We start from the raw sequence: 55,419 nt of genomic DNA on the forward strand, positions 1-55,419 counted from the left end.
CCAGTCCTTCGTCGGGCGGACCTATCCGCCCACCCCGCCGTACGAAGTCGGCCGGGAGAAGATCCGCGAGTTCGCCGAGGCGGTGGGCGACCCGAATCCGGTGTACGTCGACCCGGAGGCAGCCAAGGCGTTCGGCCACAGCGATGTGATCGCGCCGCCGACTTTCGTCTTCTCGATCACCTTCAAGGCCGCCGGGCAGGTGGTGCAGGATCCGCAGCTGGGACTGGACTACAGCCGGGTGGTGCACGGCGACCAGAAGTTCGCCTATGCGCGCCCCGTCCGGGCGGGGGACCGGCTGACGGTCACCTCGACGATCGAGGGCATCAAGTCCTTGGCGGGCAACGACATCCTGGACATCCGCGGCGAGGTCCATGACGAGTCCGGTGAACATGTCGTGACCGCGTGGACGAAGCTGGTGGCGCGCGCCGCCGAGGAGGCGTGATGACGGCGAAGGTCGCATACGAGTCGGTCGAGGTCGGTACGGAGCTGCCGGCACAGTCCTTCAAGGTGACCCGGGCGACGCTGGTGCAGTACGCGGGCGCCTCCGGTGACTTCAACCCGATCCACTGGAACGAGAAGTTCGCCCGAGAGGTCGGGCTGCCGGACGTGATCGCGCACGGCATGTTCACCATGGCCGAGGCGATCCGGGTGGTCACGGACTGGGTCGGTGACCCGGGTGCGGTCGTCGAGTACGGGGTGCGGTTCACCAAGCCGGTCGTCGTGCCGAACGACGACGAGGGCGCCCTGATCGAGGTCGGAGCCAAGGTCGCCGCCCTGCTGGACGACAAGCAGGTGCGGGTGGACCTGACGGCCATGAGCGAGGGCAAGAAGGTGCTGGGCATGTCCCGCGCCGTGGTGCGGCTCGGCTGAGGCCGTACCGCGCGACAGGGGGCGAGGGGCACGGTCCACGGGGCCGTGCCCCTCATCCGCGCCCGCGGACCGGTTGCCCGCGGTGGCCGAGGAGCTTGCCCCGTCGCCGCCCGAGCCGCGGTTCCACGTGTACGGTCCGTGCCCCACCCGAGCCGTGGGGGCGCGGACCGTACCCTTGTCCCCGTGCAGGAACTCCATGACGCCCCCCTCGCCCCCCTGACCACCTTCCGGCTGGGCGGCCCCGCCTCCCGCCTCCTCACGGCGACCACCGACGCCGAAGTGATCGAAGCCGTGCGCGAGGCCGACGGGAGCGGCACCCCGCTCCTCGTCATCGGCGGCGGCAGCAACCTGGTCATCGGCGACAAGGGCTTCGACGGCACCGCCCTGCGTATCGCGACCAAGGGCTTCGCGCTGAACGGTACGACGCTGGAGCTCGCCGCCGGTGAGATCTGGACGGACGCCGTGGCCCGCACCGTCGAAGCCGGCCTCGCGGGCATCGAGTGCCTGGCCGGAATCCCGGGCTCCGCGGGTGCGACACCGATCCAGAACGTCGGCGCGTACGGCCAGGAGGTCTCCGCCACCATCACGGAGGTCGTCGCCTACGACCGGCGCACCGAGGAAACGGTCACCATCCCGAACGCCGACTGCGCGTTCGCGTACCGGCACAGTCGTTTCAAGGCCGAACCCGACCGTTTTGTGGTGCTGCGTGTCCGCTTCGAGTTGGAGGATGCGGGCGGTCTCTCCGCGCCGCTGCGGTACGCCGAGACGGCCCGCGCCATGGGCGTCGAACAGGGCGAGCGGGTGCCCGCGGCGGCCGCCCGCGAAACGGTGCTCGCGCTCCGCGCCGGCAAGGGCATGGTGCTGGACCCGGAGGACCACGACTCCTGGTCGGCGGGCTCCTTCTTCACCAACCCGATCCTGGAGGAGGTGGAGTACGAGGCGTTCCTCGCCCGAGCCGAGGACCGGCTCGGCCCCGGGACGACGCCCCCCGCCTTCCCCGCGGACGGGGGACGCGTCAAGACCTCGGCGGCCTGGCTCATCGACAAGGCCGGTTTCACCAAGGGATACGGCGCCGGACCGGCCCGTATCTCCACCAAGCACACCCTCGCCCTCACCAACCGCGGCGATGCGACCACCGAGGACCTCCTCGCGCTCGCCCGCGAGGTCGTCGCCGGGGTCCGCGAGGCCTTCGGCATCACGCTCGTCAACGAACCGGTGACGGTCGGCGTGAGTCTCTAGTGCCGAGGCAGGCAACGTTTGCCCGTCAACGGCGTCCGGTGCGGCGAGAGTGCGTGCCGGGCGTCGCGACGGGGCGAACGTTGCCTGCCGCGACCCCGGCCCTGATCCGCCGGACAGGCCCTAGCCCGCGGGCTTCGCCAGCCAGTCGTCCACGCCCGCCAGCAGCTCCGCCCGGACCGGGTCGGGTGCGGCGGAGCCTCGTACCGACTGCCGGGCCAGCTCCGCGAGCTCCTCGTCCGTGAACGCGTGATGGCGCCGCACGAGGTCGTACTGCGCGGCCAGCCGGGAACCGAAGAGCAGCGGATCGTCCGCGCCCAGCGCCATCGGCACCCCGGCCTCGAACAGCTTGCGCAGGGGTACGTCGGCGGGCTTCTCGTAGACGCCCAGCGCCACGTTCGACGACGGGCAGACCTCGCAGGTCACCCGGCGCTCCGCCAGCCTGCGCAGCAGCCGCGGGTCCTCGGCGGCCCGTACGCCGTGCCCGATCCTGGCCGCGTCGAGATCGTCCAGGCAGTCCCGCACGCTGGCGGGGCCGGACAGCTCGCCGCCGTGCGGCGCCGCCAGCAGCCCGCCCTCGCGGGCGATGGCGAAGGCCCGGTCGAAGTCCCGGGCCATTCCGCGCCGCTCGTCGTTGGAAAGGCCGAATCCGACCACTCCCCGGTCCATGTACCGCACCGCGAGCCGGGCGAGCGTCCTGGCGTCCAGCGGATGCTTCATCCGGTTCGCCGCGATCACCACCCGGATCGGCAGCCCCGTCTCGCGCGAGGCGCTGTCCACCGCGTCCAGGATGATCTCGATCGCCGGGATCAGCCCGCCGAGCAGCGGGGCGTACGAAGTGGGGTCGACCTGGATCTCCAGCCAGCCGGAGCCGTCCGCGACGTCCTCCTGGGCCGTCTCACGCACCAGCCGCTGAATGTCCTCGGGGGCCCTGAGACAGGACCGGGCGATGTCGTAGAGCCGCTGGAAGCGGAACCATCCGCGCTCGTCCGTGGCCCGCAGCTTGGGCGGTTCGCCGCCGGTCAGGGCGTCCGGCAGGTGCACGCCGTACTTGTCGGCGAGTTCGAGCAGGGTCGTCGGCCGCATCGACCCGGTGAAATGCAGGTGCAGGTGGGCCTTGGGCAACAGCCGTACATCACGCTCCATCCCAGGATCCTGCCCCACACGTGGGGTCGAGCGGTAGCCGCTTTCCCCATCGGGTTGACGCCCGAACGCGGAAGCGACCCCCGGCCGGAGCCGGGGGTCGCTTCCGAAGGTGCGGGATGCGCTACGCCTTGGCCTCGCCCAGCAGCTTCTGGATCCGTGAGACGCCCTCGACGAGGTCCTCGTCGCCCAGCGCGTACGAGAGGCGGAGGTAGCCCGGCGTACCGAAGGCCTCGCCCGGCACGACCGCGACCTCGGCCTCGTCCAGGATCAGCGCCGCCAGCTCGACGGAGGTGGCCGGGCGCTTGCCGCGGATCTCCTTGCCGAGCAGCTCCTTCACCGAGGGGTACGCGTAGAACGCGCCCTCGGGCTCCGGGCACAGCACCCCGTCGATCTCGTTGAGCATCCGCACGATGGTCCGCCGGCGCCGGTCGAAGGCGGTACGCATCTCGGCGACCGCGTCCAGGCTTCCGGAGACGGCGGCCAGCGCGGCGACCTGGGCCACGTTGGAGACGTTGGACGTGGCGTGCGACTGGAGGTTGGTCGCGGCCTTGACGACGTCCTTCGGGCCGACGATCCAGCCCACCCGCCAGCCGGTCATCGCGTACGTCTTGGCGACACCGTTGACCACGATGCACTTGTCGCGCAGCTCGGGCACGATCGCGGGCAGCGAGGTGAACTTCGCGTCGCCGTAGACCAGGTGTTCGTAGATCTCGTCGGTCAGCACCCACAGGCCGTGCTCGACGGCCCAGCGGCCGATCGCCTCGGCGTCGGCCTCGCTGTACACGGCGCCGGTGGGGTTCGACGGCGAGACGAACAGGACGACCTTCGTGCGCTCGGTGCGCGCCGCCTCCAGCTGTTCCACGGAGACCCGGTAGCCGGTGGTCTCGTCGGCCACGACCTCCACCGGGACACCGCCGGCCAGCCGGATCGACTCGGGGTAGGTGGTCCAGTACGGGGCGGGGACGATGACCTCGTCGCCCGGGTCGAGAATCGCGGCGAAGGCCTCGTAGATGGCCTGCTTGCCGCCGTTGGTCACCAGAACCTGCGAGGCGTCGACCTCGTAGCCGGAGTCGCGCAGCGTCTTCTCCGCAATGGCGGCCTTGAGCTCCGGGAGGCCTCCTGCCGGGGTGTAGCGGTGGTACTTCGGGTTGCGGCAGGCCTCGATCGCGGCCTCGACGATGTAGCCGGGGGTCGGGAAGTCGGGCTCACCGGCACCGAAGCCGATCACCGGACGGCCGGCGGCCTTGAGAGCCTTGGCCTTGGCGTCGACGGCGAGAGTGGCGGATTCGGAGATCGCACCGATGCGGGCGGAGACCCGGCGCTCGGAGGGGGAAGTTGCAGCGCTCATGGCCCCATGGTCCCAGACCGCGATCCCCGTCGGCGCAGGGGTTTCAGGGACCGGACACGACTCGGACAGCATGCGGACAACAAGCGACCAGGAGCGGTCTGGAGCTATCTGTTCGACGTCGGGCCGCTGAGCACGTACACTCACCTGTCGTTGGCCTTCACCAGCCGCACCGTTCCTGCACCGGAAGCATCCGGGGAGATGCGGTAGGTTGGTGGAAACCACAAAGGGTCGTAGCTCAATTGGTAGAGCACTGGTCTCCAAAACCAGCGGTTGGGGGTTCAAGTCCCTCCGGCCCTGCTACACACTCCTTCGCCAGGATGTGTGCGCATGTACGTACTTCAATGCACCGCCGTGCGGCTCCACCGGGCGCGGCACGGCCATGACCCGGAATCAGGTGAGAAGCGTGACGGACGCCGTGGGCTCCATCGACATGCCTGATGCCGAGGATGAAGTACCCGAGTCGAAGAAGAAGACCCGGAAGGGCGGCAAGCGCGGAAAGAAGGGCCCTCTGGGTCGCCTCGCGCTGTTCTACCGCCAGATCGTCGCCGAGTTGCGCAAGGTCGTCTGGCCGACCCGTAGTCAGCTGACGACGTACACCAGCGTGGTGATTGTCTTCGTCGTCGTCATGATCGGTCTGGTTACCGTGATTGACTTCGGATTCCAGCGGGCCATCAAGTACGTCTTCGGCTGATCCCGCGGAGGGCGCCTCATGGGCGCCCCTTTCGCATGTTCCACCCATTTGTAATCCAGGAAGAAGCAGCCACCGTGTCTGACCCGAACCTGAACGACGCCGACGAGCCGACGGCGGGCGCCTTCGAGTCCGCCGAGGACGAGCTCGACATCGTCGAGGCGGCGGACGCCGAGGAGCCGGACCAGGCCGAAGCTGCCGACGCCGCCGCTGGTGAGCCCGCCGAGCAGGCCGCCGTGCACGACGACGACGAGGAAGAGGCCGCGGAGGCCGACGCCGAGAGCGACGAGGAGGAGGCCGAGCAGGCCGCCCCCGTCGACGCCGTCGCCGCCCTGCGTGACGAGCTGCGCGGCCTGCCCGGCGAGTGGTACGTCATCCACACGTACGCCGGCTACGAGAAGCGCGTGAAGGCCAACCTGGAGCAGCGCGCCGTATCGCTCAACGTCGAGGACTTCATCTACCAGGCCGAAGTGCCCGAGGAAGAGATCGTCCAGATCAAGAACGGCGAGCGCAAGAACGTCCGCCAGAACAAGCTCCCGGGCTACGTCCTGGTGCGCATGGACCTGACGAACGAGTCCTGGGGCGTCGTCCGCAACACGCCCGGCGTCACCGGCTTCGTGGGCAATGCCTACGACCCGTACCCGCTGACCCTGGACGAGATCGTCAAGATGCTCGCCCCGGAGGCCGAGGAGAAGGCCGCCCGCGAAGCCGCTGAGGCCGAGGGCAAGCCGGCTCCGGCCCGCAAGGTCGAGGTCCAGGTGCTCGACTTCGAGGTCGGCGACTCGGTCACCGTCACCGACGGCCCGTTCGCGACGCTGCAGGCGACGATCAACGAGATCAACGCCGACTCGAAGAAGGTCAAGGGCCTCGTCGAGATCTTCGGCCGCGAGACCCCGGTGGAGCTCAGCTTCGACCAGATCCAGAAGAACTAGCGGCTTCCGCCCGTTCCTGGACACATGCCTACCGAGCAGGTCAGACCGGCTGAGAAGCCCGTCTGACCTGCTCGGTTTTTGGTCGCGCAGCTATACCCGTTATCGTTGCGCGGTATGCCTCCATCCGGATGAACGGACGGCGGCGAAACACTCTCACTAGGACCCGGAGAGAGCAATGCCTCCCAAGAAGAAGAAGGTCACGGGGCTTATCAAGCTCCAGATCAACGCTGGTGCGGCCAACCCGGCCCCGCCGGTCGGCCCCGCGCTCGGTCAGCACGGCGTCAACATCATGGAGTTCTGCAAGGCCTACAACGCCGCGACCGAGTCGCAGCGTGGCATGGTCGTGCCGGTGGAGATCACGGTCTACGAGGACCGCTCCTTCACCTTCGTCACCAAGACGCCGCCGGCCGCCAAGCTGATCCTCAAGGCCGCGGGCGTGGAGAAGGGCTCCGGCGAGCCGCACAAGACCAAGGTCGCCAAGCTCACGGCGGCCCAGGTCCGCGAGATCGCCACGACGAAGCTCCCCGACCTGAACGCCAACGACCTCGACGCCGCGTCGAAGATCATCGCCGGCACCGCCCGTTCCATGGGCATCACGGTCGAAGGCTGATTCAGCCCCTCACGTCCTCAGTGGTAGGGCCAAGCGCTGGCCCGCACCACGACTCCACACTCTGAAACCACAGGAGTAGCAGTGAAGCGCAGCAAGAACCTCCGGGCTGCGGACGCCAAGGTCGACCGGGAGCGCCTCTACGCCCCGCTCGAGGCCGTCCGTCTCGCCAAGGAGATCGCGACCACGAAGTTCGACGGCACTGTCGAGGTCGCCTTCCGTCTGGGTGTCGACCCCCGCAAGGCCGACCAGATGGTCCGTGGCACCGTGAACCTCCCGCACGGCACCGGCAAGACCGCCCGGGTCCTGGTCTTCGCGACCGGTGACCGTGCTGCGGCCGCGGAAGCCGCGGGCGCCGACATCGTCGGCGCCGACGAGCTCATCGACGAGGTGGCGAAGGGCCGTCTGGACTTCGACGCCGTCGTCGCCACCCCGGACCTCATGGGCAAGGTCGGCCGCCTCGGCCGAGTGCTCGGTCCGCGTGGTCTGATGCCGAACCCGAAGACCGGCACCGTCACCCCCGATGTCGCCAAGGCTGTCAACGACATCAAGGGCGGCAAGATCGAGTTCCGCGTCGACAAGCACTCGAACCTGCACTTCATCATCGGCAAGGTCTCGTTCGACGACACCAAGCTGGTGGAGAACTACGCAGCGGCGCTGGAGGAAGTCCTCCGTCTGAAGCCGTCCGCAGCCAAGGGCCGCTACATCAAGAAGGCCGCCCTGACCACCACGATGGGCCCCGGCATCCCGCTGGACGCCAACCGCACCCGTAACCTCCTCGTCGAGGAGGACCCGGCCGCCGTCTGAGCCCTCGCGCTCGGCAGTACGCCGCGTCACGTGTGACATTGACGGGCCCCGCAACCTTTCGAGGTGCGGGGCCCGTCCTCGTATCCGTATCGCCGAAGGCTGTGTCGGAGCCGTGCGTTAGCGTGAGGCCCCGACAGAGCCGAACGAGGGGTGGAAGCTGATATGAGGACCAGTACCGTGCGACGCGTGTGTCTGTCGGTGGCAGTGGCGGCGACGCTGACGTCGGTCGCGGCCTGCAGCGGATCGGACAGCGGCAAGAGCGACAACAAGGGCAGCGGCGTCGTGAAGGCCGACCCGATCGCCGCGCTGCTCGACGTCCAGAAGAAGACCGGTGGGCAGAGCTCGGCGAAGGTCGAGGGCACCACCCAGATGGGCACCACCATGTCCATGAAGCAGACCGGCACCATCGACTGGACCGACGGTCTCACCGGCGCCATGGAGATCACGTACACCGGCGGCAGCATGGCGGACGCCATGAAGCAGACCGGCGGCAACGGCACGATGCAGGCCCGCTACTTCAAGGACGGCTACGTCGTCAACATGGGCGACGGCTTCGCGCAGCAGACCGGCGGCAAGCACTGGATCAGCTACGACTACGCCGACCTCGCCAAGATGGCGGGCGCCTCCGGCGAGGCCATGAAGCAGCAGATGCAGAACACCACCCCGGACCAGGGCGTGAAGTCGCTGCTCGCCTCCGGCGACGTGAAGAAGGTCGGCAAGGAGGACGTCCGGGGCGTCTCCACCACGCACTACTCCGGCACCGTCGATGTCGCCGCCCTGACCGCGAAGAACTCCGAGCTCGACGCCGACCAGCTGGAGCAGCTGAAGAAGCAGCTGAGCGACGCCGGCATCACCACGGAGACGGTCGACATCTGGGTCGACGACAACGACCTGCTGGTCAAGAAGACCGAGCGCGGCCAGATGAAGACGGGCGAGCTCAATTCCACGGTGTACTACAGCGACTACGGTACGAAGGTCTCGGCCGAGCAGCCCCCGGCCTCCGACACGGTCGACTTCACCGAGCTCCTGAAGCAGCAGCAGGGAACGGGTTCGGGCGCGTCCTGACCGTCCCGGGCCGCCCGGAGCGGGACGGATTTGCTCAGCGCGACCACGGTCGCGTACTCTCCTACAGAAGCCAAAGACCGCTGGTCGTTGCTGTGCTCTCGCAAGAGGGAACAGCGACCGAAGGATCCGTTGAGCACGGGCGACCTGCGCAGGTGACTGTGGAAAGCTCCCGGATATCGTTCGGTCGAGCTACGCCCTGGCGCCCGCGCCGGGGCGTTTCGTCTTTCCCGGCCCCTTCTGAGCGGTCCTCATCACCCGGAAGGAGGCCGACGCTCATGGCAAGGCCCGACAAGGCTGCCGCGGTAGCCGAGCTCGCGGACCAGTTCCGCAGCTCGAACGCCGCCGTGCTGACCGAGTACCGGGGTCTCACCGTGGCGCAGCTCAAGACGCTGCGTCGTTCGCTCGGTGAGAACGCCCAGTACGCCGTGGTGAAGAACACGCTGACCAAGATTGCGGCCAACGAGGCCGGGATCACTTCGCTGGACGACCACTTCACTGGTCCGACGGCGGTTGCCTTCATCACCGGTGACCCGGTGGAGTCGGCGAAGGGTCTTCGTGACTTCGCCAAGGAGAACCCGAACCTGATCATCAAGGGCGGTGTCCTTGATGGCAAGGCGCTGTCCGCCGATGAGATCAAGAAGCTTGCGGACCTCGAGTCCCGCGAGGTTCTGCTCAGCAAGCTGGCCGGTGCCTTCAAGGGCAAGCAGTCTCAGGCTGCTCAGCTCTTCCAGGCGCTGCCGTCGAAGTTCGTCCGCACCGCGGAGGCGCTTCGTGCCAAGCAGGCCGAGCAGGGCGGTGCCGAGTAATTCGGCTCGCGCATTGATCGCCGCCCGCCAGGGCGACGGTCGCAGCGGGCCGAACGTACGCCCGCCTACATGTACATCCGGCACCAGCCGAATTAGTGGAAGGACGCCATCATGGCGAAGCTGTCCCAGGACGACCTGCTCGCGCAGTTCGAAGAGATGACCCTCATCGAGCTCTCCGAGTTCGTGAAGGCCTTCGAGGCGAAGTTCGACGTCACCGCCGCCGCCGCGGTCGCCGTTGCTGCCCCGGGTGCCCCCGGTGCCGCTGCTGAGGCCGTCGAGGAGCAGGACGAGTTCGACGTCATCCTCACCGGCGCCGGCGAGAAGAAGATCCAGGTCATCAAGGTCGTGCGTGAGCTGACCTCGCTGGGCCTGAAGGAGGCCAAGGACCTCGTCGACGGCACCCCGAAGCCGGTCCTCGAGAAGGTCGCCAAGGAGGCCGCCGAGAAGGCTGCCGAGTCCCTCAAGGCCGCCGGCGCTTCCGTCGAGGTCAAGTGACTCAGGGAGTCTGCTGACTCCTTCTGACGCCCCCTGCCGCACGGCACGGACGTCATCACACGAAGGGCGATCACCCATCCGGGTGGTCGCCCTTCGGCGTGCCCGAGGCTGCTGCCTTGCTCTTCCAGCGGTGACGAGTATGGTGATCTTCGCCGTTGCCTCTCCGTGGCGGCCGACCGGCGCCGGGAGGCGGTCGGGTGAGGACCTCGGGGCTCCGTCCCCGCAGGGGGGCCTTGACGAACCGCACGCGGCGCGCAATTCTCAGGACGCGTCGTCACATCGATCCGAATTCGAGGCATGGATCGTGGGAGAAGCGGGCAGTAAAGAAGAGCGCACCACGCGCAAGGGCTAGCCATAGGTGTTGAGAACAGCTGTTGAGAGCAACGTGGGTCTCTGAGAACCCCGACTGGACATCAGTGTGCCGTTTGGCTACACTGACCCTTTGCGCTGCCTGTTAGCTGCCCCCTGCCCGTCACCAGGGGCATGCCCTCGCTTCAGCATCGATGACTGAACGTCTCTGACCTGGCCTTTTCGGTCGAATCAGGAATTGACTGTCACCGTGTCCGGCTTGGGACCGGTACGCGCGTAGTGAGTCCGAGCCCTCGGAAGGACCCCCTCTTGGCCGCCTCGCGCAACGCCTCGACCGCGAATACGAACAACGGTGCCAGCACCGCCCCGCTGCGCATCTCCTTTGCAAAAATCAAGGAGCCCCTCGAGGTTCCGAACCTCCTCGCGCTGCAGACCGAGAGCTTTGACTGGCTCCTCGGCAATGCCGCATGGAAGGCTCGCGTCGAGGCTGCTCTGGACAGCGGACAGAACGTCCCGACCAAGTCCGGCCTGGAAGAGATCTTCGAGGAGATCTCGCCGATCGAGGACTTCTCCGGGTCGATGTCGCTGACTTTCCGCGACCACCGCTTCGAGCCCCCGAAGAACTCGATCGACGAGTGCAAGGAGCGCGACTTCACGTACGCCGCCCCGCTCTTCGTCACCGCTGAGTTCACCAACAACGAGACCGGCGAGATCAAGTCCCAGACGGTCTTCATGGGCGACTTCCCGCTCATGACCAACAAGGGCACCTTCGTCATCAACGGCACCGAGCGTGTCGTCGTGTCGCAGCTGGTCCGCTCGCCGGGTGTCTACTTCGACTCCTCCATCGACAAGACGTCCGACAAGGACATCTTCTCCGCCAAGATCATCCCGTCCCGGGGTGCCTGGCTGGAGATGGAGATCGACAAGCGCGACATGGTCGGTGTGCGCATCGACCGCAAGCGCAAGCAGTCCGTCACCGTTCTCCTGAAGGCTCTCGGCTGGACGACCGAGCAGATCCTGGAGGAGTTCGGCGAGTACGAGTCGATGCGCGCCACCCTGGAGAAGGACCACACCCAGGGCCAGGACGACGCGCTGCTCGACATCTACCGCAAGCTGCGTCCGGGCGAGCCGCCCACCCGTGAGGCCGCTCAGACGCTGCTCGAGAACCTCTACTTCAACCCGAAGCGCTACGACCTCGCGAAGGTCGGCCGCTACAAGGTGAACAAGAAGCTCGGCGCCGACGAGCCGCTGGACGCCGGTGTGCTCACCAGCGACGACGTCATCGCGACGATCAAGTACCTGGTCAAGCTGCACGCCGGTGAGACCGAGACGGTCGGCGAGTCCGGCCGCTCGATCATGGTCGAGACCGATGACATCGACCACTTCGGCAACCGCCGTATCCGTAACGTCGGTGAGCTGATCCAGAACCAGGTCCGTACGGGTCTCGCCCGTATGGAGCGCGTCGTGCGCGAGCGCATGACCACCCAGGACGTCGAGGCGATCACGCCGCAGACCCTGATCAACATCCGGCCGGTCGTCGCCTCCATCAAGGAGTTCTTCGGTACCAGCCAGCTGTCCCAGTTCATGGACCAGAACAACCCGCTGTCGGGCCTGACGCACAAGCGTCGTCTCAACGCCCTCGGCCCGGGTGGTCTCTCCCGTGAGCGGGCCGGCTTCGAGGTCCGTGACGTGCACCCGTCGCACTACGGCCGCATGTGCCCGATCGAGACGCCCGAAGGCCCGAACATCGGTCTGATCGGCTCGCTGGCCTCCTACGGCCGGATCAACGCGTTCGGTTTCATCGAGACGCCGTACCGCAAGGTCCTCGACGGCCAGGTCACCGACGAGGTCGACTACCTGACCGCCGACGAGGAGGACCGCTTCGTCATCGCCCAGGCGAACGCGCCCCTCTCCGAGGAACTGCGCTTCGTCGAGCCCCGCGTCCTGGTCCGCCGCCGTGGCGGAGAGGTCGACTACGTGTCTGCCGCGGACGTCGACTACATGGACGTCTCGCCGCGCCAGATGGTGTCCGTCGCGACCGCGATGATCCCCTTCCTGGAGCACGACGACGCCAACCGTGCCCTCATGGGCGCGAACATGATGCGTCAGGCGGTGCCGCTGATTAAGTCGGAGGCCCCGCTCGTCGGTACCGGCATGGAGTACCGCTGCGCCACCGACGCCGGCGACGTGCTCAAGGCCGAGAAGGACGGTGTGGTCCAGGAGGTCTCCGCGGACTACATCACCGTCACCAACGACGACGGCACGTACACCACGTACCGCATCGCCAAGTTCATGCGCTCCAACCAGGGCACCTCGGTCAACCAGAAGGTTGTCGTCTCCGAGGGCGACCGGGTCGTCGCCGACCAGGTCCTCGCCGACGGTCCGGCCACCGAGAACGGTGAGATGGCCCTCGGCAAGAACCTGCTCGTGGCGTTCATGCCGTGGGAGGGTCACAACTACGAGGACGCGATCATCCTGTCGCAGCGCCTCGTGCAGGACGACGTCCTCTCCTCGATCCACATCGAGGAGCACGAGGTCGACGCCCGTGACACCAAGCTCGGCCCGGAGGAGATCACCCGGGACATCCCGAACGTCTCCGAGGAGGTCCTCGCCGACCTCGACGAGCGCGGCATCATCCGTATCGGTGCCGAGGTCGTCGCCGGTGACATCCTCGTCGGCAAGGTCACGCCCAAGGGTGAGACCGAGCTGACTCCCGAGGAGCGTCTGCTCCGCGCGATCTTCGGTGAGAAGGCGCGCGAGGTGCGCGACACCTCGCTGAAGGTGCCGCACGGTGAGATCGGCAAGGTCATCGGCGTCCGCGTCTTCGACCGCGAAGAGGGCGACGAGCTGCCGCCGGGCGTGAACCAGCTGGTCCGCGTCTACGTCGCGCAGAAGCGCAAGATCACCGACGGTGACAAGCTCGCCGGCCGTCACGGCAACAAGGGCGTCATCTCGAAGATCCTGCCGATCGAGGACATGCCGTTCCTGGAGGACGGCACCCCGGTCGACATCATCCTCAACCCGCTGGGTGTCCCGTCCCGAATGAACCCGGGACAGGTTCTGGAGATCCACCTCGGCTGGCTCGCCAGCCGCGGCTGGGACGTCTCCGGCCTCGGTGACGAGTGGGCCAAGCGCCTGCAGGCCATCGGCGCCGACCAGGTCGCCCCCGGCACCAACGTCGCCACCCCCGTCTTCGACGGTGCGCGCGAGGACGAGATCTCCGGTCTCTTCGAGGCCACGATCCCGAACCGCGACGGCGACCGCCTGGTGCAGCCCTCCGGCAAGGCCAAGCTGTTCGACGGCCGCTCCGGCGAGCCGTTCCCGGACCCGGTCTCGGTCGGCTACATGTACATCCTCAAGCTGCACCACCTCGTCGACGACAAGCTGCACGCTCGTTCGACGGGCCCGTACTCCATGATCACCCAGCAGCCGCTGGGTGGTAAGGCCCAGTTCGGTGGACAGCGATTCGGTGAGATGGAGGTGTGGGCCCTTGAGGCATACGGTGCCGCATACGCCCTCCAGGAGCTCCTGACGATCAAGTCCGACGACGTGACCGGTCGCGTGAAGGTCTACGAGGCCATCGTCAAGGGCGAGAACATCCCTGAGCCGGGCATCCCTGAGTCCTTCAAGGTGCTCATCAAGGAAATGCAGTCGCTCTGCCTCAACGTGGAGGTGCTGTCCTCGGACGGCATGTCCATCGAGATGCGCGACACCGACGAGGACGTCTTCCGCGCGGCGGAGGAGCTCGGTATCGACCTGTCCCGGCGCGAGCCGAGCAGCGTCGAAGAGGTCTGACGGGTTGGCCGGCCGGATCCCCGTGATCCGGCCGGCTCTCCCCGGACCCGTTCAGACCATTGCTGAAGTGCCCCGATTTCTCGCCTGACGCGAGGGGGCTCGAACCCCCGAAAGAGGGATTGACGACAAGTGCTCGACGTCAACTTCTTCGACGAGCTGCGGATCGGCCTTGCCACCGCGGACGACATCCGGACCTGGTCCCACGGCGAAGTGAAGAAGCCGGAGACCATCAACTACCGCACGCTCAAGCCCGAAAAGGACGGACTCTTCTGCGAGAAGATCTTCGGTCCGACCCGGGACTGGGAGTGCTACTGCGGCAAGTACAAGCGTGTCCGCTTCAAGGGCATCATCTGTGAGCGCTGTGGCGTCGAGGTCACGCGCGCCAAGGTGCGCCGTGAGCGCATGGGCCACATCGAGCTTGCCGCTCCCGTCACCCACATCTGGTACTTCAAGGGCGTCCCGTCGCGCCTGGGCTACCTCCTCGACCTCGCGCCGAAGGACCTGGAAAAGGTCATCTACTTCGCCGCGTACATGATCACGTTCGTGGACGAGGAGCGCCGTACGCGCGACCTGCCCTCGCTGGAGGCGCACGTCTCCGTCGAGCGTCAGCAGATCGAGAACCGCCGCGACGCCGACCTGGAAGCCCGCGCCAAGAAGCTCGAGACCGACCTGGCCGAGCTGGAGGCCGAGGGCGCCAAGGCCGACGTGCGCCGCAAGGTGCGCGAAGGTGCCGAGCGCGAGATGAAGCAGCTGCGCGACCGTGCGCAGCGCGAGATCGACCGCCTCGACGAGGTGTGGAGCCGCTTCAAGAACCTCAAGGTCCAGGACCTGGAGGGCGACGAGCTGCTCTACCGCGAGCTGCGTGACCGCTTCGGCACGTACTTCGACGGCTGCATGGGCGCCGCCGCGCTGCAGAAGCGCCTGGAGTCCTTCGACCTCGACGAGGAGGCCGAGCGCCTCCGCGAGATCATCCGTACCGGCAAGGGCCAGAAGAAGACCCGTGCGCTCAAGCGCCTCAAGGTCGTCTCCGCGTTCCTGCAGACCAGCAACAAGCCCAAGGGCATGGTGCTCGACTGCGTGCCGGTCATCCCGCCGGACCTGCGTCCGATGGTGCAGCTGGACGGTGGCCGCTTCGCGACCTCCGACCTGAACGACCTGTACCGCCGTGTGATCAACCGCAACAACCGCCTCAAGCGTCTCCTCGACCTCGGTGCCCCCGAGATCATCGTGAACAACGAGAAGCGGATGCTGCAGGAGGCCGTCGACGCGCTGTTCGACAACGGCCGCCGCGGTCGCCCGGTCACCGGTCCCGGCAACCGCCCGCTGAAGTCCCTCAGCGACATGCTGAAGGGCAAGCAGGGTCGATTCCGTCAGAACCTTCTCGGTAAGCGTGTGGACTACTCCGCGCGTTCCGTGATCGTCGTCGGCCCGCAGCTCAAGCTGCACCAGTGCGGTCTGCCGAAGGCCATGGCGCTGGAGCTCTTCAAGCCGTTCGTGATGAAGCGCCTGGTCGACCTGAACCACGCGCAGAACATCAAGTCGGCCAAGCGCATGGTCGAGCGCGGCCGCACCGTGGTGTACGACGTCCTCGAAGAGGTCATCGCCGAGCACCCGGTGCTGCTGAACCGTGCACCGACCCTGCACCGCCTCGGCATCCAGGCCTTCGAGCCGCAGCTGGTCGAGGGCAAGGCCATCCAGATCCACCCGCTCGTCTGCACCGCGTTCAACGCGGACTTCGACGGTGACCAGATGGCCGTCCACCTGCCGCTCTCCGCGGAGGCGCAGGCCGAGGCCCGCATCCTGATGCTGTCCTCGAACAACATCCTGAAGCCGGCCGACGGTCGTCCCGTCACCATGCCGACCCAGGACATGGTGCTGGGCCTGTTCTTCCTCACCACGGACGAGGAGGAGCGCGAGGTCGTCGGCCAGGGCCGTTCCTTCGGCTCCACGGCCGAGGCGATCATGGCCTTCGACGCCCGCGAGTTGTCGCTCCAGGCGAAGGTCGACATCCGCTTCCCGGTGGGCACCATCCCGCCGCGGGGCTGGGTGCCGCCGGTCGCCGAGGAGGGCGAGCAGGAGTACCAGCAGGGCGACACGTTCCGGCTGCGTACGTCCCTGGGCCGCGCGCTCTTCAACGAGCTGCTGCCCGAGGACTACCCGTTCGTCGACTACTCGGTCGGCAAGAAGCAGCTCTCCGAGATCGTCAACGACCTCGCCGAGCGCTACCCCAAGGTCATCGTGGCGGCGACGCTCGACAACCTGAAGGCGGCGGGCTTCTACTGGGCGACCCGTTCCGGTGTCACCGTGGCCATCTCCGACGTCGTGGTCCCCGAGGCCAAGAAGGCGATCGTCGCCGGCTACGAGGCGCAGGACGAGAAGGTCCAGAAGCAGTACGAGCGCGGTCTGATCACCAAGGACGAGCGCACGCAGGAGCTCATCGCGATCTGGACCAAGGCGACCAACGAGGTTGCCGAGGCGATGAACGCGAACTTCCCCAAGACGAACCCCATCTTCATGATGGTTGACTCGGGTGCCCGAGGAAACATGATGCAGATGCGTCAGATCGCCGGTATGCGTGGTCTGGTGTCCAACGCCAAGAACGAGACGATCCCGCGTCCCATCAAGGCGTCCTTCCGTGAGGGCCTCACCGTTCTGGAGTACTTCATCTCCACGCACGGTGCCCGTAAGGGTCTGGCGGACACCGCCCTGCGTACCGCCGACTCGGGTTACCTGACCCGTCGTCTGGTGGACGTCTCGCAGGACGTGATCATTCGCGAGGAGGACTGCGGCACCGACCGCGGCCTCAAGCTGAAGATCGCGGAGAAGGGTGCCGACGGTGTGCTCCGCAAGACGGAGGACGTCGAGACCTCGGTCTACGCCCGCATGCTCGCCGAGGACGTCGTCGTCGACGGCAAGGTCATCGCGCCTGCCAACGTCGACCTCGGTGACGTGCTCATCGACCAGCTGGTCATGCACGGCGTCGAGGAGGTCAAGACCCGGTCGGTCCTGACCTGCGAGTCCGCGGTCGGCACCTGTGCCTTCTGCTACGGACGCTCGCTCGCCACCGGCAAGCTGGTCGACATCGGTGAGGCGGTCGGCATCATCGCCGCCCAGTCCATCGGTGAGCCCGGTACCCAGCTGACGATGCGTACCTTCCACACCGGTGGTGTGGCCGGTGACGACATCACCCAGGGTCTGCCCCGAGTCGTCGAGCTCTTCGAAGCCCGTACGCCCAAGGGTGTCGCCCCGATCTCGGAGTCCGCGGGCCGGGTCCGGATCGAGGAGACCGAGAAGACCAAGAAGATCGTGGTCACGCCGGACGACGGCAGCGACGAGATCCCCTTCCCGATCTCGAAGCGCGCCCGTCTGCTCGTCGGCGAGGGCGACCACGTCGAGGTGGGCCAGAAGCTCACCGTGGGTGCGACCAACCCGCACGACGTGCTGCGCATCCTCGGCCAGCGCGCGGTCCAGGTCCACCTGGTCGGCGAGGTCCAGAAGGTCTACAACTCGCAGGGTGTGTCGATCCACGACAAGCACATCGAGATCATCATCCGGCAGATGCTGCGCCGCGTGACGATCATCGAGTCCGGCGACGCGGAGCTGCTGCCGGGCGAGCTCGTCGAGCGCTCGAAGTTCGAGACCGAGAACCGTCGTGTGGTCACCGAGGGCGGTCACCCCGCCTCCGGCCGTCCGCAGCTGATGGGTATCACCAAGGCCTCGCTGGCGACGGAGTCCTGGCTGTCGGCCGCCTCCTTCCAGGAGACGACCCGAGTCCTGACGGATGCGGCGATCAACGCCAAGTCCGACAGCCTCATCGGCCTCAAGGAGAACGTCATCATCGGTAAGCTCATCCCGGCCGGTACGGGTCTGTCCCGCTACCGCAACATCCGGGTCGAGCCGACCGAGGAGGCCAAGGCCGCGATGTACTCGGCCGTCGGCTACGACGACATCGACTACTCGCCGTTCGGCACGGGCTCCGGCCAGGCCGTTCCGCTGGAGGACTACGACTACGGTCCGTACAACCAGTAAGCGAGTCGCTTGACCGACCGGAGGGCGGTCACCCCGTTTCGTACGGGGTGGCCGCCCTCCGGCGTGTCCCGATGTGCCGCACCGGTGGTCGCGGCTACAGGTAGTGCCGCAAATGGTGTAGCCGGGTCGGGAAGTCGGGGTGGCTGGAGAGCAGCCGCGCGGCCATCGCCCTCCGCTCCTTCGGCTTCCCTGTGACGGCGAGAGCCGTCTGCCGCGCACGGACCTCGTGCGCGTGCATCGTCTGCAGCACCTCGGCCAGCTTCGGTGCGAATCCGAGCGCGGCGGCGTGACGGTCGGCGCGGAGTTCGGCACGGCGTCCCAACGCTGCCGATACATACGGAAGCAGGAGAAGCAGCGGAAGCCCGTACAGCACCGCGGTAACGCAGGAGAGGCCGCCGATCGCCACGAGCAGGGCGCCGATGGTGAGGTAGAGGGCGCATCTGGCCGGTGTGACGACGTGGCGGGCCGTCGCGCGGAGGACACGCCACACCGCCCGGCCCGGCAGCCCGTACCAGTGGCTGAGCAGGGACGACCACGCATGGCCGCTGGTGTGGTGCCCGAGTTCATGGGCGAGTACGGCGGCCAGTTGGGTGCTCGGCAACTGTTCCAGCGCGAACCGGGTGACCCCCACGATGTGCCCCGCGGCGGCGTATGCGTTGAGGTCTTCGCTCTCCTCGATCCAGAGCTGATACGGCGCTCCGTCGATTCCGGCGAGGGCCGTCACCTCCTGCCAGACCGGCTCCAGCCGTGCGGCCTCCTGAGGCATCGGGCGCCGGAGACTGAGCAGGTAGCGGGCGAGAAGGTCCTCCGTGGGCCGATGAAAGACCAGGGCTCCGGATGCCAGCCAGAGTACGGCCGGCAGCCAGAGCGGCAGTCCGAGAAAGCCGTCCAGGACCGCACCCACGAGCAGCACCACCAGCGAGCTCATCAGGAAGGTGGGCAGTGCGAGCACCAGTCGTCCGAGTGCGGTGACGTCCACACGTCGCTGGTGCGCGGTGTAGTACACACGTCGGCCCGGCCCGTGCTCGTACACCAAGTCATCGGCTGGTTCGGTGGCGGTCGCGTACTGATCCGGGGAGGCAACGGTTTCGCCGTCGGCCGGGGACTGTCCGGGGCCGCTGTCCGCCGGCACGGGCCGGTCACCTGGGTCCCGGGGTCGAGGCGCTGATCGTGAGGTCATGATCATCCTTTTTGGGTGAGGGACGTCAGCCGAGGAGCAGCGAGGCGGGAAGCAGGAGCGCGCCCACGGAATAGGTGAGCAGCCCCGCACGTATCCACTGGTGCTTGCGCACGGCGATCAGGCTGGTCTCGGCCAGAGCCGTGACGAGCGCGATGTCCGGGGCGCCTTCGGTGGCGTCGAGCGCTTCCGCCAACCGGTTCTGGCGGGCGGCGCGTCGGATGTCCGCGAAGTAGGTGAGCGGGGCCCCGGGGGTCCAGGTGCTGCTGCGGTAGCGCGGCAGCACAGCCATCAGCATGGAGAGCAGCGCGGCCGCCAGCCCGCCGGTGCCCGTCCACCACAGGACCGTGCCGGGGCCGGAGAGGGAGTGCGGGCGCCAGTCGCTGCCCGCCAGCCAGCCGCTGATCACTCCTGCGGTCATGCCGAGCGCGGCGACCAGCACGGACGCCTTGCTGTCGGCCCGAGCGATCTCGGACCGCAGATCGAGGAGGAGCTGCGTTCGGGCATCGGTGTTCCGGGCCGGGGGAGCCGCTGAAAGGACCGGTGACGGGGTGGTGTCGGTCATGTGCTGCGGCCCTCCTGGTCCGGCGCCCCGGCCACGTCCGTGGCCCGGAGCGTGTTCGCCGTCCTCGGCGTGTCCGCGAGCTCGGCCGCGCCGGTCGCTCCGCCCTGGTCCTCCGCTGCGATCCCGGCGGGGCCGACGGGCGTGGCCGGCCGGGGGAGAGGAGACGCTGCGGCAGGTTTCGCCTCGGCCGACGCGGCTCCGGGCCTGTCGGCGTCCGCGTCCACCGCACTCGCCGACGGCGTGGCCGTGTCCGCCGGACTCAGGGGCGTGCTTCCGTAGCCCGGCGGCGGACGCCAGCCGGGGAAGGCGCTCAAGGGGGAGCCCTCCTCCGGTTCGGCCCTGCGGAGCGGTGTGCCGTCGAGTCGGCGCGTGTCCCGGCCGTTCGCGACGATGCCGTCGGTCCGGTCGTGGTCCGCCCGAAGCGTTTCCCGCAGGGCCGTTCCCGGTTCCGCACACGGCGCGTCCTTTGGCATCGAGACCGTCAGCCGGCCTGCGGTGTTGCTCTGTGCCGTGACTCCGGGCAGATATTGGTCCAACACATCGATCACCGCCTGGAACGCCATCTTCTTCGGTGCCTCCAGCTCATGGTTCTCCGCGCTGTCACCGTTCAGGAGTTCGCCGGCCAGCGTCAACTTCGCTCTGATCGCCTGTAGTTGGTCCTGGCGCAGGCTGTTCGCCACCAGCTCGGTGTCTTCGGGATGGTCGGCCAGATGGAGCGCCCACGCACGGACCCCGCCCTGTTCCAGGTGCTTTTCGTAGAACGCGATCCTTTCCGCGTTCACCTGCTGAAGCTCCATCTGCCGACGGGTCCGGTCGACAGCCTCCGCGTGCTGCCACTTCTGCTGCCGCAGGGCCAATTCATGCTGCTGCGCGCCGAATTCGGCCGCCCGTTCCCACTGCAGCGCGTCCTGCTCCCTGCTGCGCTGGTCGATCGCGGCATCGTGCTCCTTGCCGCGCCGCTCGGTGTGGATCTGCTCGACGGCCGCGTGGTCGATGGACCGCATGCGCTGCACATGGTCGATGACCCCCTGGTCCCCGCGCAGCCGTACGGTCCAGGACACCGCGAGCCCGGCCCCGATGCCGAGTGCACCCTGTGCACGTACCTCCCGCAGCAGCGCCTTCTCGGCCTCCGCGCTCCGAGAGGCGGCGTAGCGACGGGTGACGGCCCGGGCCGGCTGTTCCAGCTCGCCGATCAGCAACCGCGGTACGTCGCGGTGCCTGCTCGCCACGAACCGCGCGGGATCGACGACCTGCCACGACAGTTCGACGACCACCCCGAATTCGAAGGCGTCGTCGTCGCTCGGCAGGCTGATCTCCTCGCGCACGGGGTGGACACCCATGTCGACCTCGTACACCGCGGTGTAGCGCTTCGCGGCGGCTCCGGCACGGGTGGGGCGGACCGGCGGAAGGTAGGTGTCGTACGAGCCGTCAGGGGCCGAGAAGACCAGGGCGTGGTCGATGCGAGTGAGCGGGCGGCGGGCGAATCCGAAGCGGGACAGCTGCCGGACGGTGACCACCGGGTCGGTCAACCGCGTTCCCCGGTCGGCCCGTTGGTCCCAGTCGGGTGTTCTGCGGAATTCGGGCATGGGCACTCTCCTGTTGCTGTGGGTGAGATCGCAGGTCAGGGAAGGGGCAGGACGGCCAGCAGCCGCCCCGCCACGGACGGGGGATCGGTGCCGTCCTCGCCGGGCATCGTCCGCAGGAGGTGGCTGAGCCGCTGGTGCTCCGACGATGCGGTGACGAGCGAGGGCAGCAGCGCGGCGAGAGCCCACTCGGTGCCGGGGTCGTGGTCCGCCGACAGCACCCAGCGGCGCAGCACGTCGAGGGCGTCCCGGGTGTGGCCCCGGTCGCCCAGGGCGGTGCGCCACAGCTCGGCGATGCCCCGGGCGTCGGGGGTACGCGCCGCTGACGCCCGTGCGTACCAGGAGAGGACGCGCGGCGGTCCGTGGCGTTCGTCCTGCTCCGTCCGGCGGCAGGCGCTGAGGAAGCCGCCGAGCGCGAGGTCGGCCGCCGGCCGGTCGTCGTGCACCGTCCTGACCAGCTCAGCGATCACGTCCTCGCCCGCAGGCGACAGCAGCAGCAGCTCCACGGACTCGGCGAGCTGCCCCGTCAGATCCGGGTCGGGCTTCGGCTGCCCCGCCTCGTGCCGCGCCGCCGCGCGCAAGGCAGCCAGGGCCTTTGAGGGGCGTTCCGGCCCGATCAGCCCGTGGGCCCGGATGGCCACCCAGCGCAGCGACGACTCCTCGCTCTCGCACCAGGCGTCGAGGATGCGCGGCACGTTGGGAGTGCCCAGCACGTGGGCGAGGGTGAGCGCGCTGACGGCGACGAGCCGGTGCCGGTAGAGGCGGGAGGAGGCCCACGGCTCGATGACCAGCGCCATGGCGGACGGCAGATCGGTGTGGGCGAGGACGGCGACGGTGGAGGCGGCGCGTGTGCGTACGAAGGGCCGCCCGTCCCCGGCCAGCTGTTGCAGCCAGTGCACGAGCGCCGGCCGCGCCGAGGGATGCCCGGTCCAGATCTCGCGCAGCAGTACCAGCGGGGCCCGCTCGTCGAGGTAGGCGGCCTTCACCTGGCGGACCGGGCCCCACTCGGTGGGCTCCTCGGCCTCGAACCGGCGCGCCCGCGCCAGCTGGAGCCGTTTGCCGATGTGCGTACCGAAGACCGGGACGGCGGCCCGCCGCACTCCGCTCTCGGTCTCCTGGAGGAAGGCGTAGAGCAGATCGCCCAGTTCCGCCGTCAGGGCGTACGGCCCGTCGTCGAAGGCGGCCAGTGCGACGAGGAACGCCTTCTCGCGCAGGTGCAGTACCGTCCCGTCGTCCTCGAACCACTCCTGGACCTGGTTCTCCAGCGCGACCAGGGAGAAGCCGTCGAGATGTGCGGTGTCGCCCTTCCCGGTGGAGTAGTCGGCCAGCAGCCGGGCGAACTCGGCAACCTCGCGCGGCTGATGGCTGCGTTCGAGGAACGCGGCTGCGGCGGGCAGGGACAGCAGCTCCGGCACGCGGTCCTCACCGTCCAGCAACACCTTCAGGTGCGCGGCGAGAACATCGCCCTGTGGGGGCGCCTGCCAGTCCACCGCTGTTACGTCCTCCAGCAGGGTGGTCGGTCCCACGGTGATCACCAGATACGCGTCCTCGCCCAGTTCCTTGCGGGCGGCGAGCAGGTCCGCCTCCCGCAGCGGCCGGCCCGGCGCCGTGACCAGGTCGCACAGGATGTGCCCGGTCCGGCCGCCGGGCGGCTCACCGCCGCCGAGGCCGGCCGTGAGCTGCCCGGGGGTGGTGTCCCGGTCGACCGCCCGGACCGGATCCGTGTGGAGCCGGTGCAGCAGCATGAGCGCGGCGGTCCGTCGGCCGGCGAAGTGCGGGCCCGAGAGGACCAGCACGTGCTCGTCGCGGAGCCGGTCGGCCAGCGCTTCGAAGTCGTCGCGACCGGGGACGAAACAGGCCGCCAGCTCCTCCAGGGCGGACTGTGCGATCTCGCCGGAGGTGTGGAGCGTGGAGGAAGCACCGAACTGGTAGGTGATCTCGGTCCGTTCCAGCAGGATGTTCCCGTAGAAGGTGCCGCCGCCGATGCCGTGGTTGGTCCCGCCGAAGACGCCGCCGCCGACCTGGGAGCCGTCCCCGAACCCCATGGTCCGCGGGGTGTGGTTCTCCAGGTCCCGCCGGGCCGCCCAGGCGGGCTGCGGCTGGTCGGTCTCCTCCGCGGTCTCCCCATCGGCCCGGTGGCCCTCCGGGGCCTCGGAGGACGGGTCGTCCCCGGCCGGGGGCTGGGCTCCCTGCGCCTGTTCCTCGGAACTCACCGGCGGTCGCCCCGGCCGCCGTCGCCGAGACGGACCTCCCCGTGGAAGACGCCGCCGCCGATGCCGTGGTTGGTCCCGCCGAAGACGCCGCCGTTGACCGGGCCGCCGCCGGGACCGGGGGCCGGCACCGGCGACGGCGGGGCGGCCGGGACCGAGCCCGTGGCCTGCGGGCGCTCCTGGGGGAGCGGACCGTGCAGCCACGCGTCGAGCGGACCGTTCTTGCTGTCCACGGTGACGGACCGGAACTCCTCCGCCGGGACGCCCGTGTGACTGTGCCGTACGACCCCCTGGTAGACCGGGTCGGACACGCAGAGCGCGAAGTCGTCCGGGCGGGCCCGCAGCGCCGTCCTCAGTGCGTCCGCGTCCAGCAGTCTGCACGCGTGGTTGAGGTCGCTGCCCACCCAGCCGTCGAGCGGGTCCACGGCGACGTACCCCGAAGCGACCACTCCCCGCAGCCGCATCCGCGCCGTGGCGGAGGCGCGCCGGTTCTGGCTGCGCAACCGGGCCGGTACCTCGGTCAGCAGCGCCCGCAGCAGGGCGACCACCGAGCAGTTGGCGTCGATCAGCTCCATCACGGAGTCACCGCGGTCCGCCCGCCGCCGCCGGGTCTCGTCGATCCCGGCGGCCAGCAGTGCCCGGTCGGTCAGGTCGTAGAGCATGCGGCGCAGATACGCCTGCTCGACATCGTCCCGCTCGCTGTACTTCTCGATGTCGAGCAGCAGGATCGTGCTGTTCACCGGATCGTTCATGGGATGCCTCTCGCTCGTGTCTCCGTGGGCCGAGGACATGAGCGTGGGGCTGGAGGGGCCGCGGTGGTGAGGACGGATGACGCACTCGGTGTGTGACCGTGTGCACAGAGTCGGCGGAGGCCGCGCCGTCCTCGCCGGGGTGCGGTGCCCGTGCTACGGAGTCTGCGGGGCGTCCTGGCGGACGGCCGGGCGGGAGGATTCCCCGGCCCGGGCGATCCGGCGGAGCGCGTCCGGCCGCACGATCACCAGCGCCCGCCGCCCGGTCCGTACGATGCCGCGCTCGCGCAGGTCCTTCAGCAGCCGCTGGACCATCTCCCTGGAGGCGCTGACCGCCCCGGCCAGCTCCTGCTTGCTGAGCGGGATGTCGAGTTCGATGCCTTCGCCCGTACGGGCACCGTGGGTGTGCGCCAGGTCCAGCAGCAGGACGGCGAAGCGTTCGCGCACCGTCATCGCCGCGAACTCCAGGCTGCGCCGGTCCGCGGCCCGCGTCCGGTCGGCGGTCAGCGCCAGGAGCGTGAGCGACACCGCGGGGGAGCCGGCCACGAAAGCGCGGAACTTCTCGTGCGTCACGACCACGGCCCGTACGGCGGAGAGCGCGGTCACCGTCGCCGAGCGCGGCCGCCCGGTCAGCGCGGCCGATTCGCCGACGATGTCGCCGGGGCCGCGCAGGGCGTGCAACGCCTCGTAGCCGTTGGGCGCGGAGGTGGTGACCTTCGTCCAGCCGGTGAGGATCAGCAGGACGTACGCGGACGGCTCGTCCTGCCGGAGCAGGGCGGTCCGGGAGTCGAAACTCAGCTCGCGCCCCAGTGCGAGCAGGGCCACCCGGTCCTCGCGCTCCAGACGGGCGAGGAAGGGTACCTGGTCGTCGAGTCCGTCTCCGTCGGGTACGTACGCCGCCGCCATCCCGTCCCCCCGGTCGTTCATCAGCGGTTCAATGTACTGAGAACGCCCGTGACCGGACCCGCAAGGTCGTTTTTCTGCCGCCCGCCCGGCTTCGGCTGTCTCGATTCAGCCCGCGACGAGCTGCGGAACTCCGGCGTGTCGGGGTGAGACGGATTTGTTTTGACCGGAGTCGACGCGGTAGGTACGCTCAGACCTTGTGCCTGGGGTGTGCCTGGACTCGTGTGCGTGTCCTCAACCGCACGGCGAGTTCGTCACTGGCCACCGCAATCTGCGCTCCTTCTGCCTTGCGGCAGGAGCCTGCAGTATTCGACACACCCGACCGCGTGGGTCGGTGACGTTCCAGGTTAGTTTCACGAACGGCACACAGAAACCGGAGAAGTAGTGCCTACGATCCAGCAGCTGGTCCGGAAGGGCCGGCAGGACAAGGTCGAGAAGAACAAGACGCCCGCACTCGAGGGTTCGCCCCAGCGCCGCGGCGTCTGCACGCGTGTGTTCACGACCACCCCGAAGAAGCCGAACTCGGCACTCCGCAAGGTCGCGCGTGTGCGTCTGACCTCCGGTATCGAGGTCACGGCCTACATCCCGGGTGAGGGACACAACCTGCAGGAGCACTCCATCGTGCTCGTGCGTGGTGGCCGTGTGAAGGACCTGCCGGGTGTTCGTTACAAGATCATCCGCGGCTCGCTCGACACCCAGGGTGTCAAGAACCGCAAGCAGGCCCGCAGCCGCTACGGCGCCAAGAAGGAGAAGTAAGAATGCCTCGTAAGGGCCCCGCCCCGAAGCGCCCGGTCATCATCGACCCGGTCTACAACTCTCCTCTTGTCACCTCGCTGATCAACAAGATCCTGCTGGACGGCAAGCGTTCCACCGCCGAGCGGATCGTGTACGGCGCCATGGAGGGCCTCCGCGAGAAGACCGGCAACGACCCGGTCATCACGCTGAAGCGTGCGCTTGAGAACGTCAAGCCCTCGCTCGAGGTCAAGTCCCGCCGTGTCGGTGGCGCCACCTACCAGGTGCCGATCGAGGTCAAGCCCGGTCGCGCCTCCACCCTCGCGCTGCGCTGGCTCGTGGGTTACTCCCGCGCCCGCCGCGAGAAGACCATGACCGAGCGCCTCATGAACGAGCTGCTCGACGCCTCCAACGGTCTTGGCGCTGCCGTCAAGAAGCGTGAGGACACCCACAAGATGGCCGAGTCCAACAAGGCCTTCGCGCACTACCGCTGGTAGTCGCTACCCACATCGAGACCGAGAGAAGACTGAGCCTTATGGCCACCACTTCGCTTGACCTGGCCAAGGTCCGCAACATCGGGATCATGGCCCACATCGACGCGGGCAAGACGACCACCACCGAGCGGATCCTGTTCTACACCGGCGTTTCGTACAAGATCGGCGAGACCCACGAGGGTTCCGCCACGATGGACTGGATGGAGCAGGAGCAGGAGCGCGGCATCACCATCACGTCCGCCGCGACGACCTGCCACTGGCCGCTCGAGGATGTTGACCACACCATCAACATCATCGACACCCCGGGCCACGTCGACTTCACCGTCGAGGTGGAGCGTTCGCTCCGCGTCCTCGACGGCGCCGTCACCGTGTTCGACGGTGTGGCGGGCGTCGAGCCGCAGTCCGAGACCGTGTGGCGTCAGGCGGACCGCTACGGCGTTCCGCGAATCTGCTTCGTCAACAAGCTCGACCGCACCGGCGCCGACTTCCTGCGCTGCGTCGACATGATCACGGACCGCCTCGGCGCGACTCCGATCGTGATGCAGCTGCCGATCGGTTCCGAGGCCGACTTCACGGGTGTCGTCGACCTCGTGACGATGAAGGCGTTCGTCTACCCCGTGGAAGCGACCAAGGGCGAGGCGTACAACGTCGTCGACATCCCGGCCGAGCTGGCCGAGGCCGCCGACGAGTGGCGCGGCAAGCTCCTGGAGTCCGTCGCGGAGAACGACGAAGAGATCATGGAGCTGTACCTGGAGGGCCAGGAGCCCACCGCGGAGCAGCTCTACGCCGCGATCCGTCGCATCACCATCAACTCCGGCAAGGGCGGCGAGACGACCGTCACCCCGGTGTTCTGCGGCACCGCGTTCAAGAACAAGGGCGTCCAGCCCCTGCTCGACGCCGTCGTGCGCTTCCTGCCCTCCCCCCTGGACGTCGAGGCCATCGAGGGCCACGACGTCAAGGACCCCGAGGTCGTCGTCAAGCGCAAGCCGTCCGACGACGAGCCGCTCGCGGCGCTGGCGTTCAAGATCATGAGCGACCCGCACCTCGGCAAGCTCACCTTCGTCCGGGTCTACTCGGGCCGCCTGGAGTCCGGCACGCAGGTGCTGAACTCCGTCAAGGGCAAGAAGGAGCGCATCGGCAAGATCTACCGCATGCACGCGAACAAGCGTGAGGAGATCGAGTCGGTGGGCGCCGGCGACATCATCGCCGTCATGGGCCTGAAGCAGACCACCACCGGTGAGACGCTCTGCGACGACAAGGCGCCGGTGATCCTGGAGTCCATGGACTTCCCGGCACCGGTCATCCAGGTCGCCATCGAGCCCAAGTCCAAGGGCGACCAGGAGAAGCTGGGTGTCGCCATCCAGCGCCTCTCCGAAGAGGACCCGTCCTTCCAGGTGCACTCCGACGAGGAGACCGGCCAGACCATCATCGGTGGTATGGGCGAGCTGCACCTCGAAGTGCTCGTCGACCGCATGAAGCGCGAATTCCGCGTCGAGGCGAACGTCGGCAAGCCGCAGGTCGCGTACCGCGAGACGATCCGCAAGGCCGTCGAGCGCGTCGACTACACCCACAAGAAGCAGACCGGTGGTACCGGTCAGTTCGCCAAGGTGCAGATCGCGATCGAGCCCATCGAGGGCGGCGAGGCCTCGTACGAGTTCGTCAACAAGGTCACCGGTGGCCGCATCCCCAAGGAGTACATCCCCTCGGTGGACGCGGGTGCTCAGGAAGCCATGCAGTTCGGCATCCTGGCCGGCTACGAGATGACTGGCGTCCGCGTCATTCTTCTCGACGGTGGCTACCACGAGGTCGACTCCTCCGAGCTGGCCTTCAAGATCGCCGGTTCGCAGGCCTTCAAGGAGGCCGCGCGGAAGGCGTCCCCGGTTCTCCTTGAGCCGATGATGGCCGTCGAGGTCACCACGCCCGAGGACTACATGGGCGATGTCATCGGCGACATCAACTCCCGCCGTGGCCAGATCCAGGCCATGGAGGAGCGCAGCGGCGCTCGCGTCGTGAAGGGCCTCGTGCCCCTCTCGGAGATGTTCGGCTATGTCGGAGACCTCCGCAGCAAGACCTCGGGTCGCGCAAGCTACTCGATGCAGTTCGACTCCTACGCCGAGGTTCCGCGGAACGTCGCCGAGGAGATCATCGCGAAGGCCAAGGGCGAGTAACTCTCCCGAGCTCACGCTTTAGGCTTGTCACCGGAGCCTGGTGGGGCATTCCTCGCAGAGCGAAAGCAATGTGTTGAATGCCCCCGGGCCCGGCATCCCAGCAAAGATCACCTGGCGCCGATGAAGCAAGGCGTACAGAACCACTCCACAGGAGGACCCAGTGGCGAAGGCGAAGTTCGAGCGGACTAAGCCGCACGTCAACATCGGCACCATCGGTCACATTGACCACGGTAAGACGACCCTCACGGCCGCCATTACCAAGGTGCTGCACGACGCGTACCCGGACCTGAACGAGGCCTCGGCCTTCGACCAGATCGACAAGGCTCCCGAGGAGCGCCAGCGCGGTATCACGATCTCGATCGCGCACGTCGAGTACCAGACGGAGCAGCGTCACTACGCGCACGTCGACTGCCCGGGTCACGCGGACTACATCAAGAACATGATCACCGGTGCCGCGCAGATGGACGGCGCCATCCTCGTGGTCGCCGCCACCGACGGCCCGATGCCGCAGACCAAGGAGCACGTGCTCCTGGCCCGCCAGGTCGGCGTTCCGTACATCGTCGTCGCCCTGAACAAGGCCGACATGGTGGACGACGAGGAGATCCTGGAGCTCGTCGAGCTCGAGGTCCGTGAGCTCCTCTCCGAGTACGAGTTCCCGGGCGACGACGTTCCGGTCGTCAAGGTCTCGGCGCTCAAGGCCCTTGAGGGCGACAAGGAGTGGGGCCAGTCCGTCCTCGACCTGATGAAGGCCGTCGACGAGGCGATCCCGCAGCCCGAGCGTGACGTCGACAAGCCGTTCCTGATGCCGATCGAGGACGTCTTCACGATCACCGGTCGTGGCACCGTCGTCACCGGTCGTATCGAGCGTGGTGTCCTCAAGGTCAACGAGACCGTCGACATCGTCGGTATCAAGAACGAGAAGACCACCACCACGGTCACCGGCATCGAGATGTTCCGCAAGCTGCTCGACGAGGGCCAGGCCGGTGAGAACGTCGGTCTGCTCCTCCGTGGCATCAAGCGCGAGGACGTCGAGCGCGGCCAGGTCATCATCAAGCCCGGTTCGGTCACGCCGCACACCGAGTTCGAGGCCCAGGCCTACATCCTGTCGAAGGACGAGGGTGGCCGTCACACCCCGTTCTTCAACAACTACCGCCCGCAGTTCTACTTCCGTACCACGGACGTGACCGGCGTCGTGACCCTCCCCGAGGGCACCGAGATGGTCATGCCGGGCGACAACACCGTCATGTCGGTCCAGCTGATCCAGCCGGTCGCCATGGAGGAGGGCCTGAAGTTCGCCATCCGTGAGGGTGGCCGGACCGTGGGCGCCGGCCAGGTCACCAAGATCGTCAAGTAATTACCTGACTGTCTGACCTGGTTGCTCCGTACAGAGCACCAAGAAGGGCCCCGGCCCGCCGCGAGAGCGGTGGACCGGGGCCCTTCGGTGCGTACGGGGGCTTTCTTGTTCATGTAGGCATGCGGATCCGGCCCGCGTGTGCGTTCAGGGCGGTGTCAGTTCTCCAGCCGGACGGGCATCAGCAGGGAGAAGGTGTCCTCGGAGTCGGCCCGGCGGATCGCGATGGGGGCGGTCGGGGCGCCGAGCTCCAGGACCAGCCGGTCGCGGGCTCCGGCGGCGAGGGCGTGCAGCAGGAACTCCCGGTTGACGGCGATGACGTCGTCCCGGTGGTCGTCGCCGTCCTCCTGGACGGTCACCGTGCCGTCGTCCGCCACCCCGAGCAGGCTGAGGTCGCCGCACGGGCCGTCCTGTTCGCGCACCGGGCTCGTACGGACGGGGCCGTTCTCCACGGCCTGCCGAAGGGCCGGGACGTCGACGGGCACCCGGCGCCCGGCCGGCAGGCGGACGAGGCGGCGGTAGTCGGGAAAGTCGTGGTCGAGGCACTGGCCGGCCACCTGGCGGTCGCCCGCCTCCAGGGTCACGCGGTCACCGTCCACGGTGAGGTGCGTGGCCGCGTCGTCGGTGAGCAGCGCCCGCATGGCGTCGGCGAGCGGGGACGGCACGACGACCTGCACGCGGGGGCCTTCGTGCCCGGTCGCACCGGCGTGCGCGACGGCCAGCCGGTACCGGTCGGTGGCCACGACCCGGAGCCCGTTGTCCTCGAAGTCGAACAGGACGCCGTGGAGCATGGGAAGTTCGGGATCGGTACCGGCGGCGAAGCGGACAGCGTCCAGGGCGGCGGTCAGCTCGGGAGCGGAAACGGTCGATCGGAGTGTCGTGGTACGGAGCGAAGCCATGGGGGTCTCCCTGCGTTCGAGTAGGGCTCGGATCGTGGAGAACTCGTTGCGGGCATCGGACAGGCCCCTTTCGAGCCGGCGCAGATGCGCCCGGATCAGCGTCCCTATCAGCTCGGTGTCGGCGGCGGACCATCCGGCCAGTACCAGCCGGATGTCCGCCAACGGCATACCGGCCCGGCGCAGCCCGGCCAGCAGCACGGACTCCGCGAGCTGCTCGGGGGCGTACCAGCGGTAGCCGCTGTCCGGGTCCACCCGGGCCGGGACCAGCACGCCGGCGCCGTCGTAGAACCGCAGGGCACTCGCGCTCAGTCCGCTGTCGCGGGCCATCTCACCGATGCTGCGCATCTCGTTCTCCACGCCTGGAACTCTGGGCCCTTGACCAGGTCGAGGGTCAACCCCGATCGGACCCGGGGCGCTTTGTGCCGGGAGTCCATTCGGGGCGGGAGTTCATTCGAGGGGCGCCCTGTCCATTCGTACTCGTACCCGTGTCCGCGCCCGTCGGCCGCCCGGTCAGGGGCGCCAGATCCAGGGCAGGGCGTCGGGGCCCAGAGCCACTACCACCGGCCGTCCGTCCTTCCCGACGTGGAGCGCGGGCCCGTCCAGCGCCACCGGCCCCTGTCGCCGCACGGCGGTCCCGTCGGGCGTACGGAGCCGGATCAGGCCCTTCGCGGTGCGGCCGAGCAGCACCGGGCCGCGCGGCGTACGGGCGGCGGCCACCGGGCCGTACCCGTCGAAGCCCGGCAGGTCCTCGGCCTGGTGCGCGGGGCCGCCGAGACCGACACCGGCCGCCGTCTCCCCGGTCCGTACGGTCGTCAGGGCGGCCTTCGCCGCCGCTCGGTAGAACAGTTCGACGGCCCCGTCCGTCCCGGGCAGCGCGGCCGGGCCGTCCCCCGGCACCGGCACCCCGCCGATCTGGGTGCGGGCGGTCACCGCGTCGCCAGGCGTGTCCTGCGTCCAGTGGTGCACCGCGAACCGTCCCGCCGCGAAGACATGGACCCGCCCCGCGTCGTCCACCACGGCGGACAGTCCGTCCTGGACCTCGCCGCCGCCCATGTCCCGCCAACCGCTCCACCGGCCGGCCGTGTCCCGTACCCGGGTGCTGAGGCCCTTCTCCGCGTTCCGTACGAAGAGGTGGACCCGCCCGTCGGGCGCGGCGACCGCGACCGGAACGCCGATCCGGCGCCCGCCGTCGTGATCGCGCACCGGGTTGCCCAGCCCTTGCCAGGCGCGGAAGGCGCCGCCGGGGGAGCGCTGCTCCAGTGCGACGATCTCGCGCTGGTTGTCCGCGCCGTGCCCGGCGATCGCCGAGAACCGCAGCCCGAAGAGCAGATGGCGCCCGTCCGGCAGCGTCGCGCTGCCGAGGACCGGGGCGAGCGGGCCGCCGCCGAGGTCGTCCGGAGTCCCCCACACCCCGCTGCCCGGCGCGCTCTCGCGTCGGCGCACCGCCCGCAGCCCCAGCACGCCGTAGGCGACGAGCCGCCCGTCCGGGTCGGTGGCGACGACGGGCCGGGGGCCCGGGTGGCGGTAGTGGGTGGACCGCACCCAGCCCTTGCGGTTGGTCAGCGGCCGGTCGCCGCCCACGTTGTAGTCCCCGCAGCCCGCGGGATTGCCGCACCGCCAGTCCACCGAGCCCCCGTAGGGCACCAGGTGCGAGGCCTTCTCGGCCAGCACCGCGGGCGGCAGGTTCTTCGGCCAGTGCCGGTTGTAGTAGGCCCGGAACGATGTGGTGGTGAAGGCCGGTATCCCGTCGCCGTTCCGGGTGGCCCGTGCCACCCACCGGATCAGCGCGGCCCAGGTGAACAGGGCGGCCGCGGTGTGGTCGGGGTGGTCGGAGTAGCCCGGCTGCTCGCTGTCCCGGCGGCGCACGGCCTCGCTGCTGTGCTGGATGTCCGGGTCAGGGTCCAGGGTGTGCAGGATGCTCGGCCGGTACCGCTCGAACAGCCCGACCAGGACGTCTATCAGCCCGTCGTAGGTGTACGAACCCGCCTTCTTCAGCGGGGAGCCGTCGGCGACGACGGTCGGCAGGACCAGGCGCCGGTCCTGCCAGAGGCTCGGCAGTCCGAGCCGTCCGTACGAGGTGTGCATGGCGGTGCTGACGAATATCAGCTCGACCCTGCGGCCGCGGTGGCCGAGGGTGTTGATCTCTGCGCGGTGGCCGCCGTGCAGCTCGATGACGGACTTGTGCCAGGGGGCGAACCGGTCGAGGCCGAGCAGGGTCGCGTACGCCTGACGGAGCCCCTGGTGACGCGAGGAGGAGTACGCGGACTTGTCGGGCGGGGGCAGCGGCCGGCCCGGCACCCGGTTGACGCCGTTGGCCTCGCCGCCGGTCAGATAGACGCAGACGAGGGGGGTGCCGGCGTCGAGGGCCTGCTGGGTGTCCGGGTTCATGAAGTACAGGTCGTCGTCCGGGTGGGCGAGGACCTGCATCATCAGGGCCGGGGGCGAGGTGCTGATCGGCAGGCCGGGCAGGGGGTTCGCGGCCGGGTCGCGGCGGCGGGGCGACGACGGCGCCGCGCAGGCGGTGAGGGCGCCGAGGCCGGTCGCGCCGGCCACCGCCAGCGCCGTGCGCCGCAGCACTCCCGTGCGGGATGCGCGCAGGGCGGGTCGATCCGTCACACCGTGCTCCGTCCACTTCCCCCGCGGCAGCGGGCGGCCGTGCGGCCCTGTGCCGCGCGCCGAATCCGTGCAGGCCGCGGTGGGGGGAGCCGCTGCTGCGGGGGGATAGACGGAGATTCCCGGGGGCGGGTTGCCTGCATATCCGCAGGTGTGACCTGGACTGCTCAACTCAGGGATGTACGCGCCATGAACGGCCACGTTCGGGCACGGCGCGCCGTTGCGGGGTGGCGCCGACGAGCGGATCGTGCCGGACGGCGCGGGCCGGGCGCGGTCACCGTCGCCGGGTACTTCGACGACCGGGACGGCCGCAGAGCACGCAGGGTCAGGATGTCCCTGAACGAGCATGACCACGGCAAGGCGGCCGAGGTCCACCGCAGGGGCGGCGAGCGCGCCCGGGCGCGGCCACCCGGGTGTGCCGGCGGTTCAGTCGAGCGTGCGGCGGGGAGGCCGGGGGCGGATCACTCCCCGGTGAAGACTTCCTCGATGGTGGCGGCGGTGACGGCGCGGTTGAGCCACTGGCGCAGGAGTTGGGGGTCATCGCAGCTGGTGATCTTCTCGCGGGCCTCTTCGGCGAGGGTGATGCCACGTGCTTCGAGGACCAGCAAGAGGGATTCTGCCCGGCCTTGCGCCCGGCCTTGCGCCCGGCCTTCGTCCCGGATTTCTTCCGACATGAAGGACTTGTAGAAAGAGGTGTCCACGGCCACCAGGTTCCTCCACTGTTGTGCGGCCGGGCGGTTGCCCAGGCCCTGTGCGGTGAGTTCGACGATGGGGTCGGTGATTGCTTCCGGTGTGTCCCGCAGTGCGGCGGACAGCGTTTTCAGTATGGCACCGACGTCCGGATTGTCGGCGTGTGTGATGGCGGCCAGGGTGGCGAGGGCGAGGTCTTTGCGGGCTTCGGCCACGTCGGTGATGACGGGCATGTTGTGCGGTCCCGCGACGAGTGGGTTCAGGGTGAGTGTCTGCCATTGACGGATGCCGATGGTGATGGGGTGTGCGGCCCATTCGGCGGTGGTGTGGTCCTGGCAGACGACCAGCAGGAGGGTGGGCAGCCCGTATCTGTTGTGGAGGTAGCTGACGTAGTAGGGCCAGCTGGCGGTCTTGCGTGGGTCCTTCTTGCCCTGGGCTTCGATGGCGAGGAGGAAGGGTCCGTCGTGTTCTGTATCGATGCGCAGGAGGGTGTCCACCCGGCGTTCGACGGGGCGGGCTTCGGTGAGGTCGGTGGGCAGCGCGGTGGCCGAGGTGGGTGGTGGGATGTCGATGCCGAGCACTTCGGAGACGCGGGAGAAGAGGCCGGGGTACTCCTGGAAGATGCGGTGCATTGCCTCGTGGGGTGAGCTGACCATGCAGGTCCTTCGGGTTGGTGGGTGGTGTTTCGGTCAGGCGGCTGTGCGGAGGTCTGTCCGGCATTCGCGGCAGTGGCCGGGGTGGCGGGAGCGGAAGGCGCGGTCGCAGTGGTCGCAGTTCTGGAGCGGGATGACGACGGTGCCGGGGCGTGCGCGTGCGATGTCCTGGGCTCCCGGTAGTGGTGGTGGCAGGAGTGCGGTGATCCGGTGGCGCAGCAGCTTGGCCGGGTGCTTCAGGGGGTTCGGGAGGTCGTTGGTGAGGGCGTGGCGGATGGTGTCGGGGTGGGCGTCGCGTTCGAGCCAGGTGGCGACGCCGGGGGCGAGGGTGTGGATGTCGTTCTCGGAGAGGACGAGTTGAGGTGCGTGGCGGCGCAGGTCGGCGAGGAGGGCGGTGGCTGCGCGCTGGAGTTCCGGGGTGAGTTCCTGTGGCTGGGGGAGCGGTGGTGGTGTGGTGCGCGCGGTGGGGGCCGGTACGAGGACGGGGGCTGGCTGCGGCTGCGGCGTGGGCGACGGGGGTGGTGCGGGGGCTGGGACGGGGTGCGGTTCGGGAGTGGTTGCGTGTGGTGGCGGTGCGGTCTGCAGGATCGGCTTGCTGGGCGCCGTCCGGGGCCGGGGCGCTGCAGCGGTGGACGCGTCGGCGCCGGGCTGGTTGTACGAGACGGTGCGGGTGATGATGCGGCCGTCGGGGAGGCGTACGCGGCTGCGGTGGAGGTAGCCGTGGGCTTCGAGTTCGCGCAGGGCGGCGGCGATGCGGGTCTCGCTTTCGGGGAAGCGTTCGGCGAGGCGTTTGATGCCGATCCTGGCTCCGGCGGGGAGCGACTGGATGTGGGCGGCGAGCCCGATCGCGGCGAGGGAGAGTCCGCGGTGCTGGGCGAGGTGGTTGCCGATGACGGTGAAGCCTGCGGCATGCCGGAAGTTGATGTGGATGACGCCGGATGACGGCGTGGTGTCTTCGGGTACGGGGGACGGGGCGCACGGGGGCGCGGTAACCTGCGGGGTATCCATCGGGAAGCCTCTACTTCCTCGGTGGTCAGGCCCCCGGTTGAGACTGTGAATCTCGTCGGGGGCCGTCGCATGTCTGGAGTTGTCGCGGCGAGCATATGCCGACCAACCCACCCGAAATCCAGCCCAGTTGTCCCATGTCACCCGAGTGAGTGACGGGGTCGGGTTTGGGTGGGGAGGGTGATTTCCCCAGGTCCTTTAAAGCTCTATGCGTCGTGGAGCGCGGGGACGTGGTGCACCGGGTCGTGGGTTTCCGCGACCCGGTGGAACGGTCGTGGTGCGAGGTCGAGTTCGGCCCAGACGGTCTTGTGCGGGGCGGGTCCGAGGTCGATGCCCCAGCGGTCGGCGAGCGCCTCGACGATCAGCAGACCGCGCCCGCCCTCCGCGTGCCGGTCGGGGGCGGAGGCGACGGGCAGTTGCTCGGCCCGGGTGTCGGTCACCTCGATCCGCAGGAGCTCGTCGCGGTGGACGGTGAGGCTGAGTCGGAAGTCCCGGCCCGGTACGCGGCCGTGGACGGCGGCATTGGCGGCCAGCTCGGCGACGATGTGCGCGGCCGGTTCGCAGACGATCCCCCAGTCGCCCAGATGCGCCGTGGCCAGGAGACGGGCGAGCCGGGCGCCCCGGCGGGTGGGGGAGAGCAGCACGGTGAACTGCCGGACGTGAGCGGAATGTTCGGGTCGGGTGATTTCTTGGGTCACGCCTCTCAGCGTGGCCAGGCGTGCCTACCGTGAAGAGCGATGAGCCCCATGCGTACGGGCGTTGTCCAGGGCTTGTCCAGTGTTGTCCCGGCTGTCCGGGGTGACGTGCCGGGGACATCAGGGGTTGGGCCAAGAACGGTAAGCGCGTCGGAAGTGGGGCACGGATGAGCGTGGTTGAGGCCGGTACGGAGCACGGGGACGCCGGGGCGGACGAGCCCGGTTGGGATGTCGACCCGGACGACGAGTCGGGCGTGGCGGTGGTTGCCGCGGTGGGCCGCCAGATCAAGGCGTGGCGGGAGGCTGCGGGGCTGCGGGCCGGGGAGTTCGGGGCCGCGATCGGGTACGGGGAGGACCAGATCTACAAGGTGGAGGGCGGTCGTCGCATCCCTCGGCCGGAGTTCCTGGACAAGGCGGACGAAGTGCTCGGCGCGCGCGGGAAGATCGCGGCAATGAAGCAGGACGTGGCGGAGGTCCGGTACCCGAAGAAGATCCGGGACCTGACGAAGATGGAGGCCAAGGCGGTCGAGGTTGGGGTGTACGCCAACCACGGCATCCATGGCCTGTTGCAGACGGAGGGCCACGCGCGGGTGCTGCTGGAGGCGCGGCAGCCTGCCTACTCTCAGGACGAGGTGGAGCGAGGCGTGGCTGCACGCATGGCCCGCCGCTCGATCTTCGACCGCTCTCCGGCTCCAGCACTCAGCTTCGTTCAGGAAGAGGCTGCGCTGCGACGGCCCATCGGAGGCAGAATGGAGTGGCGTCGCCAGCTCGAACGCCTTTTGGAGGTGGGGAAGTTGCGGAACGTCTCACTGCAGGTAATGCCGCTCGATTGCGAGACTCACCCTGGGATGGGCGGTGAGATCGAGGTGCTGAAGTTTGGAGACGGAACGGCCGTGGGGCGCTCGGGAGGCGCCTTCGGCGGTCGCCCGGTCTCCGACCCGAAGCAGCTCCGAATCTTGGAGCTGCGGTATGGCATCATCCGAGCCCAGGCCCTCACCCCTCGTGAGTCGCTGGCCTTCATTGAGCAACTTATGGGAGAAACATGATCCACAAGCCCTCTGTCGGGGATGCTTCTGGGCTGGAGTGGTTCAAGAGCAGCTACAGCGACAGCAGCAGTGGGAACGACTGCGTTGAGGTTGCAGCCACCCCAGGAACAGTGCACGTGCGCGACTCCAAGGACATCGAAGGCCCTCGCCTCGCCTTCGCGCCAGGTGCGTGGGTGGGCTTCGTCTCGTACGTCTAGGAAAGCTGAGCAGCAGCGCCTCGACGCCCGCTGAGCCGGGTGTCGGGGCGCGCTGATGTTCAGCGGGGGCGGAGGGGCGGAGGGAGGGGCGCCACCCGTCCTGTCAGAAGGAGAACGCCGGGTTCCCGGCCGACCGGAGAACGGGCGGCGCCACGGCGCGGGGCGCCGTCCCGTGGCTCACCGCAGGCCCCGTACCTCGCTCCCGTCGGCCCGGCGCAGTCCCGCCTCCGGGATGCCGCGCAGCAGCTCCGCGCCGATCTCCGCAAGGCGGGCGCCGTCGGGCGGGGTGCGGCCGAGACCGATCGCGTACTGGACGTGGGAGGCGTCGGCGGAGTACGGCCGGGGCCAGGCGTGGGCGTCCGGGGAGCCCGCCTCCGCGAGGGCGGCGAGCAGGGCGAGGAGCCGGCCGCGGAAGCGCCCCTCGTCCGCGCCGTGCCGCACGGAGACGATCGCCCAGGCGGCGTGACGCCGACGCAGCGGCGGCGGGGCGCAGAGCAGGGAACGCGGTACGGGGCCGGAGTCGGCAGCGGACTCCAAGATCTCCCAGGCGCGGAAGAGCTCCTCGGCGAGGAGGTCGCGGCCGGCGGGGGAGACCTGCGAGGTGCAGGAGCGGACCGGGTCGGTCGGGGTCAGCACGGTGAGGGGGAGTGCGCCGGTCCCGTCCGAGCCGACGGTCCCGCCAGTCGCGCCGGAGCCGACCGCGCGTCCGAGTCCGCCGGTGTCGCCGGAACCGACCGCGCGGTCCCAGTCCCAGGCGGCCCAGGTCGCGAAGAAGTGCCTGAGCAGGGGGAGCGGCGGCAGTTCGCCCGCCTCCTGGGCAGTGCGGGCCGCGAGTACGGACCAGGCCAGGCCGGGCAGCCCGCCGCACGGGGCGGAGTCCAGGCCACGCGCCCGAGCCCAGGCCTTCACCTCGCGGGCGAGCGGGGTGAAGGCCGCGCGGTGCGGGTCCGCCGCCGCGAGCACGGCGTCCGCGTCGCTCACCGCGCTCAACGCCGTGGCCGCCGCCTCGCCCAGTTCGGCGCGCCGGGCCACCGCCTCGGCCGGGGGGAGGGCGCCGGTCGCCACGGTCACCAGGTCCACCCCGAGCCCGCCGAGCGAGAAGCGCAGACCCGGTACGCGGGCACCGGTCACTTCGCGCAGCCCGACGGCCTCCGGCAGCGCGGCGGCCAGGCGCTCCCGCACTTGCGACAGGTCCCCGTCACCCGGCAGCGCCGCGACCAGGTCCACATCGGCGCCGGGCAGCGCGCACCCCGTCCGGCGCGAACCGACCAGGTGGACACATCCCTCGGGCAGGGCGGCGGCCACCCGGCGCACGATCCCGGCCGCGAGCGCGCCCTCCGCAGCGACGACTGCTTCCGTCTCCGCCGCGGCCGCCGTCTCCGCCTCCGCGTCCGTTCCCTCCTGCTCGCCGGCCCCGTACTCCCCGTACTCCCCGTACTCCCCGTACTCCCCGTACTCCCCGTACTCCCCGTACTCCCCGTGCGTCTCGTACGCGCCCGCGTCGTCGGCCAGCTCCACCCGAACCCCGAAGTGGTCCGAGACGTACAGCCCGTCCGGCGCCGGGACGTCGCCCAGCAGCACCGCCGAGACGGGCCGCAGCCGCTCCGAGCGGACCAGGACCCGGTCCAGCCGGGACGCCCGTCCGGTCAGGGAGGAGACGGCGGCCAGCGGGTTGACCGACGGGTCGAAGGTGGGCGTCCGGTCGTCCGCGCCGTGCACCCGGCTCCAGGCGTCCGCCATCGACAGCCGGTCCTGGGGTGTGTCCCCGCCGTCGTTGAAGTCGCCGAGCAGCGTCACATCGCCCTCGACGGCCGCCAGTCCCGTTGCGAGATCGGCCAGTTCGGCATCGCGTCGGCCGGCGCCGTTCGCCGAGTGGTCGCTGCTGAGATGGGTCGCGGCGACCGTGACCGGCCCTTTCGCGGTCTCCACGACGACGGCCGCGACCGCCTTGTGCGGGCCGAGGGCATGCAGACCCGCCTCGCGCACCGGAACCCTGCTGAGCAGCAGCAGTCCGTAGTCGGCGACGTCCCGGCCGGCCGGATCGGCCCAGAACGTGTAGTCGTCGCGGACCCAGGGCGCCGCCAACAGCAGGGTGAGCAGGGCGGGTTCGGCCTCCTGGAGGGCGATGACGTCGGCGTCCGCACCGCGCAGGGCGTCGAGCAGGAGCGGCCGGCGCCGGGCGGTGTCGATGCGGTCGCTGTCGTAGCGGTCCCAGAGGGTGTTCCAGGTCAGCAGCGTCAGGGGACCGGGGGTCGGTGCGGGCGGCGACGCGTCCTCGGGCACCGGCGTCCAGGCGGCCCGCGACGCGCGGTACGCGTGCGGGGTGCGGGAGACGAAGTACGGGGACGGCAGCCGGCGCGGGGTGCGCACCCGCCCGGCGTCCGTCGCGTCGATCCGGTCCACACCCGAGGACCGGTCCCACACCACCTCGCCGTCCGCCTCGAAGAACAGCACCCGGTGCCAGGGGATGTCCCCGCCGGGCGTGAAGCGGGGCAGTGGCACCCGCTTGGGTACGGTCCCGCGCTGCGCCACGCCCAGCACGAAGCGCGCCGGATCGAACCGGGAGTCCCAGCGGACCCGGTGGTAGATCTCCTCGCTGGTACGCATTCAGGGCCTTCCGTCTTGATCACGCCGGGCTCGCGTGCCCCGGCGCCGCGCCTCGCGGCGTGTCGTCACTCGCCATGGCTCTGCCATGACTCCCTCCGCCGCCGTGCGATCCACAGCACCGGACCCCGCTCCCCGATCCGGCCCGATCCGGACGGAAGGCCCCAGAGGCCTGTCCGGCGGGTCATGACCGGGGTCGCGGCGTCTGGTGCGGTGCCTCGCGGCGTTGCCGAAACGTCCGAGCAGCTCCGCTGTCAAGACGCTCCGGCGTCTTGCGATGCACCGCACTGGACGCCGAGCCCTGTCCGACCCTGATCCGCCGGACAGGCCCTACGCCCTGTCCTCCACGGTTCCGCTCGCGCCGATGTACCAGGTGCGGTGCGCCTGGCCGGGGTACGGGGGCACGAATCTGTGCAGCTGCGAGGTCAGCACTCCGGGTGGCACGGGGTGGCCGCGGCGTTCGTTGCGGCGGATCAGCTCCGCCTCGTCGACCAGGGCCACGGCGTGGGTGAGCAGCGCGTTCCTGCGCCGGGCGACCGCGTGCACCAGGGAGCGCTGGTGCACGTTGAGTGAAGTGGCGTCCCAGACGACCGTGCCGCCCGCGGCGAGCGCCGCGTCCAGCCGGTCGAGCCCCTCGCGCAGCACCTCCCCGTTGGCCTTCTGGTCGGCGCGCGAGCCCCGGGCCAGGCGCAGGTCGTCGAGCGAGAGACAAGTGTCGACGCCGGGCAGGGCGCGCGCGAAGGTGCTCTTGCCGCTGCCGGACGGGCCGACCAGCTGGACCAGGCGCGGGAAGTCCCCGGACCGCCAGCGCCAGGTCGCGGCGACGGCCTCCTCGGCGGTGGTGACCCGGCCCAGGGCGTACGCCTCCCGGGCCTGCGCCCAGCAGCGGTCCGCGGCGTCGGGCTCCAGGGCGGCGAAGGCCTCCCGCAGCCCGGCCGGCTCCGCCACGTCCTGCGCGTGCAGCGCCGACCACTCCACCTGCTCGCGCGCCTCGGCGGTGTCCGCCACCGCGGCGGCCAGCGCGTGCAGCAGCGGCAGATCGGCGGCGAACGACATCCTGACCAGTCCGGTGCGGCGCTCCTCGTCCGGGTACGGGCGGTGCAGCCCGGGGTGCAGCCCGACGAGGTCCGCGACGCGGCGGGCGAGCGGCATCCCGAGCGCGGGGGCCAGCGCGGGCGCGAGTGCGGGGCGGCGGGACCGGTGCAGCAGCGCGGCCAGCACCCCGGTCAGCCGGTCCTCACCCGTCCGGCCCAGCGCGTCGAGGGCGTCGGCCATCGCGCGGGCGGCCCCGGCGTCCCCCGAGTCCGTGCCCGTGGCGGCGGTCAGCGCGGCCGCGTCGACCGGCGCTCCGGACCGTACGGCCCACAGGGCGGCGGCCGGGCCGAGCCCGTTCTCCACGACGGCGGCGTGCATCCAGTGCGTATTGGTCTGCACGTGGCCGGGCCGCACCCACTTGGCCACCAGCCGCCCGAAGTCCGCCGCCCCGAAGCCGTCCGCGGGCCGTACGACGTACCCCTCCTGCCGTCCGGTGTCCAACTTCAGTGCCCGCAGCGCCTTTTCGGCGCGGGCGTCGAGGATTCCGCGCCACAGCACGGGCGGCACGGGTATCCCCAGCCCCCGCAGGAACTCCACGGTCCGGTCCCAGTCCAGGCAGCGCTCCCCGTCCCAGACGGAGAATCCGTAGAAGAAGCTCTCCAGGCCGTCGTACGGGATCGAGTGGCGCGCGAACATGTTCTCGCCGCAGACCCGCCACCCGTCGGGGATGCGCGCCCCGACCCGGCCCTGGAGCGCCTTCACCCAGCCCCGAGAGGGGTGGTGGGCGGAGTCGAGGGAGCGGGCGTGGAGCCCGTCGGCGTAGAGCGTGGTGTTCTCGCCGTCCAGCTTCTCGGTGACGACGATCTCGCGGCCGGTCAGCGCGGCGAGACCGGCGATCCGCACATCGTCCGAGGTGGCCCCGGGGGACCAGGGCAGATGGGCGGTGCGCGGATAGTGCGTACGCATGATCGATACCCCTGGTGACGACGGCCGGCCCGGCCGGTCACTGTAGGCAGGGCGGTGCGTACCGCTCGACCCAATTACGAAGCGGTGCGTACCGCTCGACCCAATTACGATGGGGACGCCCGGCACTGCTCCCACTGCACGCCCGCGTTTGACCGACCGACCACGGCGGGTAAGATCCTCCGCCCGATTGGCCAGGCTCACGCCCCGTATGGCACACTGACCAGGTTGCTCGGTTGAGTGTCAATGCTGCGCGCCTCCCGCCGGGAGGACCGGAAGCGAGTCCCACAGTACTCGTCGACCCCTTGCGGGTCGGACGTACGGGAATCTTCCGGGAAGCGTCAGTGGGGCACCGGCCAGGCACCCGGTGGGTGTTCCGCCCCCGGTCCTGCGGTCCTCGGGCCCGCACCCCCTTGGTTGGGAAATCCTTCGGGAGATCTGCGTAGAGGGGATGCGACACGCCCGACCGCGTGGGTCGGAGGTGGAGTCGTCAGAGCTCCCGGGTTCCAGAGCGTTACGAGAGACAGGACTACTAGTAGCCATGGCGGGACAGAAGATCCGCATCCGGCTCAAGGCCTACGACCACGAGGTCATCGACTCCTCGGCGAAGAAGATCGTCGAGACGGTGACCCGCACTGGTGCGTCGGTCGCGGGCCCGGTGCCGCTGCCCACTGAGAAGAACGTGTACTGCGTCATCAAGTCGCCGCACAAGTACAAGGACTCGCGCGAGCACTTCGAGATGCGCACGCACAAGCGCCTCATCGACATCCTCGACCCCACGCCGAAGACGGTTGACTCGCTGATGCGTCTCGACCTGCCGGCGGGCGTCGACATCGAGATCAAGCTCTGAGGTGACGCGCGAGATGGCTAAGAACATTAAGGGCGTCCTGGGCGAGAAGCTCGGCATGACCCAGGTCTGGGACGAGAACAACCGGGTCGTCCCGGTGACCGTCGTCAAGGCCGGGCCCTGCGTCGTCACCCAGGTCCGCACCAACGACAACGACGGCTACGAGGCAGTCCAGATCGCCTTCGGCGAGATCGACCCCCGCAAGGTGAACAAGCCCCTCAAGGGCCACTTCGCCAAGGCCGACGTGACCCCGCGCCGCCACCTGGTGGAGCTCCGCACCCCTGACGCCAGCGAGTACACGCTGGGCCAGGAAGTCACTGCCGAGGTGTTCGAGTCCGGCGTCAAGGTCGACGTCACGGGCAAGAGCAAGGGCAAGGGCTTCGCCGGTGTGATGAAGCGTCACAACTTCAAGGGTGGCAAGGCGTCCCACGGTGCCCACCGTGTGCACCGTATGCCCGGCTCCATCGGTGGCTGTGCCACCCCCGGCCGTGTCTTCAAGGGCATGCGCATGGCGGGTCGTATGGGCAACGAGCGGGTCACCACCCAGAACCTGACCATCCACGCGGTTGACGCGGAGAAGGGTCTGCTCCTCATCAAGGGCGCAGTCCCTGGTCCGAACGGCGGCCTCGTCCTGGTCCGCACCGCGGCCAAGGGGGCTTGAGGAACCGATGAGCACCATTGACATCCTTTCGCCGGCAGGCGACAAGGCCGGGACCGTCGAGCTCCCCGCGGAGATCTTCGACGCCAAGACCAGCGTTCCGCTGATCCACCAGGTCGTTGTCGCGCAGCTGGCAGCGGCCCGTCAGGGCACGCACAAGACCAAGACCCGCGGCGAGGTCCGTGGTGGTGGGCGCAAGCCGTACCGCCAGAAGGGCACCGGCCGCGCGCGCCAGGGTTCGACCCGTGCGCCGCAGTTCGCCGGCGGTGGCGTCGTCCACGGCCCCGTGCCGCGTGACTACTCGCAGCGGACCCCGAAGAAGATGAAGGCCGCCGCCCTGCGCGGTGCCCTCTCGGACCGGGCCCGTCACTCCCGCATCCACGTCGTCACCGGCGTGGTCGAGGGTGCCGTCTCCACCAAGGCCGCCAAGACGCTGTTCGGCAAGATCTCGGAGCGCAAGAACCTGCTCCTGGTCGCCAACCGCTCCGACGAGGCCGCGTGGCTGTCCGCCCGCAACCTGCCCCAGGTGCACATCCTGGAGCCGGGCCAGCTGAACACGTACGACGTGATCGTCTCTGACGACGTGGTCTTCACCCAGGCCGCCCTCGAGTCCTTCGTGTCTGGCCCCCAGACCGCTGAGACCGAAGGGAGCGACGCCTGATGAGCGAGGCGACCGTTACCAGCAAGACCTACTCGGACCCGCGCGACGTTCTCGTCAAGCCGGTTGTTTCCGAGAAGAGCTACGCGCTGCTCGACGAGAACAAGTACACGTTCATCGTCGCGCCCGGCTCCAACAAGACCCAGATCAAGCAGGCCGTGGAAGCGGTCTTCTCGGTCAAGGTCACCGGGGTCAACACGATCAACCGGCAGGGCAAGCGCAAGCGCACCCGCACCGGTTTCGGCAAGCGCGCCGACACGAAGCGCGCCATCGTGACCCTCGCCGAGGGCGACCGTATCGACATCTTCGGCGGTCCGACCGCCTAAGGGCGGTCTGGATCGTCCGAAATCGGACGAGGACTGAGAAATGGGTATCCGCAAGTACAAGCCGACGACCCCGGGCCGTCGTGGCTCCAGCGTCGCCGACTTTGTCGAGATCACGCGGTCCACGCCGGAGAAGTCGCTGGTCCGCCCCCTGCACAACAAGGGCGGCCGTAACAACACCGGTCGTGTGACCGTTCGCCACCAGGGCGGTGGCCACAAGCGCGCCTACCGAGTGATCGACTTCCGTCGTCACGACAAGGACGGCGTGCCGGCCAAGGTCGCGCACATCGAGTACGACCCCAACCGCACCGCGCGCATCGCGCTCCTGCACTACGCGGACGGCGAGAAGCGCTACATCATCGCGCCGCGTGGCCTGTCGCAGGGCGACCGTGTCGAGAACGGCCCGGCCGCCGACATCAAGCCCGGCAACAACCTGGCGCTGCGCAACATCCCGGTCGGTACGACCATCCACGCCATCGAGCTGCGGCCCGGCGGCGGCGCGAAGTTCGCCCGTTCCGCGGGTGCCTCCGTGCAGCTGCTGGCGAAGGAGGGCTCCATGGCCCACCTTCGTATGCCGTCGGGTGAGATCCGCCTGGTCGACGCCCGCTGCCGCGCCACCATCGGCGAGGTCGGCAACGCCGAGCAGTCGAACATCAACTGGGGCAAGGCCGGCCGCATGCGCTGGAAGGGCGTTCGCCCGACCGTCCGCGGTGTCGCGATGAACCCGGTTGACCACCCGCACGGTGGTGGTGAGGGCAAGACCTCCGGTGGTCGCCACCCGGTCTCCCCGTGGGGTCAGAAGGAGGGTCGTACTCGTTCGCCGAAGAAGGCTTCGAACAAGTACATCGTCCGCCGCCGCAAGACGAACAAGAAGCGCTAGGAGCGGGTTTAGATGCCGCGCAGTCTCAAGAAGGGACCCTTCGTTGACGGCCACCTCCTGAAGAAGGTGGACGCTCAGAACGAAGCCGGTACCAAGAACGTCATCAAGACCTGGTCCCGTCGCTCGATGATCATCCCGGCCATGCTGGGTCACACCATCGCGGTGCACAACGGCAAGATCCACGTCCCGGTGTTCGTCACCGAGTCGATGGTCGGCCACAAGCTCGGCGAGTTCTCGCCGACTCGCACCTTCCGCGGCCACGTCAAGGACGACCGGAAGTCGAAGCGCCGCTAACCGCGGGGTGGAAACGACTATGACTTACACCGAAGGGACAACCATGGAAGCCAGGGCCCAGGCGCGGTACATCCGCGTCACGCCCATGAAGGCCCGCCGCGTGGTGGACCTCATCCGTGGCATGGACGCCACGGAGGCTCAGGCGGTCCTGCGTTTCGCCCCGCAGGCCGCGAGCGTGCCGGTTGGCAAGGTGCTGGACAGCGCCATCGCCAACGCCGCACACAACTACGACCACACCGACGCCTCCACGCTGGTCATCAGCGAGGCGTACGTGGACGAGGGCCCGACCCTGAAGCGGTTCCGTCCGCGTGCTCAGGGCCGTGCCTACCGGATCCGTAAGCGGACCAGCCACATCACCGTGGTCGTCAGCAGCAAGGAAGGAACCCGGTAATGGGCCAGAAGGTAAACCCGCACGGGTTCCGGCTCGGCATTACCACGGACTTCAAGTCCCGTTGGTACGCCGACAAGCTGTACAAGGACTACGTCAAGGAAGACGTCGCCATTCGTCGCATGATGACGAAGGGCATGGAGCGGGCCGGCATCTCCAAGGTCGAGATCGAGCGCACCCGCGACCGCGTCCGCGTTGACATCCACACCGCCCGCCCGGGCATCGTCATCGGTCGCCGTGGCGCCGAGGCCGACCGCATCCGTGGCGAGCTGGAGAAGCTGACCGGCAAGCAGGTCCAGCTGAACATCCTCGAGGTCAAGAACCCCGAGGTGGACGCTCAGCTGGTGGCCCAGGCCGTCGCCGAGCAGCTCTCCTCCCGCGTCTCCTTCCGTCGTGCCATGCGCAAGAGCATGCAGAGCTCGATGAAGGCCGGCGCCAAGGGCATCAAGATCCAGTGCGGTGGCCGCCTCGGTGGCGCCGAGATGTCCCGCTCGGAGTTCTACCGCGAGGGCCGTGTGCCCCTGCACACGCTCCGCGCGAACGTCGACTACGGCTTCTTCGAGGCCAAGACGACCTTCGGCCGCATCGGTGTGAAGGTCTGGATCTACAAGGGCGACGTCAAGAACATCGCCGAGGTCCGCGCCGAGAACGCCGCTGCCCGCGCCGGCAACCGCCCGGCCCGTGGCGGCGCCGACCGCCCGGCCGGCCGCGGTGGCCGCGGTGGCGAGCGTGGCGGTCGCGGTCGCAAGCCGCAGCAGCAGTCGGCTCAGGCCGCCGAGGCCCCCAAGGCCGAGGCTCCTGCCGCTGCCGCTCCGGCTGCCGAGAGCACCGGAACGGAGGCCTGACCGAAATGCTGATCCCCCGTAGGGTCAAGCACCGCAAGCAGCACCACCCGAAGCGCAGCGGTATGTCCAAGGGTGGCACGCAGGTTGCGTTCGGCGAGTACGGCATCCAGGCGCTGACCCCGGCGTACGTGACGAACCGTCAGATCGAGGCAGCTCGTATCGCGATGACCCGTCACATCAAGCGTGGCGGCAAGGTCTGGATCAACATCTACCCGGACCGTCCCCTGACGAAGAAGCCGGCCGAGACCCGCATGGGTTCCGGTAAGGGTTCTCCCGAGTGGTGGATCGCGAACGTCAAGCCGGGTCGCGTGATGTTCGAGCTGTCCTACCCGAACGAGAAGATTGCTCGTGAGGCGCTCACCCGCGCTGCTCACAAGCTTCCGATGAAGTGCCGCATCGTTCGGCGCGAGGCAGGTGAGGCGTGATGTCGGCCGGAACCAAGGCGTCCGAGCTGCGCGAGCTGGGCAACGAGGAGCTGCTCAACAAGCTCCGCGAGGCCAAGGAAGAGCTGTTCAACCTCCGCTTCCAGGCGGCGACCGGGCAGCTCGAGAACCACGGTCGGCTCAAGTCCGTCCGTAAGGACATCGCCCGGATCTACACCCTGATGCGCGAGCGTGAGCTGGGCATCGAGACGGTGGAGAGCGTCTGATGAGCGAGAAGACTGTGACTGAGACCAACACCGACCGCGGTTTCCGCAAGACCCGTGAGGGTCTGGTCGTCAGCGACAAGATGGACAAGACCGTCGTCGTCGCTGTCGAGGACCGCGTCAAGCACGCGCTGTACGGCAAGGTCATCCGCCGTACCAACAAGCTCAAGGCGCACGACGAGCAGAACGCCGCCGGCGTCGGCGACCGCGTCCTCCTGATGGAGACCCGGCCGCTGTCCGCCACGAAGCGGTGGCGCGTCGTCGAGATCCTCGAGAAGGCCAAGTAATTCCTGAGGGGCATTCCCCTCAGGCAAGTTCCGCCAGGCTCGGCGGGGGCTCGCTCCGGTGACGGAGCGGCCCCCGCCGGGAACCGGCAGACGATCAGGAGATAGACGTGATCCAGCAGGAGTCGCGACTTCGCGTCGCCGACAACACGGGTGCGAAGGAAATCCTCACCATCCGTGTTCTCGGTGGTTCGGGTCGCCGCTACGCGGGCATCGGTGACGTCATCGTCGCCACCGTCAAGGACGCGATCCCCGGTGGCAACGTGAAGAAGGGTGACGTCGTCAAGGCCGTCATCGTTCGCACCGTCAAGGAGCGTCGCCGTCAGGATGGCTCGTACATCCGCTTCGACGAGAACGCCGCCGTCATTCTGAAGAACGACGGTGACCCCCGCGGCACCCGCATCTTCGGCCCGGTGGGCCGGGAACTGCGCGAGAAGAAGTTCATGAAGATCATCTCGCTCGCGCCGGAGGTGCTGTAAGCATGAAGATCAAGAAGGGCGACCTGGTTCAGGTCATCACCGGTAAGGACAAGGGCAAGCAGGGCAAGGTCATCGTGGCCTACCCCGCTCAGGACCGCGTCCTCGTCGAGGGTGTCAACCGGGTCAAGAAGCACACCAAGGCCGGTCAGACCGCTCGCGGTTCGCAGACCGGTGGCATTGTCACGACCGAGGCCCCGATCCACGTGAGCAATGTTCAGCTCGTCGTGGAGAAGGACGGCAAGAAGGTCGTCACGCGCGTCGGTTACCGCTTCGACGACGAAGGCAACAAGATCCGCGTTGCCAAGCGGACGGGTGAGGACATCTGATGGCTACCACCACCACTCCGCGTCTGAAGACGAAGTACCGCGAGGAAATCGCCGGCAAGCTGCGTGAGGAGTTCTCGTACGAGAACGTCATGCAGATCCCCGGTCTCGTCAAGATCGTGGTCAACATGGGTGTGGGCGACGCCGCCCGCGACTCCAAGCTGATCGACGGCGCCGTGCGCGACCTCACCACGATCACCGGTCAGAAGCCGGCCGTGACCAAGGCCCGCAAGTCCATCGCGCAGTTCAAGCTGCGCGAGGGTCAGCCGATCGGCTGCCACGTCACCCTCCGCGGTGACCGCATGTGGGAGTTCCTGGACCGTACGCTGTCGCTCGCGCTGCCGCGTATCCGTGACTTCCGTGGTCTGTCGCCGAAGCAGTTCGACGGCCGTGGCAACTACACCTTCGGTCTCACGGAGCAGGTCATGTTCCACGAGATCGACCAGGACAAGATCGACCGGGTCCGGGGCATGGACATCACCGTGGTCACCACGGCGACCAACGACGACGAGGGTCGTGCCCTCCTTCGTCACCTCGGCTTCCCGTTCAAGGAGAACTGACCGTGGCGAAGAAGGCTCTGATCGCTAAGGCCGCCCGTAAGCCGAAGTTCGGCGTTCGCGCGTACACCCGCTGCCAGCGCTGCGGCCGGCCCCACTCCGTCTACCGCAAGTTCGGCCTGTGCCGCGTGTGCCTTCGTGAGATGGCTCACCGTGGCGAGCTGCCGGGCGTGACCAAGAGCTCCTGGTAATTCTCCTTCGCCCTTTGGGCGTTGGGAATTGACGGAAGCTCTCGGTAAGCATCTGGTCGGCAGGAGCCCGCCCTCACATGCCGTAGGCTTGTGGGATTGGGCGCCTGCCGTCCAAGACCGACTTACTACGCCGTAGGTCCCCGCACCGCACCCGTCCCGCCTCTGAGTGGGGAGAGGGATGGCGCATACAGGAAACCCCGGCGAGAGAGGCCGAAGGCCAATTCATGACCATGACTGATCCCATCGCAGACATGCTCACGCGTCTGCGTAACGCGAACTCGGCATACCACGACTCCGTCGTGATGCCGCACAGCAAGATCAAGTCGCACATCGCGGAGATCCTCCAGCAGGAGGGCTTCATCACCGGCTGGAAGGTCGAGGACGCCGAGGTCGGCAAGAACCTCGTCCTGGAGCTGAAGTTCGGCCCGAACCGCGAGCGTTCGATCGCCGGCATCAAGCGCATCTCGAAGCCGGGTCTGCGTGTATACGCAAAGTCCACCAACCTGCCGAAGGTCCTCGGTGGCCTGGGCGTGGCGATCATCTCCACGTCCCACGGTCTCCTGACCGGCCAGCAGGCTCAGAAGAAGGGCGTAGGTGGGGAAGTCCTCGCCTACGTCTGGTAGTCGGGAACGGAGGAATAGCTCATGTCGCGAATCGGCAAGCTCCCCATCCAGGTTCCCGCCGGTGTGGACGTCACCATCGATGGCCGCACGGTCGCGGTGAAGGGGCCCAAGGGCACCCTCACGCACACCGTCGCGTCGCCGATCGAGGTCACCAAGGGCGAGGACGGCTTCCTCAGCGTCACCCGCCCGAACGACGAGCGTCAGAACAAGGCCCTTCACGGCCTGTCCCGCACGCTGGTGGCGAACATGATCACCGGTGTGACCCAGGGATACAGCAAGGCGCTCGAGATCAGCGGTGTCGGTTACCGCGTCCAGGCGAAGGGCTCCAACCTGGAGTTCGCCCTGGGCTACAGCCACCCGATCGTCGTCGAGGCGCCGGAAGGCATCACCTTCAAGGTCGAGTCCCCGACCAAGCTGTCCGTCGAGGGAATCGACAAGCAGAAGGTCGGCGAAGTGGCGGCCAACATCCGCAAGCTGCGGAAGCCCGACCCGTACAAGGCGAAGGGCGTCAAGTACGCCGGCGAGGTCATCCGCCGCAAGGTCGGAAAGGCTGGTAAGTAGCCATGGCATACGGCGTGAAGATCGCCAAGGGCGACGCCTACAAGCGTGCCGCCCTCAAGCGTCGCCACATCCGTGTCCGCAAGCACATCTCCGGTTCGCCGGAGCGTCCGCGCTTGGTCGTGACGCGGTCCAACCGCCACATGGTGGCCCAGGTCATCGACGACATCGCGGGCCACACGCTCGCGTCGGCGTCGACCCTGGACGTTTCCATCCGTGGTGGCGAGGGCGACAAGAGCACCCAGGCCAAGCAGGTCGGCGCCCTGGTCGCTGAGCGCGCCAAGGCCGCAGGCGTCGAGGCCGTCGTGTTTGACCGCGGTGGTAACCAGTACGCCGGGCGGATTGCCGCTCTGGCTGACGCCGCCCGTGAAGCCGGTCTGAAGTTCTGAGCCCGGTTCCTACGCACAGCGGACGTAACAGAGAGAGGTAATTCCAATGGCTGGACCCCAGCGCCGCGGAAGCGGTGCCGGTGGCGGCGAGCGGCGGGACCGGAAGGGCCGTGACGGCGGCGCAGCTGCCGCCGAGAAGACCGCGTACGTTGAGCGCGTTGTCGCGATCAACCGCGTCGCCAAGGTTGTGAAGGGTGGTCGTCGCTTCAGCTTCACCGCGCTGGTCGTGGTGGGCGATGGTGACGGCACCGTCGGTGTCGGCTACGGCAAGGCCAAGGAAGTTCCCGCGGCCATCGCCAAGGGCGTGGAAGAGGCCAAGAAGAACTTCTTCAAGGTCCCGCGCATCCAGGGCACCATTCCGCACCCGATCCAGGGCGAGAAGGCTGCGGGCGTCGTCCTGCTGAAGCCTGCTTCCCCCGGTACCGGTGTTATCGCCGGTGGCCCGGTGCGCGCCGTTCTGGAGTGCGCCGGCGTTCACGACATCCTGTCGAAGTCGCTCGGCTCCGACAACGCGATCAACATCGTGCACGCGACCGTGGAGGCCCTCAAGGGCCTGCAGCGTCCCGAGGAGATCGCGGCCCGCCGCGGTCTGCCGCTCGAGGACGTCGCCCCCGCGGCCCTGCTTCGTGCGCGTGCGGGAGCGGGTGCGTAATGGCTCGCCTCAAGATCACGCAGACGAAGTCGTACATCGGCAGCAAGCAGAACCACCGCGACACCCTGCGTTCGCTCGGGCTCAAGCGCCTGCACGACGTGGTTGTCAAGGAGGACCGCCCCGAGTTCCGCGGAATGGTGCACACCGTCCGCCACCTCGTGACGGTTGAGGAGGTCGACTGACATGGCGGAGAACAAGCCGCTGAAGGCCCATGACCTCCGGCCCGCCCCGGGCGCCAAGACCGCCAAGACCCGTGTGGGTCGTGGTGAGGCGTCCAAGGGTAAGACCGCCGGTCGTGGCACCAAGGGCACCAAGGCCCGTTACCAGGTTCCGGAGCGCTTCGAGGGTGGGCAGATGCCCCTCCACATGCGTCTCCCGAAGCTCAAGGGCTTCAAGAACCCGTTCCGCACCGAGTACCAGGTCGTGAACCTGGACAAGCTCGCGACGCTCTACCCCGAGGGTGGAGAGGTCACCGTGGCCGACCTGGTCGCCAAGGGTGCGGTGCGCAACAACCACCTCGTCAAGGTCCTCGGACAGGGCGAGATCTCCGTGGCGCTGCAGGTTTCGGTTGACGCCGTCTCCGGCTCCGCCAAGGAGAAGATCGCCGCCGCCGGCGGCACCGTCACCGAGCTCGTCTGAGACAACTCGATGGCTTGAACATCCGACCGGGGATGCCTCTCATATGGGGCATCCCCGGTTGGTCGTTCCTAGGGGGGCATGGTCGCCGGTAAGGTGGCGTGCGTCGTTGTGTGGTAACCCCTGGGCGCCCGCCCGGGGACTTTGACTCTTTACGTATTCGTCGATCCTCAAGACCGTCACCTCTTCGCTCTGCGCGGGGGTCGCAGGAGGCACCGTGCTCACCGCGTTCGCCCGGGCGTTCAAGACGCCCGACCTGCGCAAGAAGCTGCTCTTCACGCTCGGCATCATCGTGATCTACCGGCTCGGGGCACACATCCCCGTACCGGGAGTGAGTTACGAGAACGTCCAGATGTGTGTTGATCAGGCCAGTAAGGGCAACAACAGCCTCTTCGGCCTGGTGAACATGTTCAGCGGTGGTGCATTGCTGCAGATCACGATCTTCGCGCTCGGCATCATGCCGTACATCACTGCCAGCATCATTCTTCAGCTGCTGACCGTGGTCATCCCCCGACTGGAGACGCTCAAGAAGGAGGGGCAGTCCGGCCAGGCCAAGATCACGCAGTACACGCGTTATCTGACCGTCGCGCTCGCCATCCTCCAGGGCACCGGCCTGGTGGCCACCGCCACCAGCGGCGCTCTCTTCAGCGGCTGCCCGGTCGCCGATCAGATCGTCCCGGACCAGTCGATCTTCACGACCATCGTGATGGTCATCACGATGACCGCGGGCACCGCGGCCGTCATGTGGCTCGGTGAGCTCATCACCGACCGCGGCATCGGCAACGGCATGTCGATCCTGATGTTCATCTCGATCGCCGCCAGCTTCCCCGGCTCCCTGTGGGCCATCAAGACCAGCGGCAAGCTGGCCGACGGCTGGATCGAGTTCGGCACCGTCATCCTGATCGGCTTCGTGATGGTGGCCCTCGTCGTCTTCGTCGAGCAGGCCCAGCGCCGTATCCCGGTGCAGTACGCGAAGCGCATGATCGGCCGCAGGTCGTACGGCGGTACGTCGACGTACATTCCGCTGAAGGTCAATCAGGCGGGTGTGATTCCCGTCATCTTCGCTTCTTCGCTGCTGTACATCCCCGCCCTGATCGTCCAGTTCTCCAACTCCACTGCGGGCTGGGCGACCTGGATCAAGGACAACTTCGTCACGGGTGACCACCCGATCTACATCACGGCGTACTTCCTGTTGATCGTCTTCTTCGCCTTCTTCTATGTGGCGATTTCGTTCAACCCCGAGGAAGTCGCCGACAACATGAAGAAGTATGGTGGCTTCATCCCGGGTATCCGGGCTGGTCGACCTACTGCCGAGTACCTGAGCTACGTGCTCAACAGGATCACTTGGCCGGGCTCGCTGTACCTGGGTCTGATCGCTCTTGTGCCGACGATGGCGTTGGCAGGCTTCGGTGGCGCCAACCAGAACTTCCCGTTCGGCGGGACGAGCATCCTCATCATCGTGGGTGTGGGTCTGGAGACCGTGAAGCAGATCGAGAGTCAGCTCCAGCAGCGCAATTACGAAGGGTTCCTCCGCTGATGCGAATCGTCCTCGTCGGGCCGCCCGGTGCCGGCAAGGGAACGCAGGCTGCGTACCTTGCCAAGAACCTGTCGATTCCGCAGATCTCCACGGGCGATCTCTTCCGCGCCAACATCAGCCAGGGCACCGACCTTGGCAAGCAGGCCCGCGCCTTCATGGACGCAGGTCAGTTGGTGCCGGACGAGGTCACCATCGGGATGGCCAAGGACCGCATGTCCCAGCCGGACGCCGTGAACGGCTTCCTGCTGGACGGCTTCCCGCGCAATGTGGGTCAGGCCGAGGCCCTTGACGCCATGCTCAAGGACGAGGGCACCAAGCTCGACGCGGTCCTGGACCTGGAAGTTCCCGAGGACGAGGTGGTCAAGCGCATCGCCGGCCGCCGGATCTGCCGGAACGACGGCTCGCACGTCTTCCACGTGACGTACAACCCGCCGAAGGCCGAGGGTGTCTGCGACGTCTGCGGCGGCGAGCTGTACCAGCGCGACGACGACACCGAGGAAACGGTCCGCACCCGGCTGGAGGTCTACCACTCGCAGACCGAGCCGATCATCGACTACTACCGGGCCCAGAACCTGGTGGTCACCATCTCCGCGCTCGGCAAGGTCAACGATGTGACCGAGCGGGCGATGGAGGCGCTCAAGTCCGACCAGGGCTGAGCGAAACACCCGCAGTACCTGTGCAGTCGGCCGCGGCGTCCATGGGCGCCGCGGCCGACTGTTTGCGCCGTATCGTTGTGTGAGTACGCCGCAGACGTCACCGTTCGACGCAGTCCGATGCAGAGAGGCGCCACGCAATGGTGCAGATCAAGACCCCCGAGCAGATCGCGAAGATGCGCGAGGCGGGGCTGGTGGTCGCTGCCATTCACGCGGCCACCCGCGAGGCGGCGGTGCCCGGCGCCACCACGCTCGACCTGGACCAGGTCGCCCGCAAGGTGATCGCCGATCACGGTGCGAAGTCGAACTTCCTCGGGTACGGCGGTTTCCCCGCGACCATCTGCACCTCGGTCAACGAGGTCGTCGTCCACGGCATCCCGGACGGCAAGACCGTCCTCAAGGACGGCGACATCATCTCCATCGACGCCGGCGCGATCGTCGACGGCTGGCACGGCGACGCCGCCTACACGGCCTTCGTGGGCACCGGTCACGCTCCGGAGCTGGTCGAGCTCTCCCGGGTGACCGAGGAGTCC

General features: G+C 68.6%; 57 protein-coding genes and 1 tRNA gene (1 of these 58 only partly in view). 43 read left to right on the plus strand and 15 right to left on the minus strand.

Features of this window, described 5'->3' with window-relative positions:
• The 3 genes from ACWCQ6_RS21185 to ACWCQ6_RS21195 all read left to right on the plus strand — a co-directional run.
• Positions 1-442, plus strand: a 442-nt coding sequence (locus tag ACWCQ6_RS21185) for an FAS1-like dehydratase domain-containing protein (RefSeq protein WP_451091360.1), incomplete at its 5' end; no start/stop codon positions are given.
• Entirely contained in the window at positions 442-870 is a 429-nt protein-coding gene (locus ACWCQ6_RS21190; protein ID WP_451091362.1) for a MaoC family dehydratase, read from the plus strand. The genes ACWCQ6_RS21185 and ACWCQ6_RS21190, both read left to right, overlap by 1 nt.
• 183 nt (positions 871-1,053) lie before the next feature.
• Positions 1,054-2,109 carry a UDP-N-acetylmuramate dehydrogenase gene (locus tag ACWCQ6_RS21195; RefSeq protein ID WP_451091364.1) on the plus strand — a complete coding sequence of 352 codons (1,056 nt, stop codon included), beginning with the start codon at positions 1,054-1,056 and terminating at the stop codon, positions 2,107-2,109.
• Positions 2,110-2,229: 120 nt separating this feature from the next.
• On the opposite strand, the gene ACWCQ6_RS21200 is transcribed toward ACWCQ6_RS21195, so the two are convergent.
• Both ACWCQ6_RS21200 and ACWCQ6_RS21205 read right to left on the minus strand, forming a co-directional pair.
• Positions 2,230-3,252, minus strand: coding sequence for an adenosine deaminase (locus ACWCQ6_RS21200; protein WP_451091366.1), 1,023 nt, complete (start codon positions 3,250-3,252; stop codon positions 2,230-2,232).
• Positions 3,253-3,373: 121 nt separating this feature from the next.
• On the minus strand, positions 3,374-4,600 hold the full coding sequence (locus ACWCQ6_RS21205) for a pyridoxal phosphate-dependent aminotransferase (RefSeq protein WP_451091368.1): 1,227 nt from the start codon (positions 4,598-4,600) through the stop codon (positions 3,374-3,376).
• A gap of 224 nt (positions 4,601-4,824) precedes the next feature.
• Here ACWCQ6_RS21205 and ACWCQ6_RS21210 point away from each other — a divergent pair.
• The 10 genes from ACWCQ6_RS21210 to ACWCQ6_RS21255 all read left to right on the plus strand — a co-directional run bounded on the left by ACWCQ6_RS21210 (position 4,825) and on the right by ACWCQ6_RS21255 (position 18,133).
• Positions 4,825-4,897, plus strand: a tRNA-Trp gene (locus ACWCQ6_RS21210).
• Between the two features lie 106 nt (positions 4,898-5,003).
• Positions 5,004-5,291 (plus strand): preprotein translocase subunit SecE, encoded by a 288-nt coding sequence (secE, locus tag ACWCQ6_RS21215; protein WP_451091370.1) that lies wholly within the window; start codon positions 5,004-5,006, stop codon positions 5,289-5,291.
• Between the two features lie 74 nt (positions 5,292-5,365).
• Complete coding sequence (nusG, locus tag ACWCQ6_RS21220) at positions 5,366-6,220, plus strand: transcription termination/antitermination protein NusG (protein ID WP_451091372.1); 855 nt, start codon at positions 5,366-5,368, stop codon at positions 6,218-6,220.
• Positions 6,221-6,395: 175 nt separating this feature from the next.
• Positions 6,396-6,830 (plus strand): 50S ribosomal protein L11, encoded by a 435-nt coding sequence (gene rplK / locus ACWCQ6_RS21225; protein WP_006126872.1) that lies wholly within the window; start codon positions 6,396-6,398, stop codon positions 6,828-6,830.
• Positions 6,831-6,911: 81 nt separating this feature from the next.
• Complete coding sequence (rplA, locus tag ACWCQ6_RS21230) at positions 6,912-7,634, plus strand: 50S ribosomal protein L1 (RefSeq protein ID WP_451091374.1); 723 nt, start codon at positions 6,912-6,914, stop codon at positions 7,632-7,634.
• 162 nt (positions 7,635-7,796) lie between these two features.
• Positions 7,797-8,699 carry a hypothetical protein gene (locus ACWCQ6_RS21235; RefSeq protein ID WP_451091376.1) on the plus strand — a complete coding sequence of 301 codons (903 nt, stop codon included), beginning with the start codon at positions 7,797-7,799 and terminating at the stop codon, positions 8,697-8,699.
• A gap of 275 nt (positions 8,700-8,974) precedes the next feature.
• A complete protein-coding gene (gene rplJ, locus ACWCQ6_RS21240; RefSeq protein ID WP_451091378.1) occupies positions 8,975-9,505 on the plus strand; it encodes a 50S ribosomal protein L10 in 531 nt (176 codons plus the stop codon).
• 111 nt (positions 9,506-9,616) lie between these two features.
• On the plus strand, positions 9,617-10,000 hold the full coding sequence (gene rplL / locus ACWCQ6_RS21245) for a 50S ribosomal protein L7/L12 (RefSeq protein WP_362440680.1): 384 nt from the start codon (positions 9,617-9,619) through the stop codon (positions 9,998-10,000).
• Between the two features lie 618 nt (positions 10,001-10,618).
• Entirely contained in the window at positions 10,619-14,104 is a 3,486-nt protein-coding gene (rpoB, locus tag ACWCQ6_RS21250; RefSeq protein WP_451091380.1) for a DNA-directed RNA polymerase subunit beta, read from the plus strand.
• 129 nt (positions 14,105-14,233) lie between these two features.
• Positions 14,234-18,133 carry a DNA-directed RNA polymerase subunit beta' gene (locus ACWCQ6_RS21255; RefSeq protein ID WP_451091382.1) on the plus strand — a complete coding sequence of 1,300 codons (3,900 nt, stop codon included), beginning with the start codon at positions 14,234-14,236 and terminating at the stop codon, positions 18,131-18,133.
• Between the two features lie 94 nt (positions 18,134-18,227).
• On the opposite strand, the gene ACWCQ6_RS21260 is transcribed toward ACWCQ6_RS21255, so the two are convergent.
• From ACWCQ6_RS21260 to ACWCQ6_RS21285, 6 genes are all read right to left on the minus strand, one after another.
• Positions 18,228-19,265: a M48 family metalloprotease gene (locus ACWCQ6_RS21260; protein WP_451091384.1), complete on the minus strand. Its 1,038-nt coding sequence runs from the start codon at positions 19,263-19,265 to the stop codon at positions 18,228-18,230.
• A 73-nt stretch (positions 19,266-19,338) separates the two neighbouring features.
• Complete coding sequence (locus ACWCQ6_RS21265) at positions 19,339-19,875, minus strand: Pycsar system effector family protein (protein WP_451091386.1); 537 nt, start codon at positions 19,873-19,875, stop codon at positions 19,339-19,341.
• Positions 19,872-21,461, minus strand: coding sequence for a hypothetical protein (locus ACWCQ6_RS21270; RefSeq protein ID WP_451091388.1), 1,590 nt, complete (start codon positions 21,459-21,461; stop codon positions 19,872-19,874). The genes ACWCQ6_RS21265 and ACWCQ6_RS21270 overlap by 4 nt, the downstream gene beginning before the upstream one ends.
• Positions 21,462-21,496: 35 nt before the next feature.
• Positions 21,497-23,671 (minus strand): hypothetical protein, encoded by a 2,175-nt coding sequence (locus ACWCQ6_RS21275; protein ID WP_451091390.1) that lies wholly within the window; start codon positions 23,669-23,671, stop codon positions 21,497-21,499.
• Entirely contained in the window at positions 23,668-24,420 is a 753-nt protein-coding gene (locus ACWCQ6_RS21280; protein WP_451091392.1) for a hypothetical protein, read from the minus strand. The genes ACWCQ6_RS21275 and ACWCQ6_RS21280 overlap by 4 nt, the downstream gene beginning before the upstream one ends.
• 153 nt (positions 24,421-24,573) lie before the next feature.
• Positions 24,574-25,344 (minus strand): Crp/Fnr family transcriptional regulator, encoded by a 771-nt coding sequence (locus ACWCQ6_RS21285; protein WP_451091394.1) that lies wholly within the window; start codon positions 25,342-25,344, stop codon positions 24,574-24,576.
• Between the two features lie 360 nt (positions 25,345-25,704).
• On the opposite strand from ACWCQ6_RS21285, the gene rpsL reads away from it, so the two are divergent.
• From rpsL to tuf, 4 genes are all read left to right on the plus strand, one after another.
• Positions 25,705-26,076 (plus strand): 30S ribosomal protein S12, encoded by a 372-nt coding sequence (rpsL, locus tag ACWCQ6_RS21290; RefSeq protein WP_003948652.1) that lies wholly within the window; start codon positions 25,705-25,707, stop codon positions 26,074-26,076.
• A 2-nt stretch (positions 26,077-26,078) separates the two neighbouring features.
• Entirely contained in the window at positions 26,079-26,549 is a 471-nt protein-coding gene (gene rpsG / locus ACWCQ6_RS21295) for a 30S ribosomal protein S7 (RefSeq protein ID WP_072485550.1), read from the plus strand.
• Between the two features lie 38 nt (positions 26,550-26,587).
• Complete coding sequence (gene fusA, locus ACWCQ6_RS21300; protein ID WP_451091396.1) at positions 26,588-28,714, plus strand: elongation factor G; 2,127 nt, start codon at positions 26,588-26,590, stop codon at positions 28,712-28,714.
• 160 nt (positions 28,715-28,874) lie between these two features.
• Positions 28,875-30,068, plus strand: coding sequence for an elongation factor Tu (gene tuf, locus ACWCQ6_RS21305; protein ID WP_451091398.1), 1,194 nt, complete (start codon positions 28,875-28,877; stop codon positions 30,066-30,068).
• A 155-nt stretch (positions 30,069-30,223) separates the two neighbouring features.
• On the opposite strand, the gene ACWCQ6_RS21310 is transcribed toward tuf, so the two are convergent.
• From ACWCQ6_RS21310 to ACWCQ6_RS21330, 5 genes are all read right to left on the minus strand, one after another.
• Positions 30,224-31,321, minus strand: coding sequence for a DNA polymerase III subunit beta family protein (locus ACWCQ6_RS21310; RefSeq protein WP_451091400.1), 1,098 nt, complete (start codon positions 31,319-31,321; stop codon positions 30,224-30,226).
• Positions 31,322-31,474: 153 nt separating this feature from the next.
• Complete coding sequence (locus tag ACWCQ6_RS21315) at positions 31,475-33,541, minus strand: PIG-L family deacetylase (protein WP_451091432.1); 2,067 nt, start codon at positions 33,539-33,541, stop codon at positions 31,475-31,477.
• Between the two features lie 497 nt (positions 33,542-34,038).
• The gene (locus tag ACWCQ6_RS21320; protein WP_451091402.1) at positions 34,039-34,923 is read right to left on the minus strand and encodes a hypothetical protein; all 885 of its coding nucleotides are present in this window, start codon (positions 34,921-34,923) and stop codon (positions 34,039-34,041) included.
• Positions 34,924-34,956: 33 nt separating this feature from the next.
• Positions 34,957-35,928 carry a helix-turn-helix domain-containing protein gene (locus ACWCQ6_RS21325; protein WP_451091404.1) on the minus strand — a complete coding sequence of 324 codons (972 nt, stop codon included), beginning with the start codon at positions 35,926-35,928 and terminating at the stop codon, positions 34,957-34,959.
• A gap of 203 nt (positions 35,929-36,131) precedes the next feature.
• Positions 36,132-36,623: an ATP-binding protein gene (locus tag ACWCQ6_RS21330; RefSeq protein ID WP_451091406.1), complete on the minus strand. Its 492-nt coding sequence runs from the start codon at positions 36,621-36,623 to the stop codon at positions 36,132-36,134.
• A 164-nt stretch (positions 36,624-36,787) separates the two neighbouring features.
• On the opposite strand from ACWCQ6_RS21330, the gene ACWCQ6_RS21335 reads away from it, so the two are divergent.
• Positions 36,788-37,666 (plus strand): helix-turn-helix domain-containing protein, encoded by an 879-nt coding sequence (locus ACWCQ6_RS21335; protein WP_451091408.1) that lies wholly within the window; start codon positions 36,788-36,790, stop codon positions 37,664-37,666.
• Positions 37,663-37,863 (plus strand): DUF397 domain-containing protein, encoded by a 201-nt coding sequence (locus ACWCQ6_RS21340; RefSeq protein WP_451091410.1) that lies wholly within the window; start codon positions 37,663-37,665, stop codon positions 37,861-37,863. The genes ACWCQ6_RS21335 and ACWCQ6_RS21340 overlap by 4 nt, the downstream gene beginning before the upstream one ends.
• A 177-nt stretch (positions 37,864-38,040) precedes the next feature.
• On the opposite strand, the gene ACWCQ6_RS21345 is transcribed toward ACWCQ6_RS21340, so the two are convergent.
• The gene (locus ACWCQ6_RS21345) at positions 38,041-40,470 is read right to left on the minus strand and encodes a poly(A) polymerase (RefSeq protein ID WP_451091412.1); all 2,430 of its coding nucleotides are present in this window, start codon (positions 40,468-40,470) and stop codon (positions 38,041-38,043) included.
• 327 nt (positions 40,471-40,797) lie between these two features.
• A complete protein-coding gene (locus ACWCQ6_RS21350; protein ID WP_451091414.1) occupies positions 40,798-42,468 on the minus strand; it encodes an RNA ligase family protein in 1,671 nt (556 codons plus the stop codon).
• 538 nt (positions 42,469-43,006) lie between these two features.
• On the opposite strand from ACWCQ6_RS21350, the gene rpsJ reads away from it, so the two are divergent.
• From rpsJ to map, 24 genes are all read left to right on the plus strand, one after another.
• Positions 43,007-43,315, plus strand: a complete 309-nt coding sequence (gene rpsJ, locus ACWCQ6_RS21355) for a 30S ribosomal protein S10 (protein ID WP_003948644.1) — start codon at positions 43,007-43,009, stop codon at positions 43,313-43,315.
• A gap of 13 nt (positions 43,316-43,328) precedes the next feature.
• On the plus strand, positions 43,329-43,973 hold the full coding sequence (rplC, locus tag ACWCQ6_RS21360; protein WP_072485542.1) for a 50S ribosomal protein L3: 645 nt from the start codon (positions 43,329-43,331) through the stop codon (positions 43,971-43,973).
• A gap of 7 nt (positions 43,974-43,980) precedes the next feature.
• Complete coding sequence (gene rplD / locus ACWCQ6_RS21365; protein ID WP_451091416.1) at positions 43,981-44,631, plus strand: 50S ribosomal protein L4; 651 nt, start codon at positions 43,981-43,983, stop codon at positions 44,629-44,631.
• A complete protein-coding gene (gene rplW / locus ACWCQ6_RS21370; protein ID WP_189544130.1) occupies positions 44,631-44,954 on the plus strand; it encodes a 50S ribosomal protein L23 in 324 nt (107 codons plus the stop codon). The genes rplD and rplW overlap by 1 nt, the downstream gene beginning before the upstream one ends.
• Positions 44,955-44,994: 40 nt before the next feature.
• Positions 44,995-45,831 carry a 50S ribosomal protein L2 gene (gene rplB / locus ACWCQ6_RS21375; protein WP_451091418.1) on the plus strand — a complete coding sequence of 279 codons (837 nt, stop codon included), beginning with the start codon at positions 44,995-44,997 and terminating at the stop codon, positions 45,829-45,831.
• 12 nt (positions 45,832-45,843) lie between these two features.
• Entirely contained in the window at positions 45,844-46,125 is a 282-nt protein-coding gene (gene rpsS, locus ACWCQ6_RS21380) for a 30S ribosomal protein S19 (RefSeq protein ID WP_189544132.1), read from the plus strand.
• A 43-nt stretch (positions 46,126-46,168) separates the two neighbouring features.
• Positions 46,169-46,516 carry a 50S ribosomal protein L22 gene (rplV, locus tag ACWCQ6_RS21385; protein WP_009997296.1) on the plus strand — a complete coding sequence of 116 codons (348 nt, stop codon included), beginning with the start codon at positions 46,169-46,171 and terminating at the stop codon, positions 46,514-46,516.
• Positions 46,516-47,358: a 30S ribosomal protein S3 gene (gene rpsC, locus ACWCQ6_RS21390; RefSeq protein WP_451091420.1), complete on the plus strand. Its 843-nt coding sequence runs from the start codon at positions 46,516-46,518 to the stop codon at positions 47,356-47,358. Before rplV ends, rpsC begins: the two co-directional genes overlap by 1 nt.
• Positions 47,359-47,363: 5 nt before the next feature.
• Positions 47,364-47,783, plus strand: coding sequence for a 50S ribosomal protein L16 (gene rplP, locus ACWCQ6_RS21395; protein WP_072485538.1), 420 nt, complete (start codon positions 47,364-47,366; stop codon positions 47,781-47,783).
• A complete protein-coding gene (gene rpmC / locus ACWCQ6_RS21400) occupies positions 47,783-48,007 on the plus strand; it encodes a 50S ribosomal protein L29 (protein ID WP_014047786.1) in 225 nt (74 codons plus the stop codon). Before rplP ends, rpmC begins: the two co-directional genes overlap by 1 nt.
• Positions 48,007-48,291, plus strand: a complete 285-nt coding sequence (rpsQ, locus tag ACWCQ6_RS21405; RefSeq protein ID WP_030977953.1) for a 30S ribosomal protein S17 — start codon at positions 48,007-48,009, stop codon at positions 48,289-48,291. The genes rpmC and rpsQ overlap by 1 nt, the downstream gene beginning before the upstream one ends.
• Positions 48,292-48,398: 107 nt before the next feature.
• A complete protein-coding gene (gene rplN, locus ACWCQ6_RS21410; protein ID WP_003966950.1) occupies positions 48,399-48,767 on the plus strand; it encodes a 50S ribosomal protein L14 in 369 nt (122 codons plus the stop codon).
• A 2-nt stretch (positions 48,768-48,769) separates the two neighbouring features.
• The gene (gene rplX / locus ACWCQ6_RS21415) at positions 48,770-49,093 is read left to right on the plus strand and encodes a 50S ribosomal protein L24 (protein ID WP_073786786.1); all 324 of its coding nucleotides are present in this window, start codon (positions 48,770-48,772) and stop codon (positions 49,091-49,093) included.
• On the plus strand, positions 49,093-49,650 hold the full coding sequence (rplE, locus tag ACWCQ6_RS21420) for a 50S ribosomal protein L5 (RefSeq protein ID WP_189544134.1): 558 nt from the start codon (positions 49,093-49,095) through the stop codon (positions 49,648-49,650). Before rplX ends, rplE begins: the two co-directional genes overlap by 1 nt.
• A gap of 2 nt (positions 49,651-49,652) precedes the next feature.
• Positions 49,653-49,838, plus strand: coding sequence for a type Z 30S ribosomal protein S14 (locus ACWCQ6_RS21425; RefSeq protein ID WP_003956452.1), 186 nt, complete (start codon positions 49,653-49,655; stop codon positions 49,836-49,838).
• Between the two features lie 224 nt (positions 49,839-50,062).
• Positions 50,063-50,461, plus strand: coding sequence for a 30S ribosomal protein S8 (rpsH, locus tag ACWCQ6_RS21430; protein WP_005313538.1), 399 nt, complete (start codon positions 50,063-50,065; stop codon positions 50,459-50,461).
• Between the two features lie 21 nt (positions 50,462-50,482).
• The gene (rplF, locus tag ACWCQ6_RS21435) at positions 50,483-51,022 is read left to right on the plus strand and encodes a 50S ribosomal protein L6 (protein WP_189544135.1); all 540 of its coding nucleotides are present in this window, start codon (positions 50,483-50,485) and stop codon (positions 51,020-51,022) included.
• 2 nt (positions 51,023-51,024) lie between these two features.
• Positions 51,025-51,408: a 50S ribosomal protein L18 gene (rplR, locus tag ACWCQ6_RS21440; protein WP_093540756.1), complete on the plus strand. Its 384-nt coding sequence runs from the start codon at positions 51,025-51,027 to the stop codon at positions 51,406-51,408.
• Between the two features lie 46 nt (positions 51,409-51,454).
• Positions 51,455-52,060 (plus strand): 30S ribosomal protein S5, encoded by a 606-nt coding sequence (rpsE, locus tag ACWCQ6_RS21445; RefSeq protein ID WP_072485533.1) that lies wholly within the window; start codon positions 51,455-51,457, stop codon positions 52,058-52,060.
• A complete protein-coding gene (rpmD, locus tag ACWCQ6_RS21450; RefSeq protein ID WP_018550611.1) occupies positions 52,060-52,242 on the plus strand; it encodes a 50S ribosomal protein L30 in 183 nt (60 codons plus the stop codon). The genes rpsE and rpmD overlap by 1 nt, the downstream gene beginning before the upstream one ends.
• A gap of 1 nt (position 52,243) precedes the next feature.
• Positions 52,244-52,699: a 50S ribosomal protein L15 gene (rplO, locus tag ACWCQ6_RS21455; RefSeq protein ID WP_018550610.1), complete on the plus strand. Its 456-nt coding sequence runs from the start codon at positions 52,244-52,246 to the stop codon at positions 52,697-52,699.
• 214 nt (positions 52,700-52,913) lie between these two features.
• On the plus strand, positions 52,914-54,233 hold the full coding sequence (gene secY, locus ACWCQ6_RS21460) for a preprotein translocase subunit SecY (protein WP_451091423.1): 1,320 nt from the start codon (positions 52,914-52,916) through the stop codon (positions 54,231-54,233).
• Positions 54,233-54,889: an adenylate kinase gene (locus ACWCQ6_RS21465; RefSeq protein ID WP_451091425.1), complete on the plus strand. Its 657-nt coding sequence runs from the start codon at positions 54,233-54,235 to the stop codon at positions 54,887-54,889. The genes secY and ACWCQ6_RS21465 overlap by 1 nt, the downstream gene beginning before the upstream one ends.
• Before the next feature lie 137 nt (positions 54,890-55,026).
• Positions 55,027-55,419 carry the start of a type I methionyl aminopeptidase gene (map, locus tag ACWCQ6_RS21470; RefSeq protein ID WP_451091427.1) on the plus strand. The gene runs 444 nt beyond the window's last position, so 393 of the gene's 837 nt are visible here — the first part of the coding sequence; its start codon is at positions 55,027-55,029; the stop codon falls past the right edge of the window.

Source organism: Streptomyces sp. NPDC001880 (assembly GCF_053594575.1).

Bases quoted from the DNA above. Each gene is read 5' to 3' on its own strand.
- ACWCQ6_RS21190 (WP_451091362.1), top strand. From the start codon at position 442: ATGACGGCGAAGGTCGCATACGAGTCGGTCGAGGTCGGTACGGAGCTG.
- ACWCQ6_RS21200 (WP_451091366.1), bottom strand. From the start codon at position 3,252: ATGGAGCGTGATGTACGGCTGTTGCCCAAGGCCCACCTGCACCTGCAT.
- ACWCQ6_RS21205 (WP_451091368.1), bottom strand. From the start codon at position 4,600: ATGAGCGCTGCAACTTCCCCCTCCGAGCGCCGGGTCTCCGCCCGCATC.
- rplK (WP_006126872.1), top strand. From the start codon at position 6,396: ATGCCTCCCAAGAAGAAGAAGGTCACGGGGCTTATCAAGCTCCAGATC.
- ACWCQ6_RS21235 (WP_451091376.1), top strand. From the start codon at position 7,797: ATGAGGACCAGTACCGTGCGACGCGTGTGTCTGTCGGTGGCAGTGGCG.
- rplJ (WP_451091378.1), top strand. From the start codon at position 8,975: ATGGCAAGGCCCGACAAGGCTGCCGCGGTAGCCGAGCTCGCGGACCAG.
- rplL (WP_362440680.1), top strand. From the start codon at position 9,617: ATGGCGAAGCTGTCCCAGGACGACCTGCTCGCGCAGTTCGAAGAGATG.
- ACWCQ6_RS21265 (WP_451091386.1), bottom strand. From the start codon at position 19,875: ATGACCGACACCACCCCGTCACCGGTCCTTTCAGCGGCTCCCCCGGCC.
- ACWCQ6_RS21270 (WP_451091388.1), bottom strand. From the start codon at position 21,461: ATGCCCGAATTCCGCAGAACACCCGACTGGGACCAACGGGCCGACCGG.
- ACWCQ6_RS21280 (WP_451091392.1), bottom strand. From the start codon at position 24,420: ATGAACGATCCGGTGAACAGCACGATCCTGCTGCTCGACATCGAGAAG.
- ACWCQ6_RS21285 (WP_451091394.1), bottom strand. From the start codon at position 25,344: ATGAACGACCGGGGGGACGGGATGGCGGCGGCGTACGTACCCGACGGA.
- rpsG (WP_072485550.1), top strand. From the start codon at position 26,079: ATGCCTCGTAAGGGCCCCGCCCCGAAGCGCCCGGTCATCATCGACCCG.
- fusA (WP_451091396.1), top strand. From the start codon at position 26,588: ATGGCCACCACTTCGCTTGACCTGGCCAAGGTCCGCAACATCGGGATC.
- ACWCQ6_RS21320 (WP_451091402.1), bottom strand. From the start codon at position 34,923: ATGGTCAGCTCACCCCACGAGGCAATGCACCGCATCTTCCAGGAGTAC.
- ACWCQ6_RS21325 (WP_451091404.1), bottom strand. From the start codon at position 35,928: ATGGATACCCCGCAGGTTACCGCGCCCCCGTGCGCCCCGTCCCCCGTA.
- ACWCQ6_RS21335 (WP_451091408.1), top strand. From the start codon at position 36,788: ATGAGCGTGGTTGAGGCCGGTACGGAGCACGGGGACGCCGGGGCGGAC.
- ACWCQ6_RS21340 (WP_451091410.1), top strand. From the start codon at position 37,663: ATGATCCACAAGCCCTCTGTCGGGGATGCTTCTGGGCTGGAGTGGTTC.
- ACWCQ6_RS21345 (WP_451091412.1), bottom strand. From the start codon at position 40,470: ATGCGTACCAGCGAGGAGATCTACCACCGGGTCCGCTGGGACTCCCGG.
- ACWCQ6_RS21350 (WP_451091414.1), bottom strand. From the start codon at position 42,468: ATGCGTACGCACTATCCGCGCACCGCCCATCTGCCCTGGTCCCCCGGG.
- rpsJ (WP_003948644.1), top strand. From the start codon at position 43,007: ATGGCGGGACAGAAGATCCGCATCCGGCTCAAGGCCTACGACCACGAG.
- rplC (WP_072485542.1), top strand. From the start codon at position 43,329: ATGGCTAAGAACATTAAGGGCGTCCTGGGCGAGAAGCTCGGCATGACC.
- rplD (WP_451091416.1), top strand. From the start codon at position 43,981: ATGAGCACCATTGACATCCTTTCGCCGGCAGGCGACAAGGCCGGGACC.
- rplW (WP_189544130.1), top strand. From the start codon at position 44,631: ATGAGCGAGGCGACCGTTACCAGCAAGACCTACTCGGACCCGCGCGAC.
- rplB (WP_451091418.1), top strand. From the start codon at position 44,995: ATGGGTATCCGCAAGTACAAGCCGACGACCCCGGGCCGTCGTGGCTCC.
- rpsS (WP_189544132.1), top strand. From the start codon at position 45,844: ATGCCGCGCAGTCTCAAGAAGGGACCCTTCGTTGACGGCCACCTCCTG.
- rplV (WP_009997296.1), top strand. From the start codon at position 46,169: ATGGAAGCCAGGGCCCAGGCGCGGTACATCCGCGTCACGCCCATGAAG.
- rpsC (WP_451091420.1), top strand. From the start codon at position 46,516: ATGGGCCAGAAGGTAAACCCGCACGGGTTCCGGCTCGGCATTACCACG.
- rplP (WP_072485538.1), top strand. From the start codon at position 47,364: ATGCTGATCCCCCGTAGGGTCAAGCACCGCAAGCAGCACCACCCGAAG.
- rpmC (WP_014047786.1), top strand. From the start codon at position 47,783: ATGTCGGCCGGAACCAAGGCGTCCGAGCTGCGCGAGCTGGGCAACGAG.
- rpsQ (WP_030977953.1), top strand. From the start codon at position 48,007: ATGAGCGAGAAGACTGTGACTGAGACCAACACCGACCGCGGTTTCCGC.
- rplX (WP_073786786.1), top strand. From the start codon at position 48,770: ATGAAGATCAAGAAGGGCGACCTGGTTCAGGTCATCACCGGTAAGGAC.
- rplE (WP_189544134.1), top strand. From the start codon at position 49,093: ATGGCTACCACCACCACTCCGCGTCTGAAGACGAAGTACCGCGAGGAA.
- rpsH (WP_005313538.1), top strand. From the start codon at position 50,063: ATGACCATGACTGATCCCATCGCAGACATGCTCACGCGTCTGCGTAAC.
- rplF (WP_189544135.1), top strand. From the start codon at position 50,483: ATGTCGCGAATCGGCAAGCTCCCCATCCAGGTTCCCGCCGGTGTGGAC.
- rplR (WP_093540756.1), top strand. From the start codon at position 51,025: ATGGCATACGGCGTGAAGATCGCCAAGGGCGACGCCTACAAGCGTGCC.
- rpsE (WP_072485533.1), top strand. From the start codon at position 51,455: ATGGCTGGACCCCAGCGCCGCGGAAGCGGTGCCGGTGGCGGCGAGCGG.
- rpmD (WP_018550611.1), top strand. From the start codon at position 52,060: ATGGCTCGCCTCAAGATCACGCAGACGAAGTCGTACATCGGCAGCAAG.
- rplO (WP_018550610.1), top strand. From the start codon at position 52,244: ATGGCGGAGAACAAGCCGCTGAAGGCCCATGACCTCCGGCCCGCCCCG.
- ACWCQ6_RS21465 (WP_451091425.1), top strand. From the start codon at position 54,233: ATGCGAATCGTCCTCGTCGGGCCGCCCGGTGCCGGCAAGGGAACGCAG.